Raw genomic sequence first — 57,671 nt, 5'->3', positions numbered from 1 at the left:
GGTGGAGCTCTCGCTCCTGCTGCCCCGCCACCCCGCCGTACTGCGGCGCGAGCGGGGCGAGCTGCGCGTCCGGCTGGGCGACTTCCTCGGCGGCGCGGCGGACCTGACCAACTTCGCCGACGCGGTCACCACCGTGGAACCCGCCGCCGCCGCGGCCGCCCGGCACGCCGCCGCGGCCGCCCGCGCCCGCCTGAACTGAAGGCTTACGAGGACGAGCCGGCCCGGCGCGAGCGAGCCGGCTGGTCGGCCGAGAGGTACGAGCCCTCGTAGAAGATCAGCGGAGCGGCATCCGGCCGCTGCGCCGCCAGCGCGACCACCTCTCCGATCACCAGCGTGTGGTCACCGCCCGGATGCGTCGCGACGGTCCTGCACTCCAGGACGGCGAGCGCGCCCTCCAGCAGGGCGACCCCGGTCCGCGCGCCGAGCGAGTACCGCCAGCCCAGGAGCTGCCCCCCGCCACCGCCGGACCGCCCGTCGCCCCCGTACCCGTCGTCGGTGGGCCGGTCGGCGCCGCGGCGGGCGAAGTCGCGGGACGCCTGATCCATGTCGGCGGCGAGGATCGAGACCCCCCACACCCCGGCGTCGAGGAGTGGGGCGTGGAACCGGGCGTCCTGACGCACACTGACGAGGACGAGCAGCGGGTCGAGGGAGACCGAGACGAAGGAGTTGGCCGTCATCGCGAGCTGGTGCCCGTCCACAACCGTGGTCAGGACGGTCACCCCGGTCGCGAACCGGCCGACCACCCGGCGGAACGCCGCCGCGTCGGGCACGGCCAATCCGTCCGGAGACGCCGGGCCGTCCGGAGACGCCGGGCCGTCCGGGGAGCCGGCGGCGGGGAGGTCGGGCCCGGGCTGGAGCTCGGCCGGGCACGGCTGCGCGCGGGCCGTCTCCGCCGGAGCGGGTTCGGGCAGGGGCTGGCGCGCGGGGCTGGCCACGGCGGCAACGCTACAGCGGCGGAAGTGGCCCCACCGCCCCGTCGGGACACCTCGGTGACCATCGCCACAACCCCGGCAGGGCCCACGGCCCCACCGTCATCTGGCCGACGCGCGGACGCTCCTCCCGGCCGCCCTCAGCGGGGGGGCACCGTCGGGGGACGCGGCGGCAGCGCCGTCAGGCCGCGCCGCGCCTGCCCGAACACGGCCACGACCACCGGCGCGAACACGCCTATCCCCAGGAAGAGGTAGCCCGTAGCGGTCGCCTTCAGCAGCAGGTCGCCCTCGGTACGCGACGAGGCGAGAAGCAGGACGACGGGGATCCAGCCGACAAGCGGGATCATCGCCCCGAGCCGGGTACCGGTCAGCCAGCGGACCAGAAACGGCACCCCGGTGTTACCGAAAAGCGCCAGCAGCAGGCCGACGGAGATCAGCGTCCCGCCCGGCCGCGGGCCGGAGGGCACCAGAACGAGGCCGTACACCCCGAGCACGAGCCCGGCCACGATGCCGAACGCGTACGAGACACCGAGGAAGGCACGATGGGGCTCCTCGGGCGGCCCCGGCACCGCGGCGGCCGGGACGGCCCGGCCGGCAGCGGCGCCCGAGATGCCCGGGGTGGCCGGGGTGGCCTTCCCCTGCCGGCGCGCGGACGGCTTGGAACGCTCCTTCGAAGGCGTCAAGGCCGTCGACGGAGCCGGATCACCGCTCGCGTCGTGACCGTGGCCAAGCGTCGGACGGGGCATTCCCCGACAGTAGGCCATGGACCGCCCGATCACGCGCCGAGGCCGAACCGTCGATCTCGCACCGCCCGCCAGCCGGCCGCCCCGGCGCCAGGCCCCGTTCCGCTGCCGGCTTCTCCGGGTCGGTGCCCTACGGGGTTACGAGTTCCCGGGGCACGGCTATGACGTCCACGAGGGCGCCACGACGCCAGACTGTCATCTCGACGGGTTGTCCGATGGTGTCCTCGGTCAGCAGTCGCTGGAGATCGCCCGGGCCGGCGACGGGCGTCCCGGCGATCGACAGGACGAGATCGTCGGTGAACAGTCCGGCCTGCCCGGCTGGGCTACCCTGTACCACCTCCGCGAGGCGCACACCGTGGCGTTGCCCCGTCCGCTCGGCCAGGGCCGGCGGGAGCGGCACCCGGGCACCGGCGACACCGAGGTAGGCGCGGCGGACTCGGCCATCCCGGATCAGTGCCGCGAGGATGCGCCTGGTGGTGGCGTTCACGGGGACGGCCAGGCCGAGCCCGACGCCGGCGACGGCGGTGTTCACCCCGACCACGCGGCCGTCGGCGGTGACCAGTGCCCCGCCGGAGTTTCCCGGGTTCAGCGCGGCGTCCGTCTGGATGACCTCGTCCACGACGCGCACGGCCGAACCGGAGCGGGTCGGCAGCGAGCGGTTCAGGGCGCTGACCACGCCGGCGGTGACGCTCCCGGTCAGTCCCAGCGGATTGCCGACGGCGACGACGAGTTGGCCGACCCGCAGCGTCGCCGCGTCGCCGAGCTCGGCCGGGCGCGGTGTGGAGCCGCGGGCCCGCAGCACGGCGAGGTCCGAGAGCGGGTCGGCTCCCACCAGGTCCACGGCACGCTCGGTCCCGTCGACGAACTCCACCGTGCCGACCGGCTCGCCGGCCCGGCCGGTGCCTGGACGTCCCTCGACGACATGCGCGGAGGTGAGCAGGAACCCGTCCTCGGTGAACAGCACCGCGGAACCGGCTCCGGCGCCGCGCGAGGTGCGCACCCGCAGGCTTCCCACGCTCGGCCCGACCCGCTCGGCCACCCGGGTCACCACACGGGAGTAGGCGTCCAGCGCCGCCTCACCACGATCACCGGACGGCGCGGTCTCGTCGGGGAGTGCAATCTGGTCCTCGGGGCCCGGGTTGGCGGTGGCGCCTGCGTCCATCCGATCCTCCTCGCGATTACAGTGTTGCACTGCAATCAACGCAAGCGAGGAGCGGATCCTGCCGCCGAGGCGTCCGCCGTCGGCATAACCACCCCACCCCATCCCACGCCGCCCCGGCCCCGAAGCGCCAGGGCGGCTAGAGGGGGAGGCCGGCGAAGAGGTCGGTTTCGCGGGCGCCGGGTTCCGTTCCCGGGCCGCGCTCACCCCGGGTCAGCACGAAGTGCTCGGCGGCCCAGGCCCGCTTGCCGATGCCGTCGGCGAGCGCGAAGAAGAAGCCGTCCACCGCCATCTGGGTGCGGTGCGCCCGCATCGCCGCCACCTTCGCGGGCAGGTACTCGTCGGCCTGGATCTCGGTGGTGATCAGCTCGTCGGGAACCGCCAGCGGAATGTCGTCCGCGGACTCGGCGGGGCCGAACGGGCTCTCGCCCCCGGACTCCCGGAAATACTCGATACCAGCCTGGACGAACGACTTGGGCGTGGCCGTCTCGTAGAACTTGGAGATCTGCCACGGCGGGCCGGCTTCCGGCGCGAAGTCGGGATTCGCGGCATCTGCGAAGGCCCGGACGGACACGTCATGTGCCCGAATGTGATCCGGGTGGCCGTAGGCGCCGTTCTCGTCGTAGGTGACGAGAACCTGCGGACGGACCTCCCGCACCACCTGGACCAGGGCCGCCGACGCCTCGTCGAGGTCCGCGCGCCACAGGCAGCGCGGATCGTCGTTGGCCGGCGTGTCGATCATGCCGCTGTCCCGCCACCGGCCGGCACCGCCGAGGAAACGGTGGTCGGTGACGCCGAGCTCGGCGCAGGACCGGTCGAGCTCACCGATCCGGTACCCGCCGAGCTGGTCACCGAGATCCGACCTGAGGTTGATCAGCTCGGGAACCAGAACCTCGCCGACCTCACCCAGCGTGCAGGTGACGAGAGTCACGTGCGTGTCGGGTCGAGCCGCGTAGGAGGCCATGGTCACGCCGGTCGAGATGACCTCGTCATCCGGGTGGGCATGCACGAAAAGCACACGGCGCGGCGGCCGCACCGTTTCGGCGGATTGCGTCACCCCGCGACCCTATGCGGCCCCGGACCAGCGCCACCGGCCCCCGCGCACCGAGCCCACCGCGGGAAGCGGGCCGACTCCCTGAGAGCAGGCCCGCTTCCCGGACTTCCTGAACTTCCCGGGCTTCCGGGGGGTCGCTGTCAGCCGGTGCGGCGACGCGAGCGCAGCTTCTCCCGCTCCGACGCGGCGAGCGCCACCTTGCGCAGGCGCACCGTCGCCGGGGTCACCTCGACGCACTCGTCCTCGCGGCAGAACTCCAGCGCCTGCTCCAGCGAGAGCTGACGGTGCGGGGTGAGCCGCACCAGCTCGTCGCCGGTCGAGGACCGCATGTTGGTGAGCTTCTTCTCCTTGGTCGGGTTGACGTCCATGTCATCCGCCCGGGAGTTCTCACCGACGATCATGCCCTCGTAGAGCTCGGTCGTCGGCGCGACGAACATCGTCCCGCGGTCCTGCAGGTTGAACAGGGCGTAGGCGGTCGCCACCCCCGCCCGGTCCGCGACCATCGAGCCGGTCGCACGGGTGCGCAGCTCACCGAACCAGGGCTCGTACCGGTCGAAGACGTGGTGCAGCAGCCCGGTGCCGCGGGTCTCGGTGAGGAACTCCGTCCGGAACCCGATCAGCCCGCGGGCCGGGACGAGGTACTCCAGCCGGATCCAGCCGGTCCCGTGGTTCACCATCTGCTCCAGGCGGCCCTTGCGCAGCGCCAGCAGCTGGGTGAGCACCCCGAGGTAGTCCTCCGGGGCGTCGATGGTCAGCCGCTCGACGGGCTCGTGCACCTTCCCGTCGATCTCCCTGGTCACCACCTGGGGCTTGCCGACCGTCAGCTCGAACTCCTCGCGGCGCATCAGCTCGACCAGGATGGCCAGCGCCAGCTCGCCACGGCCCTGGACCTCCCAGGTGTCCGGCCGCTCGGTCGGCAGCACCCGGATGGAGACGTTGCCGACGAGCTCGGCGTCCAGCCGGTTCTTCAGCAGGCGCGCGGTCAGCTTCTTGCCGGACCTGCCGGCCAGCGGCGAGGTGTTCACGCCGATCGTCATGCTGATCGACGGCTCGTCCACCGTGATCACCGGGAGTGCGTGCGGGTCCTCGGCGTCCGCCAGGGTCTCGCCGATCATGATGTCGGGGATGCCCGCGACGGCGATGATGTCGCCGGGGCCGGCCTGCTCGGCCGGGACCCGCTCCAGGGCCTCGGTCATCAGCATCTCGGTGATCTTCACCCGCTGCTGGCTGCCGTCCACCCGGCACAGGGCGACGGTCTGGCCGCGGCTGATCGTCCCGTTGTGCACCCGGCACAGCGCGAGCCGGCCGAGGTAGGGCGAGGCGTCCAGGTTCGTCACCAGCGCCTGCAGCGGCGCGCCCTCGGTGTGGGACGGCGCCGGGATGGCCTCCAGCAGCAGGTCGAACAGCGGCTTGAGGTCCGGCGAGTCAGGGCTCGTGCCGTTCTCCGGGCGGGTCGTGGACGCCCGGCCCGCCTTGGCGTTGCAGTAGACGATCGGGAAGTCGATCTGGTCCTCGTCCGCGTCGAGGTCGAGGAAGAGCTCGTAGGCCTCGTCCACGACCTCGCTGATGCGGGCGTCGGACCGGTCGACCTTGTTGATGACGAGCACGACGGGCAGCCGGGCGGCGAGCGCCTTGCGCAGCACGAACCGGGTCTGCGGCAGCGGGCCCTCGCTGGCGTCCACCAGCAGCAGGACGCCGTCGACCATCGCGAGACCGCGTTCCACCTCGCCGCCGAAATCGGCGTGGCCGGGAGTATCGATGATGTTAATGGTGACGTCACCGAAACGTACGGCGGTGTTCTTCGCGAGAATGGTGATGCCCTTCTCGCGTTCGAGGTCCATCGAGTCCATCACCCGGTCGGTGGCCTCACCACGCTCACCGAACGCGCCGGACTGCCGGAGCATCGCGTCAACAAGAGTCGTTTTGCCGTGGTCGACATGGGCAATGATCGCGACATTACGAAGATCGGCGCGTACGGGCACGGTGATGAGCTCCGGGGCAACATGGGGCTTCAGGGCACTACCCTAGGACCCCGAGACGGTTCGTCGGATGAGGGACCGCGATCTTCGGCAGCGCCCCGGAGGGCGGTACCCGCCCGGGAAACGACGTCTGCCCGGCCGCGGTCCAACTCCCATGGTACGGACTCACAGCCGCGGGCCGCGCGCGGCGGACCGTCACGGCCCCACAGAACCCTCCACCGGCTCCACCGGCTCCGCGAGCTCCGCCCGGAGAGCATCGACCAGCGGCGCGTCCGCCGGCAGCCACGGAACGTCGTCCAGCTCGCCCACGCCCAGCCAACGCAGGTCGTCGTGCTCGGCGGCAACCGGCTCGCCCGCGGCGACGCGCCCGAGCCACAACCGCATCCGCCAGCCCGGGCGGGGCAGCACGATCTCCCCGAACAGCCGCCCGACCTCAATCTCCACGTCGAGTTCCTCACGGCACTCGCGGCGCAGCGCAGCGAGCTCGTCCTCCCCGGGCTCGACCTTCCCTCCCGGGAACTCCCACATCCCCGCGAGCGACGGCGGCGACACCCGCCGCGCAGCGAGCACCCGCCGAGCACCGTCGATCAGCGCGACGGCCACCACGAGCCGCCCCTCCTCCACCGCTCCCAACTCCGACCGCCTTTCCGCCACCCGTCCGTCCGCCACCAGGTTCTCCACCACCAGCCACCCTTCCAGCAGCCCTTCCGACCGATGTGTGGTGGCCGAGGGAGTCCATGGTGTTTCTCGGTCGCCACACATCCGGGGAACCGATTCGACCACCCGAGCCGACCCGGCCAGTCATGGCCGGGCGACCCGGAGTGGTGGCCGACGGGACTGATGAGTGTGCGGAGGGTGGCGGATCTCGCTTCTGGGTGACAGCATCCGGCGCAAGGGCCGAGGACGGGCAGGTCCCGTGCCCGGCACGGATCACAGACCAGACCACCGCTCACGGACGTGAAGGAGTCGCGGATGCCTACACGGCTGGACAACAGCGCCGTATCCACCGCGTTGGAGGCACTACCCGGGTGGATCGGCGACGCCGACCGGATCCAGCTCGAGATCCTTGTCGACGGTGACGAGTCGACGGCCGTAGTCGACGAGGTGATGCGCGAGGCCGACGCGATGGATCATCACCCGGTCGTGGAAAGCGGCCCGGGGACCACGGTCTTCACGGTCTGGACCCACTCCGCCGGTGGGGTGACCGAGCTGGACGTCGAGCTGGCGCGCAAGATCTCCGCCATCCTGAGGTCCGCCGGCATCGCCTTCTGAGTCGTCCTCAGCCGGCACGCGCCGCCAGGCTGATCAGCGAGCTGCTGGCGGCTGGCGGCTGGCGGCTGGCGGCTGGCCGAGCTCATCGGCGCGCCGCCCCGCTCGGGAGCACGGCGCCGGCGGAACCCGTCACCACAGACCCGGCATCACCGCGAAGGTGCCCTCCGCGGTGGGCGGGAGCGGGACGACGGCCCGCACGGCCTCCGGATCGATCATCCCGTAGAGGTGCGGGAACAGCGCCCCGCCGCGGTCGTCCTCGCCGCTGGCCGGCTCCCAGCGCAGCGGGGCGGTGAGCCGCTCGGGGTCGACCACGAGCAGCAGCAGGTCGGAGCGCCCCGAGTAGTAGCGGCTCGCCGTCTCCAGGACCTGCTCGGGAGCCGAGAAGTGGATGAACCCCTCGGCGTCGAGGCTCGGCGGACGGTAGTTCGCCGGACCGGCCGCCCATGCGTCTCGGCCCACCAGATGACAGATCACTTCCGAGCCCTTCCCTCCCACGCGCCGTCCACGCTCCCGCACCGGTGGTCACGGTGCGGCCAGCGCCGACCGGACCCGTGATCACGATCCCGGCTGCGCTCACGGTCACCTTCTCAGCCGCGCACGCCGCCACAGTTTCGTCAGCCCGCGCGAGCGGGTGTGGCTCGTCAGCCCCGCGCGAGCTGATGGCGCAGGATCGCGGCCGCGGTCGCCGACAGCGCGACCGCCATCACCGCGAGCACCGCGAGATTGACGCCGACGTCCGCGAGGCCTGCACCGTCGATGATCAGAGCATCCCATCCGGTCACCGCCCAGTAGTGGGGTGTCACATGCGCCACTGCGTCGATGGCCGGTGGGAAGAACTCCAGGGGAACCATGCACCCCCCGATCGCGCCCAGCACGATGCCGACGAACGGCGTGATGGACGAGGTCCGCTCGGGGTCGCGCCCGATCGCGCCCACGACCAGGCCCCCGCCACACCCCACGCCGGCGAAGGCCAGCAGGAGCAGCCCGCCGGCGAGCGGATCACCCCAGTCGACGCCGAACGCGAACGCCCCCACCGCGACGATCAGCGCGGACTGGACGAGAGCCAGCACGAGCCAGCCGAGGACAAGCCCGGCCAGCAGGGCCGGCACCCCCGACCGGGTCGAGGCGGCCCGGTGCAGGACCCCGGAGCGGCGGACACTCACGATGAACGCGGCGCTCGCCAGACTGTTGATGAAGACGAAAAGGATCAGGTTTCTCGGCGCGACCTCGGAGAACCGGTTCGGCTCGACGCCGGCACCGGCTCCGACGTCGCGGGAGGCGACCGCCACCGGCGGCGCCGTCCGGGCCAGGTCCCCGGCGATCTCGGCCACCGGAGCACCGGTCAGCCGCGCGGACACGGCCGTGGCCGTGAAGGTGGCCGCGGTGTCCTGGACGATGCCGGCCAGGGTCGTGCGGGCCGTCATCCCCACGTCACTGCCGAGGTCGGTGAGGACCTCGACCTCCCCAGGATCATCCGCGGACACACGGGAGGGATCCGCGGCGGCGATCACGGCTGCGTCGAGGCCGGCCGGCAGCACGAGGACGGCGTCCACGTCCCCGCGACGGAGCTGGTCACGGGCGTGACGCACGGTGTCGACAGCCCGTTCGCGCAGGCCCGCCGCGGTGGAGACGCGATCCTCGATCGCGGTGGTGACCAGGCCGTCGCCCTCGCGCACGACCGCCACGGTGATGGAACCGGCCCCGCCGAACGCCGCGCCCGTCACCACCATCACGGCGACCGGGAGGACCAGGAGGAAGAACAGGGCCATCCGATCACGGGACAGCGAGCGCCAGACGACGGCGGTGAACGCGAACGCCGCCACTAGCCGCAGCCAGGCGCCGGGGAACCCAACCGGACGCCCCGGGCCGCGACCGCGGCCGCCGGTCCCCCCGGAGCCGGAGCCGGAGCCGGGACCGGGACCGGGACCGGCCCGGTGGCTGGCGGTCTCCGCTGTCACCGGAAGATCACCCGCCGCACGCGGATCATGCCGGCGCCTCCCGTGACCACGGCGACGACGAGCAGTACGGCCACCGCCGTCAGCACCGATTCGACGGTCGCCACCCCGGCCGCCAGATCCGACAGGATGCGCAGCGACCAGCCGTTCGGTGTGAAAAGCGAGATCCGGTCGAGCACCGCGGGTTTCGGCCCCGGGCCGAAGAAGTTCCCGCCGGCGAGCGCGAGGGCGAACGCCACGAGCGAGGTCAGGGCTCCGACCTGCTGCTCAGTCCGGCCGAGCGAGGCGACCAGCAGCGTCACCCCGGCGATGGCCAGCACCGTCGCGACCAGCACCGGCAGCACGCCTGCCGTGGGTCCCCAGTGGGCGCCGAAGGCGACCGTGGTGACCACCCACACGGTCACCAGACCCGACGTCCCGAGCGCGGCGACCGCCAGCGCGCGGCCGGCGATGAGTTCTCCGGGCCGGACCGGCGCGGCGAGGATCCGGTCGAGGATGCCCGCGTCACGGTCGTTCACCAGCGAGCGCGCGACGAACCCGACCGTGAAGAACAGGAAGAGCATCCCCATGGCTGCGCCGTAGAACGCGGCGGGATCGACGCCCGTCCCGGAGACACCGCTCTCCCGCAGGGTCAGGACGGGGACCGCGTCGCGGGCGGCGGCGACCTCCGCGGCGCTCGGCGGGCGCCCGGTACGGCGTGCCACGTCCGCGAGCGCGAGCCCGACCTGGTTGAACGACGCCGAGACGCCGGCCGCGACGGAATCGGCGACCTGACCGGCGATTGGCGACGCCGGATCCCGCAGCACGGTGATGGTCGTGGCACCGCCCCGCCCCGCCCCCTCCTCGTCCGGTCCGCCGGCGCCGGCCGCCCCGTCATCGTCGGCGACGCCGGCCGCCCCGTCGCCCGCGGCCTGGCCAGCGCGGATGGCTCCGCCACCGGCCGCCGCCCCGAACCCCGCCGGCAGGACGAGAGCCGCGTCGACATCTCCGTCGTCCACCCCGCGCTCCGCTGCCGCCGTATCCGCCAGCGTCGCGAAACGCACCGGGCCGGCATCGCCGCGAGCCGGTGCGGTCAGGTCCGCGACGAGATCACGGGTGAGGTCGGATCCGTCCTGGTCGACCACCCCGATCGTGAACGTCACCGACGACGTCCCGCTGATCAACAGGCCGAAGACACCCGCCAGTACGAGTGGCCCGACGAAGCCCATGACCAGCGCGGATCTGTTCCGCAGGCGCCGCCGCAGGTCGACGCCGGCGATGACGAGCACCGGATGAGCGCGCTCCGGACGCCGCTCAGTCACGCAACGCCCGGCCGGTCAGGTGGAGGAAGACGGCCTCCAGATCGGGCTCGACGACCTCGATGCCGGCGATGGTCACCCCGAGATGCTCACCGGTGGTGACCAGCGGCGCCAGCAGGGCCGCGGCGGAGTCCGCGAGCACCTCCAGACCGCCGTCGACCGGCCGCGCCGCGTGGACGCCGGGAAGCTCGCCCGCCGCCGCCGCGAACTCGGCCGTCGGACCGGCCGCCGTGACGACGACCCGGTCGTGTTCGCCGATGCGTTCCACCAGCTCGCGGCGGGTGCCCTCGGCCACGATCCGGCCGGCGTCGATGATGCCCAGCCGGTCGCAGAGCCGCTCGGCCTCCTCCATGTAGTGGGTCGTGTACAGCACCGCGAGACCGGCGCCGCCGAGTGCCTCGACGCTGGCGAGGATCTGATGCCGGCTCTGCGGATCCACGCCCACGGTCGGTTCGTCGAGGATGAGCAGCCGCGGTTCGTGCAGGAGTCCGACGGCGATGTTGGCCCGCCGCTTCATCCCACCGGAGCAGACGTCGACCCGGTCCTTGGCACGGTCGGCGAGGCCGACCACCTCGAGGACCTCGTCGATGCGCCGCGCGAGGTGGCGGCGGGGCATCCGCTGCAGCCGGCCGAAGAACCGCAGGTTCTCCTGGATGGTCAGGTCCGGGTAGAGCGCCAGCTCCTGCGGGACCAGACCGATCGCGCCGCGGGCGCGGCCGGCGTCGGTCCGCATCGGATGGCCGGCGACGACGACCGAGCCGGAGTCGGCGGCGAGGACCCCGGCGATGATCGAGATCGCCGTCGTCTTGCCCGCTCCGTTGGGGCCGAGCAGCCCGTACGTCTCACCGGGGGCGATGGAGAAGCTGATGTCGTCCACCGCCGTCCGCTCGCCGAAGCGCCGGACGAGGCCCTCACAGCGCAATACCGGCGCGGCGTCCGCCGTCGATGGCGACCCGCTGTCCGTCACTCGCCGAACCCTAACCGCACCCGACGGAAACGGGGCCGTCAGTGGCGAATCGGACGGCGACAGGGCCGACCGTCCAACCCCGACGAGCCGCCACCTGCGACGCTGGAGACATGGACGGCGAGAATCCACCCCGGTCCGGACGGATCGTCGGTGTCGACATCGCTCGCGGCGTAGCGCTGCTCGGCATGGTGGCGACCCACGTCTATCCCCCCTTCACCGACACCGCGTCGGACGACCCTGCGGTCTCGCCCGCGTTCACCCTGGCCGCGGGGCGGGCCGCCGCCGCGTTCGCGGTACTCGCCGGTGTGGCTCTGGTGTTGTCCACCCGACGACAGAGCGCGGGCCAGGCCCGGCTCTCGGTGTTCCTGCGGGCGCTCGGCATCGGGGCACTCGGCCTGAGCCTCGCCTATGCCGACTCTGGTATCGCCGTGATCCTGGTCTACTACGCGCTGTTGTTCGTCCTGGCGCTGCCGCTGCTGCGGGCATCCGTGCCGGTACTGATGACGGTCGCCGTCCTGGCGATCTTCGCGGAGCCCGTCGTCAGCCAGTTCGTGCGCGGTGACCTGCCCGAGTCGGACCTGTCGTCGCCCACGTTCGCCGCGCTGGGCGAGCCGGGCCATCTCCTCGCGAAGCTGGCGATCACCGGGGTCTACCCCGTGTTCGCCTGGCTGGGCTACATCTGCGTCGGGATGGCCGTCGCCCACGCGGACCTGCGCTCACGCCGGGTGGCGACCCGGCTGCTCGTCGGCGGCCTGGCGCTCGCCCTCGCGGCGGCGGCCGCGTCCTGGCTGCTGTTGGAGCCGCTCGGCGGGCGCGCCGAGCTCGCCAACCCGGCCGAGGTTCCCGGTGTGGGCTCACTGCCACAGGGCTGGTTCATCGACTCCGGGCTGTACGGCGCTACGCCCACCGACAGCGCCTGGTGGCTGGCCGTCGACACGCCGCACTCGACGACCCCGTTCGACCTGGCGCACACCACCGGGACGGCACTGGCGCTACTCGGCCTTGCCCTGCTGGTGGCGCGGGTCCCGCTGGTCCGGCCACTCGCGGCCGTCGGCGCGATGACGCTCACCTTCTACTCGCTGCACGTGGTGGTGATGGCCACCGGCGTGCTGCCCACCGATCCGACCAGGTCGTATGTGCTCCAGGTGGTCGTCGCGCTCGCGGCCGCGACGCTCTGGCACATGACCGGCCGGCGCGGTCCGGCCGAGGCCGCCGTCTCGGTGCTCCCCCGGGCGGCCCGGCTCGTCCAGGCCCCGCGGCGACCCGCGGTCAGGCTCGAGCGAGGAACTGGCTAGACGTTGAAGCGGAAGTCGACGATGTCGCCATCCGCCATGACGTAGTCCTTGCCCTCCATGCGGACCCGGCCGGCAGCGCGCGCCGCGGCCATGGAGCCGGCGGCCATCAGGTCGTCGTAGGAGACGATCTCGGCCTTGATGAAGCCGCGCTGGAAGTCGCTGTGGATGACTCCGGCCGCCTCGGGAGCGGTGGCTCCGGCCGGGATGGTCCAGGCCCGGGACTCCTTGGGGCCCGCGGTCAGGTACGTCTGCAGGCCCAGGGTGTGGAAGCCGATCCGGGCGAGCTGCGCCAGCCCGCTCTCCTCCTGGCCGAGGGAGGCCAGCAGCTCGGCCGCGTCGGCCTCGGGAAGCTCGATCAGCTCGGCCTCGACCTTCGCGCACAGGATCACCGCGTCGGCGGGGGCCACGAGGTCGGCGAGCTCCTTGTGTCTACCGGGGTCGGCCAGGACGTCCTCGTCGACGTTGAAGACGTAGAGGAACGGCTTGGCGGTGAGCAGGAACAGCTCACGCAGCTCCGCGCGGTCGATCGACGGCTCGCTGGACAGCGGCCGGCCGGCGTCGAGCACCTCGTGCGCCGCCTTCATCGCGGCGAGCAGGGACTGCTTCGACCGGTCGAGGCGGGCTTCCTTCTCCAGCTTGGGCAGGCGGGCGCCGATGGTCTGAAGATCGGCCAGCACCAGCTCGGTGTTGATGGTCTCGATGTCCGCGGACGGGTCGACGGTTCCCTCGACGTGGACCACGTCAGGATCCGAGAAGACCCGCACGACCTGGCAGATCGCATCCGACTCGCGGATGTTCGCGAGGAAGCGGTTACCCAGGCCCTGACCCTCCGACGCGCCTCTGACCAGCCCGGCGATGTCGACGAAGCTCACCGTCGCGGGGACGACCCGCGCGCTGGAGAACACCTCGCCGAGCTTCGCGAGCCGCGGATCCGGCACGCCGACCACGCCCACGTTGGGCTCGATCGTCGCGAACGGATAGTTCGCCGCCAGGACCTCGTTACGGGTCAGGGCATTGAAAAGCGTGGACTTGCCGACGTTGGGCAGCCCGACGATGCCTATCGACAGACCCATGACCGAGCAGTCTACGGGTGATCGCGCCCGGCCCCGATCGCGGAGGTCCCGGTCGCAATGCCACCGCCGCTCCCGCGACGCCACAGCGATGCCACCGCGACCCGGCCGCGGCACGGTCGCGGCGCCACCGCGCCGCCCGCATGGCCGCGGCGCCACCATCGGATCATTCGTGGGCAGAGTATTTCGCCGCCGCGCGCCGCCCGGCCGGGACGGGTGGCGCGCGGCGGCCGTCGCAACGGCCTGGGATCGGCCGGGACGAGGCACGATCCCCGCTCTCCGCTGGACTTCCGGGTCGCCGGGCCGTCGGGCCGACGTCCGCGGACGGCCGGACGGCCGGTCCCGCCCGATCCGTCCGATGGCGGCGGGTCATACCGATCGGTAGCTCATCGTGCATAACGGAATGCCGAAAGTGCAGCTACCAAGACGCGCTCACTTCTCTGACCTATCGCCCTGACGCAGCCGCAAAGTTGGGACGGTACGTTGCCTGGGTGAGTACGCCGCCTCACCGGCAGCCCGCCGGACCGCCGGGAAGGTCCGGGCGTACCCGAGTGCCGGATGATTCGTACCCGCCCGGCCCGCGCACGCGGTCCGGATCACCGCCGCCCCCCACCGTCGTCACGGGGACGCGCCGGGGCCTGACCGCGCTCGGCGCGGGACTGGTCGCCGTGGTGGTCGGCGGAATCGGCGCCGCGGTCGACTCGCTCCTCTTCGACAATCTCAGTTACGTCTTCGGTGTCCTGTTTGTGGCCGCCTGCGTGCTGGCCGCGGTGCGGGTCCATGTTGACGACCTGATCGGTGTCGTGATCATGCCGCCGCTGGCGTATGCCGTGATCACGGTGGTGGTCGGTTTCCTGAACCCCGCGGCCGGCGACGGAAGCGCCGGGCTGCGCAACCGGGCGATCGACATCGGCTCCGAGATGATCCTGCACGCTCCCGTGCTGCTCACGGCGGTCGTCCTCGTGACGCTGATCGCGGCCGTGCGCGGGCGCCGGGCGCAGGTCGCGCGGCGCGAGCGCCAGCGCTCGCTCGCCCAGTCGGCCGCGGCCCGCAGGCGCCGGCCCCAGTAGAGCCCGCCCCGGTAGAGCCCGCCCCGGTAGCGCGCGCTCCGCCGCCGCTCTCCGACGGCCCCTCGCTCCGACGGTGCCCTTTCCGTGGCCCACTGCCGCGGGCCGCGATCCCCGGCGAACGATGCGACCGCGTGGTGCCGGCGTCCAGGGCAGCCGCCCGCCGCCACCGCAATGTGCCGCGCCCAGGACCCCGCCCGCCACCGTGCGGATCACACCGATCACCGCTTCACGGGGTCAGCCGGGCCCGGCCGACACACCAAGGCGCCATTCACGTCGTTCACCCGCATTGTTCACGGGTTAGCACGCCTGGGCTTTACTGAGGTCAGCGCGGTGATCCCCCACCGATGGGCACCCGAACGTCGCCATCGCAACATCCGGACCGGCGGATCCGTGCAGTACTGTCACGACGTGCCCAACACGCCGGATTACCAGGGGCGCACTCGTCGCCCCTGGTGGCGGGCGTGCCGGTGCGGCCACACGCGGGATTCGCACCGACATTACCGACCACACAGCGACTGCGGCGAATGCGATTGCCCACGGTTCACCCGGGTGCGTCGCCGCACCGGTCGTTCCGGGTGCGCCACCGCCGTAGCGACGTCCATCCGGAGGACGTCGACCGGGGCATGGTCGATCCCGGCGCTTGACGGCCGTGACGGCCGTCATGTGTCGGGTGTGGTGGCGACCGCCCTCATGGCGGGGTCCTGACATCAGCTGTTCCGGCAGTGATCGCCCTGGCGGTCGCCGCCCGGTCAGCGGTTGCCGTGACCACCGCCCGCCATGCCGGCGGCACCGCTGGACGGCGGCACCCGGCGCGACGCGGGACAGCGACATCGAGGTCGCTGCCCGGGCACCCGCATGTAATGCAGTATTCGGAATTCTCGAATACAGATGATCTAAATTTCTTCAGCAGGACACAGGAACACCGTCGCCCGCAGGTGCCGAACGGAAGCGCGGCCACTCACCGATGACGCGCCGTTAACCGTTCGATTTCAGCTCACCTCTTAATACACATCGCCTGGCCGTAATGGCGCTACTACAGGCAGCAATCACTCGTGCTAGATTCCGCTGGACGCCAACCGGTTACATTCCGCGATATGAGCCGACCCGAGTAAAGCGGGCGGCCCGGGGACCGCTGGAGGGGCGAAAAGTGTCTTCCCCGAAATCCGCCACCACCGCGACGTGCGAGGAAAACAACGAAGGAGCCGGAGCCACGGCCCGTTCGGCGGCGGCCGGCCGGGCACGCGGTCGCAACGGCGCGGCCAACCGGCCGCGGCCGGTCCCGATACTGCGCTACGACGTTGCCGCCGATCCCACGGGCCACGCGCCGCGGAGATCGACGGTGACGCCCGCCGTCTTCGCGCGCCATCGTCGCATGATCCAGAGATCCCGTCGCCACTTCATGACCGTCATGGACTACTGCGCGGCGCTGCGCTCGGCCGACGCGCCGCCCGACGCGATCGTCATCACCTTCGACGGCGATCACGCGGAGACCTTCGTCGCGGCCCGTGAGCTGGCCGAACGAGGCCTCGCCGCCACCGTCTTCGTCACCACCTCCCGGCTCGGGACACCCGGCATGCTCAGCGAGGGGGACGTGCGCCGCCTGCACGAGATGGGCGTCGAGATCGGCGCGGCCGGGCACAGCGGGCGCCGGCTCGACGGTCTGCAGCGCTCCGACGTCACCGCGGAGATCACGCTGAGCCGGCGGCGGCTGGCCGCGATCACCGGCGACGAGCCACGCTCGTTCGCCTATCCCCGCGGAGGCTGGGACCCGACCGCGCGCCAGCTGGTGATCGCGGCCGGATACGGCGGCGCGTGCGCCATCGGGCAGGCGCTGTCCCACCAGGGTGACGACCCGTTCGCCATTACCAGGCTGACCGTGGACGGCGGTCTCGCCGACCACCGCGTGCGCGCCTGGCTGGACGGGATCGGCCGGACGCTGCCGCGCACGGTCCCGGCCAGGCCGCGGACCAGGCTCGTCTCGTCGGTGCTGGGGGCGCGGGTCCCGGCCCGGGCGCCGGCGCGGCTGGCCGGCGCGTACCGCCCCCGGTTCGCGCCGCACATCGCCGAGGGGACCCGTCTCCCCGCGCCCGGCCAACCCACCCTCCCACCGCTGTGACCACGGCCTCGTCGGCGGGCGCGCGCGGCGGCGCGGGACGGCGGAGCGGGCGCGGCCGGCCCGCGAGCGCCGGCGCGGCCACCACCGGCACGACCACCGCCGCAGCCGCGGCCGTCACCACGGTGACGGCCGCGCTGCTCGCGGTCGCCTTCTGGGCCTGGGCGGCACACCGGGTCCCGGCGGTAGACGTCGCCGCGGACGCCACCGTCGTGCTGGGTCTGCGGGTCGTCGTCTCGCTCGCGCGCGCCGCCGCGCCCGGACCCGGCGCGCGGCACCGGCTGCGAGCCGGAGCCCTGGCCGCGCTCGGAGCGGTCACCCTGGCCTGGGCCGGTGGATCGCTGATCCCAAGCCTGGCCTTCCTCTCCGCCACCCCCGGTTTCCTCATCCTCCTGCCGCTGGCGGCCGCCAGCGTCGCCCTCTGGCCGGCACGCCCCGACGTGTGGCGGTTCAACGCGTCCCAGGACTCACCGAACCGCCGCACATCGGCGGCCGGGATTCTGGTCGCCGCGGGGGCGTGGGTGGCGCTGGGCGCCGTCCGGGTGGGCGCGCTGGTGTTCGCCGCGGACGTCGCGGCGCGGGGCGGGGCGGGGCATGCTCACGTGGCCCTGCTCGCGTGGCTGGCGCCGGTCGCCCTGGCGGCCGGTCCACGCTGCGGATGGCTGCTCTGGCGGACGGACGCGGACCCCGGCCTCGCCTCATCCCGTGTGGCCACCCCGGCGGGGCGGCAGCGCCCCGTCCGGCGGCTCGGCGCCCCCCGGCGGACGACGACGGCGGCGCGAGCCGTCCCCGTGCCGGAGTGGGAGCCGCCGGTTCCCGGGTCACGCCCGGGCTCCGGATCGCTCCCAGCCCGCGGATCGCAACCCGCTCCGGGATCGCTCCCGACCCACGGATCGCAACCCGCTCCCGGCTCGCTCCCCGCTGCCGGGTCGCCGTCGGAGCGAGGATCAGTGGTCCGGCCCAGCGCGCAGCGGTGGGCGCAGGGCCCCCAGCGACCGCCCAGGTCACGGCGACCCTCGCTACCACCGACGAGGTCGCCGCAGGCGCCGACCCCGCGGTCACCGTTCTCGGCACTGCCCACAGCTCCGCCCAGCAGGACTCCGTTCGGCAGGACCCTGTTCGGCAGGACGCCGGTCGGGCGGGCGCCGGTGGATGAGGCGGCGCGGCGATCGCTCGCGTCACTCACGGCCGAGCCGGCCGAGCCGGCCGCGCCGGCCGCGCCGGCCGCGCCGGCCGCGCCGGCCGCGCCGGAGCCTGCGACGCGGGTGCTCTGGTCGGCGGCGGCGGCCGGACTGGCCCTGGTCGTCCTCGATCACCAGGTCGGCCCGGCGAGCGCCGCCTTCGCCCTGGCCGTGCTCGCCATCCTGGCCGTCGGCGGGTTCGCCGGCGGCCGTGGGGCCGCGACGCTGCCGTGCGTGGCCGTCGCGCTGGTCGCCGCGCCGCTGCTGCTGGCCGTGCTCGGCGACGAGTACGCCGATCAGGGAACAGCCGGGCTCCGCCTGCTCCTGGCCACCCTCGCGATCGACGCCCTGCCAACCGGCGCCCAGCCGTCCAGCGGGGGGCGGGCGGCCGCGCGGCCGGTGATCCGGCGCGGGGCCACGGTGGCTGGGCTGGTCGTTCTGGTGGCCGTGCTCCCGATCATGCTGGCGGCCTGGGGGGCCGAGGGGGCCGCGCTCGCGCTGCTGCTCGGCCGGGTGGTCGCCGTGGCGCCTGTGGTCCGCCTGCCGGCGCGCCGCGAGCGCGCCGCCGGGCCAGCCGCCGAGGCCCCCGGGCAATCCCGGCCCGCCGGAGTCGCGCCGGCCGCCGTCGACCGCCGCCCCGAGGCGGCCGGCCGCGGCGGGAGACGCGCCCGGATGGCCAGGTTCGCGCCGGGAGTCAGTCACCCATCTCGGTCACTGTAGCGACACGATGGCCGACTTTCCGTAACCTGCCGTGGCGTGGAGGAACAGCCGGCCGCACGGGTCCTCATCGTCGAGCAGGGTGAGGGGCTGTGGGGCGCCCAGCGCTTCCTGCTGAGGCTCGCCCCGCTGCTGGAGCGACGCGGGATCGAGCAGATTCTCGCCGCACCGGAGGACAGCGCGACGGGCGCGGCCTGGCGGGCGTCCGGGCGGCACCACGCCGTCCTGCCAGTGCCGGCGGACCGGAGGTTGCGCCGCCCGGACGGCCGCCCGAGCCCCGCGCTGGTACTGCGCGAATCCGGCCGGACGGCGGTCATGGCGGCCCGGACGGCCCGGCTCGCCCGGCGGTTCGGCGTCGACGTCCTGCAGGCGAACAGCCGCTGGTCGCATCTGGAGGCCGTCGGGGCCTCGGCGCTGTGCCGGCGGCCCGCGTTGCTGCTGCTGCACGAGGAGAACGAGCCGGACCTGGCCGGCCGGCTGCGCGGGCTGGCCGTCCGGGGGGCCGCGCGGTCCGTGGCGGTGAGCGGCGCGGTCGCGGCGTCGCTGCCGGGGTGGGCCGCCCGACGCGCGGTGGTGATCCGCAACGGGGTCGACACCGACGCGCTGCGCCCCGGCCCGGCGGACCCGGCCGTGCGGGCCAGCCTGTCGACGAACCCGGCGGCGCCGCTGGTCCTCGCGATGTCCCGCCTGGACCCCCGCAAAGGCGTCGACAAGGTGATCCGCGCGGTGGCCGCGCTGCCGGACCACCTGAAGTCCACGCGGCTGGCGGTCGCGGGCGCGCCCAGCCTCGACCCGGCGTCCGGGGAGTCGCTGCGCCGGCTCGGCGCCGAACTGCTCGGTGACCGGGTGCTGTTCCTGGGGCCGCGCTCGGACATCGGCGACCTGCTGCGCGCCACCGATGTCCTGGTCCTCGCGTCGAGCCTGGAGGGGCTGCCACTGAACGTGCTGGAGGCGCAGGCGTGCGGGCGGCCGGTGGTGGCGTTCCCGACCGCGGGCATCCCGGAGATCGTGACCGACGGAGCGACCGGCCTGCTCGCCCGCCAGGACGACGTGGCCGACCTCAGCGCGAAGCTCGCCCGGGTGCTCGACGACCAGACGCTGGCCGAGCTGCTCGGCGCCCGCGCGCGGGCGAGCGTCGTCGCCCACCACACGCTGGACGCGCAGGCGGACGCGCTGGGCGGCCTGCTGATCAGCCTCGCCGGGCAGGCCCGCGCGCGGAGGCACCGGTCAGTCGGCCACGACACCGCACACTATGAGGTGCATCACACCACTGCTGGACGCAGGTCGTAGCCGGGCGGCACCGCGGGCCGTCGGCGAGACGGGCACGTCGTCACGGGCGGGCGAGGTGCCGAGCACCATGTCCGCGACCGGGCTCGTCACACCCAGCCAGTACCGCTCGTTGCGATAGTGGTGCAGCCGGTGCCCGCGCCAGACCCGCCGGTAGAACCGGTTCGACGGGCGGACGGCCGTGTGCACGAGGAAATGCGTCCAGTCGTAGGCCAGTGCGCCCAGCCCGGCGCACACCGCCGCGGTGCCGACAGCCGGCGGGCCCAGCGCCGCGAGGCCGACGGCGAGCGCCCCGCCTGCCGTCACCTCCCGGGGCCGCAGGAACATCGTGTCCAGGTTCGTCGGATCACGGTGATGCTGCTCGTGCCCGTAGCCGGCGAGCTGGTAGCCGACCGACCCGAGCCGGCCGCCCGGCCGGGCGTGCAGCAGGCCGCGGTGCACCGCCCACTCGACGAACGGCTGCGCGGCGAGGCAGGCCGCGGCCGTGACGACGTCCCGGCGCCGCAGCGGACCACGCACGGCCCGCACCGCGCCGACCGCGCCCACACACCCGAGGAGCACCGGCGGGCGCGGGTGGGCGACAAACCGCCGCAGCGCCTGCGGAAGCGTCCGGATCTCGGCCGCGCTGCCATGCGGGCCGGGCCGGTCCAGCCGCGCCACCGCCCGTCCGATCGGAGCCGTCAGCCGCCGCCGGGCCCTGGCTCCTCGGACGAGAGTGGGCATCGGCCGGGCTCAGAACGGGACGGTCGAGTAGGCCTGGAGCTTGGTCAGCTGGTGCTGGCTGTCGACCCGCCGGATCGTGCCCGAACGCGAGCGCATGACCAGCGACGACGTGTTGGCACCGCCCGGCCGGTACCGCACCCCGGCGAGCAGTTCGCCGTCCGTGATGCCGGTGGCGACGAAGAAGATGTCCTCGCTGTTCACCAGGTCCCGGGTGTGCAGGACCCGGTCCGGGTCGTGCCCGGCGTCCAGGACCCTCGCCCGCTCGGCGCGGTCCTGCGGCCAGAGCCGGCCCTGGATGACGCCGCCGATGCAGGTCACCGCGCACGCGGCGATGATCCCCTCGGGTGTTCCGCCGATGCCGAGCAGCATGTCCACCCCGGTGTCCGCCGAGGCCGCCATGACCGCGCCGGCGACGTCACCATCGGAGATCAGCTTGACGCGCGCCCCGGCCGTGCGGATGTTCTCCACCAGCTCGGCGTGCCGAGGGCGGTCCAGCACCACGACCGTGACATCCCGCGGCAGAATGCCCTTGGCCTTCGCCACCGCGCGGACGTTGTCCTCCACCGAGGCGTCGATGTCGACGACGCTCGCCGCTTCCGGCCCGGTGACCAGCTTCTCCATGTAGAAACAGGCGCTGGCGTCGTACATCGAGCCACGCTCGCTGACCGCCATCACCGACACCGCGTTGTTCATCCCCTTGGACGTCAGCGTCGTCCCGTCCACCGGGTCGACCGCGACGTCGCACTCGGGGCCCTCGCCGGAGCCGACCTCCTCGCCGTTGAACAGCATGGGGGCCTCGTCCTTCTCCCCCTCGCCGATCACGACGACGCCCCGCATCGACACCGTCCCGACGAGCCGGCGCATCGCGTCCACGGCCGCCTGGTCAGCACCGTTCTTGTCACCACGCCCGACCCAGCGGGCGGCGGCGAGCGCCGCGGCCTCGGTCACCCGGACCAGCTCGAGAGCGAGGTTCCTGTCGGGCGCCTGGCCCTGGACGGCGAGGGACTCGGGCACGGACGACTCGGGCACGGAAGGGGTCTCGGCAGCCACGGGAGGAGCGTAGTTCGACACGGCGTCACGCGCCGCCGGTAGCCGCCGAAGTACCAGCCCGCGACCGGGCCGCTACCGCCACGACCAGCCCTGTGACCAGCCTGTTTCCGGGTCCGTGATGAGGCCGGCGGCTGGCTGCGGAGGCCGCGTCGCCGACGACCGGGCGGAAGCCCGGAAAATTCTTTGGATGGGCGCGCAACCTTCCCCGGAGGAACCGCGTCATACAGGTCGATACGGGTGGCCGTCACGCGGAGGGGGCGTGACGGCCACCCGAAGTCGTTTCTGTACCCGAGCCGTTCCAGCGCCCGGAGTCGTTCCAGGCCAGTGCATCCCGCCCACGGGACGGCCGCGCCGGAAGCCCGCTCCGAGCCCGCTCCGAGCCGGCTCGCGATCGCGACATCGGCAGGGCCCGCAGCGGCTCGCCTGGCGTCGCAAACGCCGCCAATCCCCGTCCTGGTCCTACTGGTGCCGTCCTGCTGGTGCCGTCCTGGTCCTGCTGCTGATCAGGCGGCGGGGCTGGCGACCGCGGCTGACGCTCCGGTGTCGAGCGGCCGGACGGCGGCGGCGAGCGTCTCGAGGTCGGCCCGGTCGGCTGCCCCGGGGCCGCCACCGTCGTCGACAATCGTCGTCACACCGTCGGCCACACGCGTGATCGCCAGATGCCCGTCGCTGTCACGTCGCTCATCCCACTCCTCACCGGCGACGCTCACGGCCCCGGTGGTGGGCCGGTCACCGAGAATCGCCTGGACCGCGTCCGGGGCGTTGCTCTGGATGAACCGGGTGTAGGTCCGGTCGCCCGGCCGGTCGATGACGTACCCGATCGTGATCTGAGTGGTGTCTCCGTCGCTGGTCCCACCGGAGGGCAGCTTCATCCGGATCGACGTCGGCTTGAAGAAGTCGGGCAGGTCCTGGGGCGCCGAGGCCGGGTAAGGCGCCTGGCGCGCGTACGGCACCAGCGTGGACTCCGTGTCCACGACCTTCACCTCGGGATCCTCGCCACCGTGCGGCATCACGAAGACGTAGAACACCGCCACTCCCGCCAGCACCACGGCGAGGGAGAGCACCATGTCCCGGACTGTTTCCTGACCGCGTTGACGCGCCACGCCCTCATCTTCCGATCCGACGCCGCCCTGATCCGACGACGTCCGTACTCGACGTCCGCATGAGACGTCCGTGACTCAATGTCCGCACTGGACGTCCGTGCCCGACGGCATGTGCCCGACGGCGTTCGGATTCGACGACCATCACCCGCCGAACCTCGGAACCCGACCCTACGGCCCCCCGGAGCCCGGGCGTCCCGACCGACCCCACCGAATGTGTGCGCACCGGGCCGGTGGGATTCAGGAAGGTCCGGAGGTCGGGGCGGGGGTGAGGCGGGCCCGGGCGCCGTCGAGGAAGCGCTGGCAGAGGGCGGCAAGTTCCTCGCCGCGTTCCCAGAGCACGAGGGACTCCTCGAGAGCGCATCCCCCGGCCTCCAGCCTGCGGACGACATCCTCCAGCTCCGCGCGAGCCGCCTCGAAGGTGAGATCGGAAGTGGTCCCCGGGGTGACACCCGCGGCGGCCCCGGAGGTCGGTCCCGGCGCAGTACCCGCGGTAGTCCCTGGCGTGGTCTCCGGAACACCGCCCGAACCGGGCCCAGCGGTGGGGCTCCGCTGACGGTCAAGATCGGTCATGTGAGTTCTCCTGTCCCGTTCGACGGCTGTCCCGCTCGACGGCCGTGAGCACGCTCCCGAGCCCGGGAGCACCAGGAACACCGGGAGAACCATTCGAGAGCCGCGTGGTGGTCACTCCGCTCTGGCGGCGAAGGTACCGCCCGCGACCCGGACGGTCAGCGGGTCGCCGGCCTCGATCTCGGCCGGTGAGCGGATCACCGCGCCGTCCGCGTTCTGGATCAGGGCGTAGCCGCGTTCCAGCGTGGCCGCCGGGGACAGCGCCCGCATGCGCGCCGCAGCGTGGACGAGGTCGCGCTCGGCGACGTCCACCGCGTGGGTGAGGCAGCGCAGCGAGCGCGAGCGCAGCGCCCCGACGGTCTGCTCGCGCCGGTCGATCTCGCGCAGCGGGGCTGCCAGGACGGGACGGGCCCGCAGGTCCGCCAGCCGGCGTCGTTCGAGGTCGAGGCGGTGCGCGAGGACCCTGCGGGCCCGGCTGCGCAGGGCCTCCACCAGCGCTGACTGCTCGGAGACGTCGGGGACCACACGCTTGGCGGCGTCGGTCGGCGTGGAGGCTCGGACGTCGGCCACAAAGTCGAGCAGGGGGGTGTCCTGCTCGTGTCCGATTGCCGACACGACAGGTGTCCGGGCGGCGACAACGGCACGCAGCAGGGCCTCGTCCGAGAACGGTAGGAGATCTTCCAGGGAGCCCCCGCCGCGGGCGATGACGATCACCTCGACGGCGCGGTCGGCGTCCAGATCGGACAGCGCGTCGAGGATCTGGCTCACCGCGAGGGGGCCCTGGACCGCCACCTCCCGTAGTTCGATGCGTACCGCGGGCCACCGGCGGCGGGCGTTCTCGATCACGTCGCGCTCGGCGGCGGATGCACGCCCGGTGATGAGGCCGACCGCCGTCGGGAGGAACGGGAGCCGCCGTTTGCGGCTCGCCGCGAAGAGTCCCTCGGCGGCGAGCGTGGCCTTCAGCCGCTCCAGCCGGGCCAGCAGCGCACCGGCCCCCAGAGGGCGAATCTCCACCACAGCAAGGGCCAACGTGCCCCGGCCGGGGTGGAAGCTGGGCTTGCCCCAGACCACCACCCGGGCCCCGTCGACGAGCCCGGGACCGACCGCGTCGCACACCGCCCGGGGGCAGGTGACCCGTAGGGAGACGTCCGCGACGGGGTCGCGCAGGGTGAGGAAGACCGTGTTCATGCCCGGCCGGCGGGAGATCTCGGTGACCTGACCTTCCACCCATACGCGACCGAGCCGGGAGATCCAGTCACCCAACGCCCGGGAGATCGTCCGCACCGGGAGCGGCTCGTCCGGGGTCGAGGTCAGGGGCACCTCCGAACCGTACGACCTCCCCCCACGGGGGAAGGTCACCGGCGGGCCGGACGATGCCGCCCATCCGGTGATGCTCCGCTCGCCGCTCTTCCAGCCTCGCTGCTCCCGCGTAGACTGCTGCGACATGGGGCGGGTCTTGTTGGCCAAGCCGCGCGGCTACTGCGCGGGTGTCGATCGCGCGGTCCAAACCGTCGAGAAGGCACTCGATCTGTACGGGTCGCCGGTGTATGTACGCAAGCAGATCGTGCACAACGCTCACGTCGTCAAGACGCTGGAAGCGAAGGGCGCGATCTTTGTCGAAGAGACCGACGAGGTGCCTCACGGCGCCACGGTGGTGTTCTCGGCGCACGGCGTGGCACCGACGGTCCACGAGGAGGCTTCCTCGCGTCAGCTTCGCACCATTGACGCGACGTGCCCCCTCGTTACCAAGGTCCACTCCGAGGCTCGCCGGTTCGCCAAGGAGGATCTGGACATCCTCCTCATCGGTCATGAGGGCCACGAGGAGGTAGTAGGCACCACCGGCCAGGCGCCGGACCGTATCCATCTGGTCGACGGTCCTGAGGACGCCGCCGCTGTGAAGGTCCGGGACCCGAAGCGGGTCGCGTTCCTCTCGCAGACGACGCTCTCGGTCGACGAGACGCAGACAACGGTCAAGGCGCTTCGCGAGCGGTTCCCGCATCTACAGGGGCCGCCGAGCGACGACATCTGCTACGCCACCCAGAACCGCCAGGTGGCCGTCAAGGAGATCGCCGAGAAGGTCGACCTGCTCATCGTGGTCGGCTCGCCGAACTCCTCCAACTCGGTCCGGCTCGTCGAGGTCGCCCTCGACGCCGGTGCACCCAGGTCGTTCCTCGTGGACGACTGCTCCGAGGTGGATGAGGGCTGGCTCGACGGTGTCGAGACGGTTGGTGTGACGAGCGGGGCGTCCGTCCCCGAGGAACTCGTCACCGGGGTCATGGCGTGGCTGGCGGACCGCGGGTTCAACGACGTCGAGGAAGTCACCTCGGCGGACGAGCACCTGCTGTTCGCGCTCCCGCCGGAGCTGCGTCGCGACATGCGTGCCCGGGAGCGGGCCGCGGGCGCCTGACGCTCGCTCATTCCTGAGCGCGCCGACGGCACCGCATTCCAGCGGTACGTCACTCCAGCGGCACAGCACTCCAGCGATATCCACTCCGCCGACATTCATCCGGCGTCGGCGCCGCCGTCCAAGCCGCATCGCCGCATTCGGGCGGCCGCGGTCGGAGGCGTCGCCGGCGCCGGCACCAACGGGCCGTCCAGCCAGCGCCGGAAATTCCGGTCGGTCGTGCTGCCGGCGGCCCCCTCACGCCTGGGTCACCGCGCGTGGTGTGAGGACCGTGTCCCATCGGGCGGCTGCGCCGCCCGGTCGGATGATCGTCGACGCCCGTGCTGGTCACCGGCTTCGCTCGTAGCCCGGTCCACCCATCGTGTTTCTCTCCGTCCGGTGCCGCGCCAGCCTGGTGCGGCACCGGACTTCCGTCTGTGGTGGCCCGGTGACGGGTGCCGCCCGCCCGGCACGCCGCCCGCGCCGGCCCGTCGCGGGCGATGTGACGAGCGCCCGCCGGGGATGCCGGCCGGGGCGACGGATGCACCTGATGTCCTAGGGTCGGCAGTGGCCTGTCATCGCCAGCGCCGCGGGCGGTTCCGCGGCAAGCCGGATCGGCGGCAAGCCAGATCAAGGTCGACGGACATCTCGGGAGATCGGCGCATGAGCGAGCACGAGTCATGAGCGAGCAGGAATACCGCATCGAGCACGACAGCATGGGTGACGTGCGGGTGCCGGCCGCGGCGAAGTGGCGAGCGCAGACGCAGCGGGCGGTCGAGAACTTCCCCGTCTCCGGCCAGCGCATCTCGCGCGCCCACATCGCGGCGCTCGCGCGGATCAAGGCCGCGGCCGCGACCGTGAACGCCAAGCTCGGCGTTCTCGACGGTGACATCGCCTCGGCGATCGCCGAGGCCGCCGGCGAGGTGGCCCGGGGCGACTGGGACACCCAGTTCCCGCTCGACGTCTTCCAGACCGGCAGCGGCACGTCGTCCAACATGAACACCAACGAGGTGCTGGCGTCGCTCGCCTCGGAGCGGCTCGGCCGGGCCGTTCACCCGAACGACCACGTGAACGCCTCGCAGTCGTCGAACGACGTGTTCCCGTCCTCGATCCACGTGGCGGCGACCCAGGGGATCGTGCACGAGCTGATCCCCGCGCTCGATCACCTCGCCGTCTCGCTGGAGCGGAAGGCGACCGAGTTCGCCGAGGTGGTCAAGTCGGGGCGCACCCACCTCATGGACGCCACGCCGGTGACCCTCGGCCAGGAGTTCGGCGGGTACGCGGCGGCCGTCCGGCTGGGTGTCGAGCGGCTCAACGACGCGCTGCCCCGGATCGGCGAGCTGCCGCTGGGCGGCACCGCGGTCGGCACCGGCATCAACACGCCGCCGGGGTTCTCGGCGGCGGTCATCGAGGAGCTGGCGGCGAGCACCGGGCTCCCGCTCACCGAAGCCCGCAACCACTTCGAGGCCCAGGCCTCGCGGGACGGCCTCGTCGAGGCGTCCGGCGTGCTGCGGGTGATCGCGGTGTCGCTCTACAAGATCTCGAACGACCTGCGGTGGGCGTCCTCGGGCCCGCGGGCCGGGCTGGGCGAGATCAGGCTGCCGGACCTGCAGCCCGGGTCGTCGATCATGCCTGGCAAGGTGAACCCGGTCATCCCCGAGGCGGTCTGCCAGGTGGTGGCCCAGGTGGTCGGCAACGACGCGGCGGTGGCGTTCGGCGGCTCGGCCGGCAACTTCGAGCTCAACGTGATGCTGCCGGTCATCGCCCGCAACCTGCTCGAGTCGATCCACATCCTGTCGACGATCAGCCGTCTGTTCGCCGACCGCTGCATCGACGGCATCGTCGCGGACGTCGAGCGCTGCCGCCGCTACGCGGAGTCCTCGCCGTCGGTCGTGACGCCACTCAACAAGTACATCGGCTACGAGGAGGCGGCCAAGGTCGCCAAGCAGTCGCTGGCCGAGGAGAAGACGATCCGCGAGGTCGTGATCGAGCGCGGGTACGTCCAGGCCGGCAAGCTCACCGAGGCCGAGCTGGACAGCGCGCTCGACGTCCTGTCGATGACGCACCCGTAGGACGGACCGGTAGACGCACCCGTGGGCGGTCGCCCGCGGGTGCGTCTCCCACGGGTGCGCTGCTTTCGCCGCCGGCACCCTCGGGCGCGGCTCGGCCCGTCGGTGCGCTCGATCAGGCGGAACGGGGGGACGGGCCCGGGTGGGCCCGTAGCGGTGAGGCAGGGAGCGGACCCGGCTCCACGAACGTGCGGGAGCCGGGTCCCGATGCCGACGCCTGTTCCCCCGGCCACTGGCCGGGAGCACGCCATCCCCACGGCAGGTCGGCATACCCCGCCGCGAGAGCCGTGGAAGACCCCCCAGCCAGCCTCCACGACCCCCGCGACCCCCGATGCCCTGTCCAACGAGGCGGCTCGGCTTTCGTTACGGGCCGCACCACGGATTTCTGGGTTTCCTCCAGCCGGTGGGCGACCACCGGCCGGCACGGCCCGGGTGAGCACGGGTGGACCACGCCGTCCCCCCACGTCGGCGTGTGACGATGGGAACGCAAGCCACGACATGGCGCGACTGGTGTGACGTTCTGGGGACCTGGGCGAGAAAACGGCGTAACAACACCGACCGCCGGAGGTTCCGGGCCTCCTGGGCGGATAGCCTCGGCGCGACACGATAAATGACAGGGGGAAACGACGTGCACGAGGTCGATGTCCTTGTCATCGGTTCCGGGCCCGGCGGGCAGAAGGCTGCCATCGCCGCGGCCAAGCTCGGGCGCAGCGTCGCGGTCGTCGACAAGCGGGACATGATCGGCGGGGTCTGCATCAACACGGGGACCATCCCGTCCAAGACGCTGCGCGAGGCCGTCATGTACCTGACGGGCCTGGCCCAGCGAGAGGTCTACGGCCAGAGCTACCGACTCAAGGACGAGATCACGGTCGCGGACCTCTCCGCACGGACGCAGCACGTGATCGGCCGCGAGATCGACGTGATCCGCAGCCAGCTCACCCGCAACCGGGTCCAGGTCCTCTCCGGGCTCGCGACCTTCCTCGACCCGAACACCGTGAGCGTCCGCGGGCCTGGCGGGGTCGAGGAGCGACAGGTCCGCGCCAACAAGATCATCATTGCCACCGGCACCCGGCCGGCCCGGCCCGACTCGGTGGACTTCGACGGCCGCACGGTCGTCGACAGCGACCAGATCCTCGACATCGACCGGATCCCCGGCTCGATGGTCGTGGTCGGCGCCGGAGTGATCGGCATCGAGTACGCCTCGATGTTCGCGGCACTGGGCACAAAGGTCACCGTCGTCGAACGGCGCGACCGGATGCTGGACTTCTGTGACCTGGAGATCATCGAGGCGCTCAAGTACCAGCTGCGCGACCTCGCGGTGACCTTCCGGTTCCGCGAGTCCGTGGTCTCCGTCGAGCGGCACAACGGCGGCACCCTCACGACGCTGGAGAGCGGCAAGAAGATCCCCGCCGACACCGTCATGTACTCCGCCGGGCGGCAGGGGCTCACCGAGGTCCTCCAGTTGCAGAACGCCGGGCTCTCCGCGGACAACCGCGGCCGGATCCTGGTCGGCCCGGACTTCCGCACCGAGGTGGACCACATCTACGCCGTCGGTGACGTGATCGGTTTCCCGGCCCTGGCGGCGACGTCCATGGAGCAGGGGCGGCTGGCCGCCTACGCGGCGTGCGGCGAGCCGGCCACGGGGATGCGGGCCGAGCTGATGCCGATCGGCATCTACACGATCCCGGAGATCTCCTACGTCGGCAGCACCGAGGACGAGCTCACCGAGCGCGCGGTGCCCTTCGAGGTGGGCATCGCCCGCTACCGCGAGCTGGCCCGCGGCGCGATCCTGGGCGACTCCTACGGCATGCTCAAACTCCTGGTGAGCCCGGAGGACGGCCGGTTGCTCGGCATCCACGTCTTCGGCACCGGGGCCACCGAGCTGGTCCACATCGGGCAGGCCGTGATGGGCTGCGGCGGAACGGTCAACTACCTGGTCGACACCGTCTTCAACTACCCGACCCTGGCGGAGTCCTACAAGGTCGCCGCGCTCGACGCGATGAACAAGATGCGGGCGGTGGCCCGCATCTCGGGCCGTCACCTGTGACGGCGGGCTAGCCGGCGGCGGGCGGCAGGGGCAGGACGTCCGCGATGATCTCGTGGCGGTGCCGACGGCGGTGCGGAGCGGGGCTGTCGTAGACGACCAGCAGTGCCTGCCCGCCGGAACCACCCGGGTCGGGGATCAGGGTGATGCCCTCGGCGTGGTCCACTCCGTCGCCGTAGGGGACGTCCATGATCTTCTCGATGGCGGTGCCACGCACCACGACGGACGTCTCCGCCCGCACCGCGCCCCGCCAGGCGTGGATGCGGACCGGGCCGTCGAGATCCATCGTCGGCCCGGCGAGGACGAGCAGGTCGTCCCCGTAGGGGATCATGTCGCGCACCCCGAGGCCACCCAGGTCGAGGAAGTGCTTGCGGTAGGGGCCGTCGTCGAGCGGGGCGAGCAGCAGGTCGGGGCCGTCGCTGCCGGCCAGCCGCAGTTCGATGACGACGGCCCAGCCGCGCAGCACGGGGCCCCTCAGGCCCAGGTAGATCCGCTCCCCCACGACGGCCAGTCCCTCGATGTCCAGGCCGTTGTCCTTGCTGGGGATCGTGAGGAAGGGCCCCAGGTGCGGGTCGTCGCGCAGCGCGCGGGTGAGCCGGGTGCTCTTGCGCAGGCCCAGGGCCGCCGCCGACAACTTCCGGCCCGGGTTCGCCGGGTCCGGCGCCGACGCGGCCAGCACGGGCCCGTCGGGCGTCTCCACGACCGGTATCCGGCCGATGATGTGCCGGTTGGCGTTGTTGCTCACCTTCGCGAGCCGGGTGAGCGCCGCCTCCGTGGCGTGGTCGGGCCGCACCCGCTTGCGCGTCCTGGCGTGCGACCCGGTGAACCAGAGGTAGCCGCCGGCGAGGTCCAGGCCCTCGATGTCGATCTCCGGCACGACCCCGTCGGCGTCGGCCGGCTCGGGCAGCGCCAGGAAGTCGCCCACCTGGAAGCTCACGTGCCCGCCGTAGCAGTCGCCGTCCGCCGAGCGGGTCACCCGCTCGATCGTCACGGTCTCGTCGCCGCCCAGCCACAGGTGGCTGCCGTCGCAGCGCACCGTGGACAGTGACTCGGCGATGTCGAGCACCATGTGATCGTCGACGAACCGGATCGGAATCGTGTCCACGCCGCTCCCCTTCACCGGCACCCGGCACTCGGCCGCCGGCACCCGTTCCAGGAGCCTACGACCGCGCCCCACCGTCAGCCGGACGTTGTCCCAGGCCGGACATCGTCCCAGGCCGGACGTCGTGCCGGACCCGGCGTCATCCCGGGGTGGGCTTGGAGGGCAGGGGACACCGACTCGCGGGCGGGCCCGGTGGTGCCGTTGCCGTCCCGAGCGAATCACTTTTGCCTGAAGATCAGTCTGCACTGCCCGGATCTTTTTCTGATCGTCCCCCAACCCCAATCAGGGGCCGGATCAACGGGGTGCTCAACGGGTCGGCTCCGTCGCCGGCCGCCCGAGGGGAATCGCGGGCGGCTGGCGCGGCGGGGGCCTCACCGGGAGCGGGCAGGACCGCCGTGGCAGGGGAAGGCACGAGGAGCAGGTGATGCGGCCAACCAGCGCCAGCGCCAGGGCTAGGGCTAGGGCTAGGGGTCAGGGCCAAGGGTCAGGGCCGTCGACGACAGGGGTCGTCCCCCGCCGGCCGGTCCCGCGCGCTGCCACCAGATGTGTGTAGCGGCGGCCGGGACGCGAGAGAAGAGCGGTGCACGTATTGTTTCGCGAATTTCACCGGCCACAGCGACCAGGCCGGCCGACGCCGTGGCCGAGAAACAACCCGGACGCGGACCCGTCACATCACGGAACACATTGTCCGAGGTCATTCGGAGCGGTAGGTCAGACCTCGGCGCGGTTGGAGGCCAGCCGGAGCTTGTCGCCGAGCTTGCCGCGTACGTCGGCGAGGTTCACCCAGCGGCGGGAGATCCCCCGGGCCGACGGCTCGGGCAGCGTGCGGTCGTCGACGTGCAGCAGGAAAGTGGCCTCGTAGTGCACGTGCTCGGGCTCGCTGAGCGCGGGGACGGCGTCGATGGGGTGGGCCGTCACGTCAACGGGTAACACGCTCGCCGGGATCAGGCCGTTCGCCTCGACGTCGGCCTCCGTCGCGAGGTGGCGCAGCGCGGCGCCGAGCAGCGACTGGTCCTCGGGGTCGATGTGCCCGCCCGGCAGCCGCCAGTTCCTGGCGGGGCGCCGCCTGGTCTGCAGCACCCGCCAGTCGGGCGAGACCAGCACCGCGCTGCACGTGACATGGGCCGGAGTCGTGGAGCGGGTGACGACGGGCGGCCCATGCAGCGCAAGCACGATCAGGGAACGTAGTAGGTCCGTCTCGTCGGGGTTGGCCTCGATGTACCCCAGCGCAACACCGATCACCGCGTTGTTCGTGACCGCCACAAAAGGAACGTACAGGCATAAGCCGCCCAAGGCACCCCCCAGATGGGGTGACACTTATCGGACCGGCTCCGTGCGCACTCCCTGACTCCACGTATGGACAATGAGGGCGCAGTGGGCTAAAACGCCATGACCAGCAGGCCTGACGATCAGTCGCCGGAATCGTGCGACCGCGCCGCGCGCCCAACCCGGGCGACTCCGCCAGCGGCGCCCGCCCGCGCCGGGCCCGAGGCGGCGGTGGTCCCGCCTCCGGGTGGCACGTAGTTCCCTATCCCCCGCTTGTCCCCCGCCCAATCCACCTGGTTCGCAGGGGATGCCGGGAGTTCCCCCGGGATGCGGGGAGTTCCGGGGGACGGGCGAGTTCGGCGGGATGCGGCGAGTCGTCGCGTTCGTGACACGATGAGACGGGTTCGGACGACGTGCCGCTAGGGTGTCCTCAGTCGATCTTGTGTAGATCCGCCGCATGACGGGCCGCGGCGGCACGGCGCGATCATGAGCACGGGGAGGACCGGGCATGCCGAAAATCACCCTCACCCAGGTCGGGCCGCGGGTATGCCGGGGCAGGCTGCTGGCGGTGGGGATGGCGGCCGTGGCCGCGGTCACCCTCGCCGGCTGCAACGGCTCCGACGGCGACCTGGACGTCCCGAAGCCCTCGGCGAGCCTGCCTACCAGCCTTCCGACCAGCCTGCCCAGCGGCCTGCCGACCTCACTGCCGACGGCGGTCCCGACCGCGCTCCCGACGTCGCTGCCCGGCGTCGGCCGCGTCGACACGGCGACCGGGGCGGAGGCGCTGCGCGGCACGAACATCCCGCCCGACTTCCCGATCCCGCCCAACGCCACCGTGAAGGTGGGGACGACCGCCGGCAGCCGTTCCACCTTCACGATGGAGGGCGTGGACAGCGACGCCGCCCGCGCCTTCTACCGCCAGGCGCTGCCGGCCGCCGGGTACGAGATCACCCGGGACGTCGGTGTCGCCGGCATCGCCAGCTCGATCGAGTTTCGGGGCAAGGGCGTGACCGGGACGATCGGGGCCGCCGGCGTCGGCTCCGCGAACGCGATCGCGGTCGTCTTCCAGAAGCAGTGACTCCGCCGGCCCGGGGGATTACCGCCGGGCCGGCGGATCATCACCGGGCCGGAGTGGATCCGCCGGGCGAGGCCGTCACCGTGCCATCGCGCGCGGTGACGGCAGGGCGAACTGGTCGCGGATCTCCGCCTGTACCTCCAGAACGGAGCGCCGCGCGTCGACCACAGCGACCTGCTCCTTGCGCTGGAAGATCTCCATCACCGGCCGGGTCTTCGCGTGGTACTCCGAGAGCCGCACCGCGAGGGCCTCGGGGTTGTCGTCGGAGCGCGTCACCAGCGCGCCCCCACAGACGTCACAGGTGTCCTCGATCTGCGGCCGGCTCGCGATCAGGTTGTAGTCGAGACCACAGCGCGAGCACAGCCGGCGGGCCAGCACCCGGCGCACCACCTCCTCGTCCGGCAGGTCGAGGTAGATGACGCCGTCTATGTCGTAGCTCTCCAGGAAGAACTCCGCCTGCCTGGCGTTGCGCGGGAACCCGTCGATGATGAACCCGTAGTTCCAGTCGTGCTCGGTGAGCCGGGTGCGGACCACCGACTCGACGAGGTCGTCGCCCACCAGGTGTCCGCTGGCCACGATCCGCCGCACCTGCGCGCCGATCTTGGTGTGGTTCTGCACGTTCCAGCGGAACACGTCGCCCACGCTGATGTGGACCAGGTCGAGCTCGTCGGCCATCAGCTTCGCCTGGGTCCCCTTCCCGCTGCCCTGCACGCCCATGATCACGAACTTGCGCACGGTGCCTCCCCGCGTGCTTCGACGGCCTGTGTCGGGCGGCTCCCCACCCAGCCGACGACCCGTGCGGCGGGGAGCCCTGATCTGGCTGCCGATGGCGTGCCATGGGTACGAGCGTTCCTGGCTCCGGGCGTCTGTCTCCACGCGCTCACGCACCCGTGCTGCACGTACCCCTCAAGAATGATGCCGGACGGGCCTGCGCCTCCGCGTCCGCCGCGGGCACGTTCGGAGGGATTCCCGGCCGTCGCGGCGAGCGACATCCGCCACCCGCGGCAGCGGCCATCCCGCTCGCGGACGTCCGGACCCCACCCGCGCCCTCAACCGAGAGTGACCAAACGGGTGCCCGCCAACTGGACCTTCCAGGATGACACCCCCCATTAGGGGGAGGCGGCTGCGACCGAACGCGACTGAGACGTCAGGATGGAGAAACGCAGGATCGCGTGACGATTCGGGACGGGTGGGACGGCCGCGGCGCGGCGAGTGCTCCCGGATCACAGAAGGAGAATCGGGTGCCTGGGGTAATTCGCCGACTGCTCGGTGGCGGGCTCGCCGCCACCCTGCTCGCCGTGACCGTCGCGGCGTGTGACTCGAGCGGTGACGCGCCCGCCGCGCCCGCCGAGGTGGTGCTCGACCGCGCGGCCGAGACGACCGTCCCGTTCAGCGTGGACAACGCGGGCGAGGTCGTGCTCGACGTGACCACGTCCGCCCCGGGCGTCTCCTGGGGAACGGTCGGTTCCGAGTCCGCCGTGGTCTCCGTGTTCGTCGACGGCACCTACACGACGGACGTGGTGATCCCCGCGTCGTTCCCGACCCGGCACGGCCTGGCCCTCGGCGCGCTCACCCCCGGGAAGCACGACCTGCGGCTGCTGTTCGCCGCGGACCGGTCCCCGCAGGGATCCGCCACGGCGAAGCTGTCGGACTTCGCCTTCCGCACGATCGCGCCCGGCGACCCGCACTACGCGGCGGCCCGCAACGCCCCGGTGCTCTACGGGCGCACGACGGCCAACCCCGCGCTCCTGCCCGGGACGCCGGCGACCGGCCCCTTCCAGAACGCCCTGACCGACTCCCCGCTCGTCGCCTTCTACTCCGAGGCCCCGACCGCGGTCTCCGGGCACCGTCTGATCACCTACTCCATGGTCTGGAGCAACGAGGACGGCGGGACGTCCACGCCCGCGCTGATGGCCCGCTGGGGGCGGACCACCGACATCGAGTGGACCTACCAGGTCGAGGTCGACGCCGCCGGCAACGCCGTCCCGGGCAGCGCCGTGATCCAGGCACCCGAGCACGTCCAGGCCCCGTTCACCGGACGTCTCGAGGGCACCCACCCCGTCCTGCAGACCTGCACGCTGAACAACAACGTGTGCGACCCGACGGACGGCAAGATGCGCTTCTCCCTCGCCCTGGGCGAGCCCCTGGACCAGGCGGACGAGGCCCGCGAGCGGGTCATGGACCGCAACCCGTGGACGTACTGGGTGATGGCCCAGGAGGTGAACCGCGAGGGCAAGGTGACCGAGGCCCCCGAGGCGTCGTCCACCGACATGATCAGCGATCCCCGCAACTACCTGTACCTGGTCATCCGTAAGAGCACGCTGGGCCAGCCGAACACCGACGACGCCTGGGTCGGGCTGTCCGTGGGCGTCCGGCTCTCCGGCAACCCCAACACGTTCCGCTCCAGCGGGGTGTATCCGGCGTGGTCCATCCAGCGGGACTCCCCCGCGCAGACCGCGATCGCGCTCCCGCCGGGCACCGTCGCCGAGGACATCGCCTCCATCCAGGCGACCCGGCTGATCGGCGCGGGATACGACACCGGGGCACGCATCCAGGTCGACTCGATCGAGCAGGCGTTCTTCCTCGGCCCGGACGGCCTGCCGCAGAAGTCCTTCCTGTTCACCCCGGCCAAGGCCACGCTGACCGCCGCGGCCCCCACCGCCACGCTGTTCCGCCGGCCCACCGGCACTTCGTGAGCCGGCGGCGCTCCCACCGGCGGATCCCTGAGGACACGCCGGCGGGAGCGCCGCACCCGCGAGCACCGGGACGACCTTGATCAGCCCGGCCGCAGCCCGGCCAGGATGGCGGCGTCGCCGTGGACGGCGAGGCCGTCCCCACGCGGACCGGGAGCAGCCGGATCGAGCCGCCCCCACAACGCGAGCAGGACGGGCCCGGCCGGCCCCCGCAGCGCGGCATCCCCCTTGGCGTGCTCGGGCGTCACCGTGACGGCGGGGCCGTCCAGACGCACCAGCCACTCGCCGGGCAGGTCGGTGAGGTGCACATGCGCGGTGCCCTCGCCCGGCGGCGAGATCCCGGCCGCGCGCGCCGCCGGCAGCAGCACCGTCAGCACCTCGTCCACGCCGTCCGCGGCCAGCTGCGGGACCAGCTCCGGCGGCGCACCGAACGCGGCGGCGGCGTCCCAGGCGTGCACCTGGAACTCGTTGGCCAGCCGGCGCGGCCAGAACCCGGCCACCTCGGGGGCGAACCCGGCGACGAACGTCCAGGCCGGCGCGCCCGGATCGACGTCACGAAGCACCGTGAGCGTTTCGGTGACCATCCGCCGGTAGTAGGCGGTGAGCTCGCCGGCCTCCGCGGGCGGGCGGGGCACCAGCTCGGGCGGATCGGTCGTTCCCCGCGGCAGGTGGCGCACCGTCGAGGCGAGCAACCGGGCGACGTGGGAGACCAGGCGGCGGCAGTCCCAGCCGGGACAGCTCGGGACAGGTGCGTCGAGATCACGCGACGCGGCCGCCAGCAGGGCGTCGGCGTGGGCCTCGAACTGTGCTGGGTAGTCCATCAGCCGAAGTGTCGCAGCATCGAAGCCACGCCGCCCGAACCCGACCGGCTCAGGCCGGGGGGACCACGAGGGCCGGTTCACCCAGGTCGGACGCCAGCCGAGCCCACAGGCCGTCCGCCGTGTCGAGGGCGGACGTCGTACGCGTGAGCAGGGTGGGCGGCGGGACGGGCGTGCCGTCGAAGAGGTTGCCGCAGGCCCTGGCCGCGCCGGCGTAGGCCGCGGCGCCGTCGGACCAGGTCCGAGCCGCCGACTCCAGCGGCGCGGCCGGGATCTCGGCCGCGTCCCGGGCCGCCCGGTCCAGCACCTCGCAGGCTGGCCGCAGCGAGATCCCGTCGTTCGCGCCGATGTGGGTGCGCACGTCGGTGGCCGCCCTGGCGACGTCCGTGCGCACCGCCGACGTGGACTGGTACCAGTCGGCCAGCTCGGCCTCGAGGTCGATGGTCGGGGGCGCGGCCGCGCCGGTCTCGGCGTCCGCGCCGTCACCACCGATCAGGAACCACACCCCGATCACCGCGACGAGCCCGACGGCGGCGAGCAGCGCCAGCCCGGTCCGCTGTTCCGGGCGGCTGAGTTCGTCCCACGTCCGATGGTCGTTGTTACGGCGAGCCACATGTTCCCCCACGCGCCGAAGTGTGCAGGCACAGAACAGACGCGCAGGCGCCCCGCGACGTTGCGATACCCCCGGGGCGCCGCGACTGGCGGAACCCGTCGTACCCGCCGTCTACCGTGATACGACGCCGGGCACGGCGGGCCCGGCTCGTGATGTCACTCGCCCATGAACGGGGTAGCCATGCGGGTGAAGGATCTTCCGATACGGGAACGGCCACGCGAGCGAGCCCTGGCCGCGGGCGCCGAGGCACTCGCCGATCGCGAGCTGCTGGCGCTCCTGCTCGGGTCGGGCTCGCCCGGCTGTGACGCGGTCGATCTCGCCGGGCGGCTCATCGCCCGGCACGGCGGGCTGTACGAGCTCTCACGGGCCGACCCGCAGGAGCTGATCGCGCAGCCCGGGGTGGGGCCGGCGAAGGCGGCCCGGGTCTGCGCGGCCTTCCACCTGGGCCGGCGCGCCCGGCCCCCGGCGGCCGGTGCCACCGGGCTGACCAGCACGGCGGCACTGGCCGAGGCCGCCGCGCCGTTGCTGCGCGGCCTGCGCGGCGAGCGTGTCGTCGTGGTCGTCTGCGACGGCAACGCGGGCATCCTGCGGGCGCGGCTGCTCACGCAGGGCGCGTCCGGCCACAGCCCGCTGAGCATGCGCGACCTGCTCGGCTACGTGCTGCGCTGCGGGGGCTCGGCGTTCGGAGTGGCCCACAACCACCCCGACGGCAACCCCGAGCCGAGCGTGGACGACCGCCTCGTCACCACCCGGCTCCGGGAGTCGGCCGCGCTGCTGGGGCTGCGCTTCCTCGACCACGTGGTCATCACCGACGAGACGTGGCGCCGGGTGGTCGACACCTGAGCCCGCGGGCGGGACCCGCGCCCACACCCTCAAGGCGATCACCCGCGGCCACCGCGGGACCGAAGTAGGACGCTCTTCGAGCAGGTGACTGCCGACGAGTCTGGTTCGCGAGGCATCGCGGGACGGGCCGGATGCGTACGGAACAGGGCAACGGCGATATTTCTCAGGGAGACGAGGCCGTGCCCGCCGACGACGCCAGCTTTGAACACTTTGTCGCTGACTGCGCGGATCGACTGCTGCTGAGCGCCGTGCTACTCGTCGGCGGCGACTGGGCGGCGGGCGAGGACCTGCTGCAGGGTGCGTTCGAGCGCACCTACCGGCACTGGAGCCAGATGAACGACCCGAAGCCGGAGGCCTACGTCCGCCGTGCCCTGGTCAACGCGGCCACGTCCCGCTGGCGCAGGCTACGGGCGCGGGTCAGCGAGGTACCGCTGCTCGTCAACGGGAAGTGGACCGCCGACCCGGCCGACCGGCTCGCCGCGAACGAAGCCCTCATCCGGGCGCTGGGGGCTCTTCCACCCCGGCAGCGGGCGGTGCTGGTGCTGCGCTATTTCGACGACCTGCCCGAGGCCGATGTCGCCGCCGTCCTCGGCTGCACCGTCGGCACCGTCCGCTCCCAGACCTCCCGAGGGTTGGCGAAGCTGCGCAACAGCCCCCAGTTGCGCGGCTTCGCCCCACCGGGCCGCGCACCCACGCCCCCCGTCGGCCCATTGGCCGACGTCCTGGCCAACGAGGGCGTGGACACCGCCACCGCCACCGATGAGCTTGCCGCGGCGGTCTGTCCCGCGCCGGCCCGCCGCGCTCCAGGGGAGGCACTGTGACCGTCGCCGGCCGCACCCCGCCCGACCCCACACCGACCAACCGCACACCGACCGCCGACGACCTGGCCGGAGATATCCGGGCGCTGCGCGGGCCGCTCGCCCGCCGCCGCGCCCCCGTCGAACCGGCCGCGTTCGCCGCCGGCGTCCGTGCCCGGGCCCGCCGCCGACGCACCCGGGGCCTCATCGGCGGCGTCGCGGGCCTGGTCATCCTGGTCGCCGTGGGCATCGCGACCTCCCCGCGCCTGCTCGGCGGTGGCTCCGCCGCCACCGTCGTCGCCTCTACCGACCCGTTGGAGGCCACCCCACCGATGTCCAGAACGCCCCACCCCCACGGCGGCTTCACCGTCGGCTGGCTGCCCACCCGGATGACCCACCGCGGCGACCTGGCGGCGCGGGTCTACGCCTCACCCGGTTCGGACGCACCGAACAACCTGGCCTTCGCCATCGACGGGCTCGGCGGCGACTTTCCCTCTCTGACTGAGGCGGCCAGGTTCTTCGGCCCGTTCACCTACATCAGCCAGTTCGCGCTGCCCGGCGCCACCGACCCGGCCGCGGTGGCCGAGTCAGGCTCCACCGCGCCTGTGGCGCCGGCCGCCGGCCTGATCTCGCCGGCGCTGGTCTGGGTGACCGTCACCTGGGATCCCTACACTGCGCCGAACGCCGCCGCCCAGTTGAGTGACGGCAACCTCCTCGGGCAGGTCGGGGCGGTCGACGTCACCCAGACGACCGTCGCCGGCCAGCCTGCCGTCCTGGCCCGTGCCGACTCCGACACCGACACCGACACCGCCCGGAGCCCGTCACCTGCCGACCACCGCTACCGCGCCGCCCTGCTGTGGACGGCGCCGAACGGCGCCCTGGTGGCGGTCGAAGGCGCGGGCCCCAGCCCGGTCGACCCGGCCATCGTCGCGCGTGTCGCGGAGGGGCTCACACTCGTCGGGCAGCCGGCTCCGCCGGCACCACCGGACGAAACGACAGCGGAGGCGATCCGCGCCGCGTTCCACGACGCCTTCACCGCCGGCGTCCCTGACGACCGATTCGCCGCCGCGGTGCAGGACGGTCCGGCGCTGACCTCGCTGCGCGAGAAGGTGGCGGCCCGGTACCCCCGGTTCGCGGCCACCCTGTCGGTGCAGATCGATCAGATGCTCGTCGTCGCCCCGGGCACCGTCTCGGCGGGGCTGTGGGTCTCGTTCACCGACCCGGCGGTGCCTCCCCAGGCCCTGCTGGCGGCACGCAGCCCCTCGGGCGCCTTCGGCGAGGCGGTACTCACCCCGGCGGGCTGGCAGGTCACCCGGGCCGCGTACTGCGACCTGATCATGGGTCTCGGGACTCCCGACCTGCGCTGCCCGCCCTGACCCTTCCGACATCGGCCACGGGTCTGGACACACTGGCCGCCAGCCGGTCGGAGCGCCTGGTCCGACCGGCTGGCGATCGCTCAGGACTCCGCTGACGCGAGGCCGACGGGGCAGCTGACTCCGGTTCCGCCCAGGCCGCAGTAGCCGTGGGGATTCTTGGCGTCCGACAGGTACTGCTGGTGGTACTCCTCGGCGTAGTAGAACGGGCCGGCGGGCGCGATCTCCGTGGTGATCTCCGGGTAGCCGGCGGCGGTGAGGACGCGCTGGAAAGCGTCCCGGCTCGCCTGCGCGGCCGCGGCCTGGTCCTCGCCGGTCGTGTAGACCGCCGACCGGTACTGGGTGCCGACGTCGTTGCCCTGGCGCATGCCCTGTGTCGGGTCGTGGCCCTCCCAGAAGACCCGCAGCAACTCGGCGAAGCTGACCTTCGCCGGGTCGAAGACGACGAGCACGGCCTCGGTGTGGCCGGTCAGGCCGGAGCAGGCCTCCTCGTAGGTCGGGTTGGGCGTGATCCCGCCCGCGTAGCCGACCGCGGTCGAGTACACCCCTGGGACCTGCCAGAACTTGCGCTCCGCACCCCAGAAACAGCCCATCCCGAACACCGCCGTACGCAGCCCCTCCGGGAAGGGGCCGAGCAAGGACGTGCCGAGGACGGTGTGACGGTCGGGGCCGGTGAAGATCGGTGTGCCGCGGCCGGGCAGGGCCTGGTCGGCAGTCGGGAGGGTCGTCTTGTGGCGACCGAAGAACATCGCGAACCACCTCCGGGGAGTTCCGACAGACACAACCACCGCGGACTTCCCCAAGTTCCCGACCCCCCGCAGGCCCCAACCCCGTTCCCGGCGCCCTGCACCCCCAAGCATCCTGGCGCCCGGGCCGATATGTGGCGACTGTCTGTGGCGGGTGAGAGGGTCTGCGGGTGAGAGGGTCTATAGACTCACTCACCCGCCACGGTTCAGCGATGTCGCCGTGCACCCCGGGCCTGCCGTCGGGGCAGGCGTTCCCGGACACCCGGATTCCCCCGAACACCGACGCCCCCGGGCACCCGACGACTCCCGGGCACCACGACGTGCCCGGGCGGCGACGGTCCCTGGGCGTCCCGGGGCTCCGTGAGGGTGGACGTCCAGTGGATGCGGGAGGTTGGGGCGGGGTTCGGGGCGGTTAGGCCAAACTGGGCCAGTTCGGCCGGTTGGGCCCGATCAGAGCACCAGGTCCTCGAGCATGGTTGTGACGAGGGCGGCGATCGGGGACCGCTCGGAGCGGGTCAGGGTGACGTGGGCGAACAGGGGGTGGCCCTTGAGTGTCTCGATGACCGAGGCGACTCCGTCATGACGGCCGACCCGCAGGTTGTCGCGCTGGGCGACGTCGTGGGTGAGGACGACCCGCGAGCCCTGGCCGAGCCGGGACAGGACCGTCAGCAGCACGCCCCGCTCAAGCGACTGTGCCTCGTCCACGATGACGAAGGCGTCGTGCAGCGATCGGCCGCGGATGTGCGTGAGCGGGAGCACCTCGAGCATGCCCCGATCGACGATCTCCTCGATGACCTCGGGCGACACGAGCGCGCCGAGGGTGTCGAAGACGGCCTGCGCCCACGGTGCCATTTTCTCGTTCTCGCTGCCGGGCAGGTAGCCGAGATCCTGACCGCCGACGGCGTAGAGCGGGCGGAAGACGACGACCCGCCGGTGCAGCCGGCGTTCCATGACCGCCTCGAGGCCGGCGCACAGGGCGAGGGCGGACTTGCCCGTGCCCGCGCGGCCACCGAGGGAGACGATGCCGACCTCGTGGTCGAGGAGCAGGTCGAGGGCCACCCGCTGCTCCGCGGAACGGCCGTGCAGCCCGAAGGCGTCCCGGTCGCCGCGCACGAGCTGGATGGACTTGTCGGCGGTGACCCGGCCGAGTGCCGAGGCGCTCCCTCCGGGCGCGGTGAGCACGAGGCCGGTGTGGCAGGGCAGGTCGGCCGCCTCCGCGACCTCGACGAGCTCCTTGGCGTAGATCCGGTCGAGATCGTCCTGGCTGACGGTCAGCTCCGCCATCCCGCTCCAGCCGCTGTCGACCGGCGACAGTGCCTGGTATTCCTCCGCGGCGAGCCCGACCACGGATGCCTTCACACGCAGCGGCAGGTCCTTCGTGACCAGCACCACCTCGGCGCCTTCACGCGCGAGGTTGAGGGCCACCGAGAGGATCCTGGAGTCGTTGTCGTCCACGCGGAACCCCGGTGGAAGCACGGACGAGTCGGTGTGGTTAAGTTCCACTCGGAGCGTTCCACCGGTCTCCAACGGCAGTGGCTGGTCCAGCCGGCCGTGGCGGATCCGGAGGTCGTCCAGGATGCGCAGTGCCTCCCGGGCGAACCAACCCAGCTCCGGGTGGTTTCGCTTACCTTCCAGCTCCCCTATGACGACCAGGGGGAGCACGACATTGTGCTCCGCGAACCGCAGCAGCGCGCCAGGATCAGAGAGCAGCACGCTTGTGTCGACGACATGCGTTCGTGGCACACGCCCACCCGCTTACTCGGAGGTATCCGGGACCGGGCCCCTGAGCAGGAGCCGGGTACCGGCCTCCTGACGTTGTCGCAGTTGCGGCACCGAGGGGCCTCCCGAGTGGCCGACCCGATGTCGGACCACGACTTGAGACGCTAGGGCTCTCACGTTAGCCGCCACCCCGCAAGATGGCGACCAACTTCTTACAACACGCTTCGCTTGTCTTTGTGTGCCCTTCGTGGTCCATGCTCGGCGAAGACTCGGTTCTAGTCACCCTCTGCGAATAATCTCACGGACCGAAACCGATCAGTTCTTCTCAGGTCGCGGCGCCGGCGGCGCTCGGACCTCCTGGCGCGGTGAGACTCTTCCCACCGCGGACCAGCCTCGACGGCACGGGGCCCGTCCCGCGCGCACCCCGTCCTCGGCTACCCCGCGCCGGCACGGGCCGCGGGCCGCTCTCCCCGCAACGCTCTCCCGCAACGTCGAACCCGCCCCCCCGAATGATCGCGGACGCCGGTTCGACGCCCCGGGGAGGGACACCGGCCGCGGTGCGGTCGGTCTCCTCCGGTCGTCAGCCGTCCAGACGCCTGGCCCTCGAGGCCGTTCAGTCCTCGAGAAGCCCGGCCCGCGCCGAGCTCAGCCCGCGCGAGCCGGCTGGCTGGCCGTCAGCCGTTGAGGCGCTTGGTGAGGGCCTCGTGCTCCGCCCACAGCTGGGCCGGCAGGCGGTCGCCGAAGGTGTTGTAGTGCTCCGGGATCAACTCCGCCTCCTGCCGCCACACCTCGGTGTCGACGGAGAGCAGCGTCTCCAGGTCGGCCTCGGAGACGTCCAGGCCCTCGGTGGGGAGCTCGCCCGGGGCCGGGAGGATGCCCAGCGGGGTCTCCGTGCCCTTCGCCTCGCCGTCGAGCCGGCTCGCGACCCAGGCCAGCACGCGGCTGTTCTCGCCGAACCCTGGCCAGAGGTAGCGGCCCTCGGGGCTCTTGCGGAACCAGTTCACGTAGTAGATCCGCGGCAGCTTGTCCGGGTCGGCCTTGTTGCCGATCTCCAGCCAGTGGGCGAAGTAGTCGGCCATGTTGTAGCCGCAGAACGGCAGCATCGCGAACGGGTCCCGTCGCAGCTTGCCGATCGCCCCGGCCGCGGCGGCAGTGGTCTCGGAGGAGACGATCGAGCCGAAGAACACCCCGCGCTGCCAGTCCGGTGCCTCGGTCACCAGCGGGACGGCCGTCGCGCGGCGGCCACCGAACAGGATCGCCGAGATGGGAACGCCAGCCGGGTTCTCCCACTCGGGCGCCATGGTCGGGCACTGGCTCGCCGGCACGGTGAACCGGGCGTTCGGGTGCGCGGCCGGTTCGGTCGAGTCGGGCGTCCAGTCCCGGCCCTTCCAGTCGATGAGGTGTGCGGGCTTGTCCGGAGTGAGGCCCTCCCACCAGACGTCACCGTCGTCGGTCCGCGCGACGTTGGTGAAGACCGCGTTCCCCCACAGGGTCTTGACCGCGTTCGGGTTGGTCTCCTCGCCGGTGCCCGGCGCCACCCCGAACAGACCCGCCTCCGGGTTGACGGCGTAGAGCCGGCCGTCGTCACCGAAGCGCATCCAGGCGATGTCGTCGCCGACCGTCTCGGCCTTCCAGCCGGGCAGCGTCGGGATCAGCATCGCGAGGTTGGTCTTGCCGCATGCCGACGGGAACGCGGCGGCGATGAAGTGGACCTTGCCGGCCGGCGAGGTCAGCTTGAGGATCAGCATGTGCTCGGCCAGCCACCCCTGGTCACGCGCCATGACCGAGGCGATGCGCAGGGCGTAGCACTTCTTGCCGAGCAGCGCGTTGCCGCCGTAACCGGAGCCGTACGACCAGATCTCGCGGGTCTCCGGGAAGTGCGTGATGTACTTCGTCGAATTACACGGCCACGGGACGTCCGTCGCGCCCGGCTCCAGGGGCGCGCCCAGCGAGTGAACCGCCGGGACAAAGAAGCCGTCGTCACCGAGCTGGTCCAGCGCGGGAGTTCCCATACGGGTCATCGTGCGCATGGAGATGACGACGTAGGGCGAGTCCGTAATTTCGACGCCGAGCGCCGAGATATGCGAACCGAGCGGACCCATGCAGAACGGGACGACATACATCGTCCGTCCCCGCATGCATCCGGAGAAGAGCTCACCCAGCTTCGTGCGCATTTCGGCCGGATCAAGCCAGTTGTTCGTCGGGCCGGCATCCTCGGCCTTTTCCGAACAAATGTAGGTCCGGTCCTCCACACGCGCCACGTCGCTGGGGTCCGAAGCGGCGTAGAAGCTGTTCGGGCGTTTCTCGCCGTCAAGCTGGACGAGAGTGCCCTTGTCGATGAGCAGTGATGTCAGCCGATCGAACTCGGATTCCGAGCCGTCGCACCATTCAATACGGTCCGGCTGGGTGAGTTCGGCGATCTCACGCACCCAGGCGAGCAGCCTGGCGTGCTTGGTGGGGGCGGCATCCAGCCCGGGAATCTGTGCCGCGGTCGTCACAGCTCACACCTCCGGTCGAGTTGAACCTGTCGCGTTCTCGTCCCGTGTGCGAGTGCCGTGAGCCAGGTGCCGCGTTCGCACCCGAACACCACCAGACACCCAGGTACAAACCTATGGGAAACGGGGCAGTTCGAGGCCGCGTTCAGGATCATTAGACTGTACCGCTCTTTCGGTGCAGAGTCGCGCGGTAGGCAGTACGCGGAAACGTAGGATCCATCACGCACCGGGACGGACTGACCGCCGCTGGTCGGCTCCGCTTCGTGACCCCGATGCCGACCCGATATCGTTCTGCCCCGTGGCCTCCCCCGCGCGGCAGACCGTCGGCTCCGACGACGCGACCCCGAACTCCCATCCGCGTGACCTGGTGCGACCGCGCATGCGGGGGTGGCTACACGCCGGAGCATTCCCCGTGAGCCTCGCACTCGGCGTCATTGCGGTGGCACTGGCCACGACACTGAGGGCCCGCCTCGGGGTGGCCGTTTACGCGATCAGCATTGCCGCACTGTTCGGAACCAGTGCCCTCTATCACCGAAAAATGTGGTCGACCTCACGCGCCCGCTCGCTGATGAAGCGCCTCGACCACTCTATGATCTTCATTTTCATCGCCGGCACCTACACCCCATTCGCCCTCATCGCGATGCCTGAGCACACCGCACGCATCGTGCTGGCCGTCGTCTGGGGCGGCGCGGCGCTGGGCGTGCTGGTGCGCATGCTGTGGCTGCACTCGCCGCGCTTCCTGATCGTCCCGCTCTACATCGCCCTGGGCTGGGTCGCCGTCTTCGTCATACCCGAGCTGATGCACCAGGCCGGCGTGGCCGCGATGGTCCTGCTACTGGTGGGCGGCGCCTGCTACAGCCTCGGCGCGCTGGTGTACGCCACCCGCCGACCTGACCCGGCACCCAGCACCTTCGGGTACCACGAGGTGTTCCACGCATTCACCCTCGTCGCCGCCGGTTGTCACTACACAGCACTGATGATCGCCATGCTCGGCTGACTCCCGGCACACCCGCACGTGTTTGTGACGCGACGGTGACCGCGGCCCCGCCGCCCGCCACCGAAGGTCGTGCCCGGATCCACCACGGGCGGTCACCGGACCGGTCACCCGGCCGAGCCGACAGTCCGGCCCCTTGGCCCGGCCGACCGGGATACGAAATGCCGAATCACCCGGGACGGGTGACCGGTGGCCGCCGGCGGATTCACCCTCGGCCGGTCGGACCCACCGTCCAAGATTCGACGGCAGACAGTCGGGACGGGACTAGATTCCCGGTCCTTCCGACCGGATCTGCTCTACCTTTTCCATCGCTTCCCGCAACCGGGCGAGCCAGGTGTCGGCGTTCTCCCCCACCAGCCGCACGCACCAGGCAAGGGCCTCGCTCCGGCTGCGCGCCACCCCGGAATCGACCAGGGTGTCGAGAACCTGCCGCTCGGGCTGGCGCAGCCGGGTCATCACCGGAACGGACACGGTGGTGAACAACTCCGTACTACCTCCGAGTGACACCCCCCAGGACACGCTGCGGCCGTAGCGCAGTTCCGCCTCCCGGGCCAGGCCGATTCGCGCGTCCCGGGTCTCCTCGCGAAATCCGCGGATTCGGCCGACCCGGTCCGCGTCCGACGGCGGCAGCGCGCCGACCACGGTGATCTCGTCCCGGTCGACGGTGACCTTCGGTGGCCCGGTGAACCAGCCGTCGGGTACCCGGCGGGCGAACCACGCGGCGACGTCATCGGCCGGGACGGACTCGGGCCGTTCGCCTCCCCGTCCGCCCCCACGCCCGCGAAGACCGGCCATGACAGACCCCTCACCTGGTCGGATGGCACGCCCGGTCGGGCGGCACGGTGGCCCCGCCCGGGCCGGCCGCTCACGCCGCGCCCGGCCCGCGCCGCCGATTACATGCTTACACAGCCAATCGTGACAGTGCGCGGGCCGTCCGGACCAGGCCCGTTCGGCCTCAGCGAACAAACGGCCCGTGCCAATCGGGTCAGGCTGGAAGCCGCACTCCCAGCCGCGCGCGGACCTCCTCCGGGGTCCGCGCCGGAAGCTCGCAGACGAAGTCCCGGCAGATGTAGACGGCTGGCTCGTCCCGGCCCGCGGTCAGCGGGCCCTCGGTGACGACGACCGCGCCGGGAGCGGTGCCGAGCCTGGCCAGACGCTCCAGATCCGGCCGGCCGACCACCGCGACCTCGGCCGGCCCGGCCAGCAGGGCCTCCGCGACGGCACCCGCCCAGCCGGCGAAACGGGCGTCCCGGCTCAACAGCGGGGTGAGCTGCTCGACGGTCGCCCGCGCGCTGTCCCGGTGATCGGCGGAGCCGGTGAGCGCCGCGTAGGTCAGCAGGGCGCCGGCGACGGCCGCCTGACCCGAGGGGGTCGCCGAGTCGGAGGCGTCCCGCGGCCGGCGCAGCAGCGCCTCGGCGTCGTCCGCGGTGTCGAAGTAGCCGCCGTCCGGCGCCGCGAACCGCGCCCGGACCACATCGAGCAACTCGCCGGCGAGCGCGAGCCAGCCCGCGGTGCCTGTCACCTGGTGCAGCGTGAGGAAGCCCTCGGCGACGCACCCGTAGTCCTCCAGCACACCGGCGTTGGGGCCGCGCCGGCCGTCCCGGCTGGTCCGCCACAGCCGGCCCTCGTGCAGGTGGACGTCCCGCAGCAGCTCGGCGGCGCGCTCGGCGGCCCCCACCCAGGACGGCTCGCCCAGCAACGCGCCCGCCTCGGCGAGCGCCCCGATGACCAGACCGTTCCAGGCCGCGACGATCTTGTCGTCCCGGGCCGGCTGTGGGCGGGTGGCGCGCGCGGCGGCCAGCGCCGCCCGGACCCGGGCGAACCTGGCGGGGTCCTCCGGGTCGGCCGGCAGCATCAGCACGGACGTCCCGTGCTCGAAGGTCCCCTCCGCGGTGACCCCCAGGACCTGGGCGGCCAGGGCACCGTCGTCGGGGCCGAGCACGTCCACCAGCTGGGCGGGCGTCCACGAGTAGCTCGCGCCCTCCTCGGGATGGCCGCCGGGGCTGCCCGCCGGCACGGCGTCGGCGTCGAGCGCCGAGGCGAAGCCCCCCTCGGGGGTACGCAGGTCGGCGAGCAGGAAGGCCGCGGTCTCACGCACCACCCGCTCGGCCAGCGGCAGGCCCGTGGCCCGCCACAGATGCAGGTAGACCCGCAGCAGCTGGGCGTTGTCGTACAGCATCTTCTCGAAGTGCGGGACGGTCCACGACTCGTCCACGCTGTAGCGGGCGAAGCCCCCGCCGAGCTGGTCGTACATGCCGCCACGCGCCATCCGCTCGCAGGTCTCGCGCACCATGCCCAGGGCCCGGTCGTCCCCGGTGCGGGCCCAGCTCCGCAGCAGCATCTCGGCGACCATGGACGGTGGGAACTTCGGCGCCCCGCCGAACCCGCCGTGCACGGAGTCGAACCGGTCGGCCAGCCCGGCGACCGCCCGGTCGAGAAGGTCGGCCGTGATCTGTGTTGTGGCCCCACCGCCGGACGCCGTTCCACCGGGCGCCACCGCCTCCGCCAGCTGGCGGGCGATGTCCGCCCCGGACTGCTCGACCTCCGCCCGGCGCGCCGTCCACGCGTCCACGATGGCCGCCATGACCTGGGGGAACGACGCGCTGCCCCGCATCGGCCGGGGTGGGAAGTAGGTGCCGGCGAAGAACGGCTCGGCGGCCGGGGTGAGGAACACCGTCATCGGCCAGCCGCCGTGCCCGGTGAGCGCGACCGTGACGTCCATGTACACCGAGTCGACGTCGGGGCGTTCCTCCCGGTCGACCTTGATGTTGACGAAGTGCTGGTTCATGTACGCGGCGATCTCGGGGTCCTCGAAGGACTCGTGCGCCATGACGTGGCACCAGTGGCAGGCCGCGTAGCCCACGGAGAGCAACACCGGCACCCCGCGGGTGGTGGCCTCGGCGAACGCCTCGGGCCCCCAGGGCCACCAGTCGACCGGATTGTCGGCGTGCTGCAGCAGGTAGGGGGACGTCTGCTCCGCGAGCTTGTTGGGCACCGCACCACCATGCCATCGCCACGGCCGGGACATCGGCCGCGGCAGGGCAATCAGGGCCCCTCCGGCCCACGGTCTCGCGACAGCCGTGCGCGGGAGGAGGGGGGCCATGGCCGAACCGATACGCTGGAGGCCGAAGGTGATCCCCGCTGTTCACTCGCTCCGGTTCACGACCGCCTCGACCGCCACGACCTCGCTGGGCCCGCGGACGGCCGTCGTCGGCAGGGCGCGCGAGCGCGGGCGGGTCAACAGTGATCGAAGCCCTGGGATGCGACCTGCCATGAGCGAGACGACCGAGCGCGGCCCCGCCGCGGTGCCCGCGGGAACCGCGGCCGGTGACGGCGACCTGCCCCACCGGTACGACTCCCGGCTGGCCGCCGAGATCGAGCGGCACTGGCAGCAGCGGTGGCTGCGGGAGGGCACCTTCGAGTCGCCGAACCCGACGGGCCCGCTGTCCGAGGGCTTCGAGGCGGTCCGCGGCCGTGACCCGTTCTACGTCCTCGACATGTTCCCGTACCCGAGCGGAACCGGCCTGCATGTGGGCCATCCGCTGGGCTACATCGGCTCGGACGTCTTCGCCCGCTTCCTGCGAATGACCGGGCGCCATGTCCTGCACACCTTCGGCTACGACGCCTTCGGGCTGCCGGCCGAGCAGTACGCCATCAACACCGGCCAGCACCCGCGGGTGACGACTGAGGCGAACATCGCGAACATGCGCCGCCAGCTCTCCCGGCTGGGGCTGGGCCACGACACCCGCCGCGAGATCGCCACCACCGACACCGCGTACTACCGGTGGACGCAGTGGATCTTCCTGAAGATCTTCGACAGCTGGTACGACGAGGCCGCAGGGCGGGCCCGTCCGATCAGCGAGCTGGTCGAGGAGCTCGACGCCGGGCACCGCGCCGCGACCGGGCCCGGCACGGCCGAGGCGAACCCGCGGCAGGCCGCCTGGTCGGAGCTGACCGCGACGGAGCGCCGCCGGGTCGTCGACGCGCACCGGCTGACCTACATCTCCGAGGAGCTGGTCAACTGGTGCCCGGGGCTGGGCACGGTGCTGGCCAACGAGGAGGTCACACCCGAGGGTCGCAGCGACATCGGGAACTATCCGGTCTACCGCCGTCCGCTGCGCCAGTGGATGATGCGGATCACCGCCTACGCGGACCGGCTGATGTCCGACCTGGACCTGGTCGACTGGCCGGATTCCATCAAGCACATGCAGCGGAACTGGATCGGCCCGAGCGACGGCGCGACCGTCCGCTTCTCCACGGTCACCGGCGCGGGCGACACCGCTGGCGCAGGCGGGGCGGATGCCCCGGTCGGGCCGGCGCCGATCGACGTCGAGGTGTACACCACCCGGCCCGACACCCTGCCGGGGGCGACCTTCCTCGTCCTGGCGCCGGAGCACCCGCTGGTCGACGCCCTGACCGCCACCTCGTGGCCGGCCGACACCCCGGCGGGCTGGCGCTTCGCGCAGGAACGCCCCGCCGGTGTCACCGACGGGGAGTGGACGCCCCAGGCGGCCGTCGACGCCTACCGGGCGTTCGCCGCCCGGCGCAGCGACCGCCAGCGCGGCGGCACGGAGATCGACCGCACCGGCGTGTTCACCGGGACGTACGTCCGCAACCCGGTCGGCGGCGGCGTGATCCCGGTCTTCCTGGCGGACTACGTCCTGCTCGGCTACGGCACCGGCGCGATCATGGCGGTGCCCGCGCACGACGAGCGTGACTTCTCCTTCGCCCGGGAGTTCGGCCTGCCCATCCCCGCGGTCCTGGAGCCCGACGAGGCGTGGCTGGCCGAGCGCGACCTGGCCGCCGGGGCTCCGGCGTCGTCCTGGCCGGAGGCGTTCAGCGGCGACGGCTCGTATCTGGCCGGCGCCACGGACCGGCCCGTGCTGGCCGGCCTGTCCAAGGCCGACGCGATCAAGACGACGATCAGCTGGCTGGAGGACGCCGGCCGCGGCCGGGCGACCCGCTCCTACCGGCTGCGGGACTGGCTGTTCTCCCGCCAGCGCTACTGGGGTGAGCCGTTCCCGATCGTCTTCGACGACGACGGCATGCCCCGCGCCGTGCCCGAGGACCAACTGCCGGTCGAGCTCCCGGAGATGACCGACTTCCGGCCGAAGGCGATGGCCGACGACGACGAGAGCGAGCCCGTCCCCCCGCTGGCCCGGGCCACCGAGTGGACCACGGTCACCCTCGACCTGGGCGACGGCCCGCGCGGCTACCGCCGCGAGCTGAACACGATGCCGCAGTGGGCCGGCTCCTGCTGGTACTACCTGCGCTATCTGGACCCGACGAACTCCGAGCGCTTCGTCGACCCGGCCGTCGAGCGCTACTGGATGCACTCCGAGCGCGGCCCGGCCGGTGACGGCGGCGTCGACCTCTACGTCGGCGGCGTCGAGCACGCCGTGCTGCACCTGCTCTACGCCCGGTTCTGGCACAAGGTGCTCTACGACCTGGGCCTGGTCTCGACCAGGGAGCCGTTCAAGCGGCTCTACAACCAGGGCTACATCCAGGCGGACGCGTTCACCGACGAGCGCGGCATGTACGTCCCGGCGACCGAGGTCGTCCAGGGTGCCGACGGGTCGTTCAGCCACGAGGGCGCCCCGGTCAACCGGCGCTCCGGGAAAATGGGCAAGAGCCTCAAGAACAGCGTCAGCCCCGACGAGATGTACGACAGCTACGGGGCCGACACGCTGCGCGTGTACGAGATGGCGATGGGCCCGCTGGACGCCCACCGTCCGTGGCGCACCGACGACATCGTCGGCTCCTACCGGTTCCTGCAGCGGCTGTGGCGCAACATCATCGACGAGGGCACCGGGGAGCCACGGGTCCGTGCCGCCGCGCTCGACGACGAGACCGCGCAGGCCCTGCACCGGACGATCCTGGCCGTCCGCGCCGACTACGCCGAGCTGCGCTTCAACACCGCGGTCGCCCGGCTCATCGAGCTGACGAACCTGGCCAGCAAGCGCTTCGGCGCCGGGCTCGACGGCCCGCCGCGGGAGCTGGCCGAGGCGTTGGTGCTGATGGCCGCGCCGCTGGCGCCGCACATCGCCGAGGAGCTGTGGACGCGGCTGGGGCACACCGGCTCGGTCTGCGCCGTGCCCTTCCCCGAGGGGGACGAGTCGCTGGCGGCGGCCGCGACGGTGCGGCTGCCGGTGCAGGTCAACGGCAAGGTGCGCTTCACGATCGACGTCCCGGCCGACGCGGACGAGGCGGCCGTGCGCACGGTCCTGGAGGCACATGTGGACTACACCCGGCACACCTCCGGGCGCACCATCAAGCGCCTCATCGTGGTCCCCGGCCGGATCGTGAACATCGCCCTGGGCTGAGCCGGGTCCGGCCCCACCGCCAGCCGATCTGTGGCGGTGGGGCCGAAACTCCCGGGACGAAACCACCGCCGGCTGGCACGATGGACGGGTGCTGCCGAGCGTCCTGGTGATCCGGCCGGGCTTCGGAATCCCGGCCGGCGAGCTGGCGTGGCGCTACTCGCGATCCGCCGGGCCCGGCGGCCAGTCGGTGAACACCTCCGACTCCCGGGTCGAACTGTCGTTCGACCTGGCCCGGTCGGGCTCCGTCCCGGAGCAGATGCGGGAGCGGGCGTTGTCCCGCCTTGACGGACGGCTGGTGGACGGCGTGCTCACGCTCGCCGCCTCCGAGCACCGCTCCCAGCTCCGCAACCGGGAGGCCGCGCTCGCCCGGCTGGCCAGCACCCTCCGGGAGGCCACCGCGCCGCCGCCCCGGCCGCGCCAGGCGACCCGCCCCACCCGCGGCTCGGTCGAGCGCCGGCTGGCCGGCAAGAAGCGCCGCTCCACGATCAAACGTGCCCGCCGCGACCGCCCGGACGACTGAACACCCGGGCAGCGGCACTGGTACCAAGAGCAGCACCCGGCGACCGAGCGGCCGAGCGGCCGGGCCGCAGGTCAGGCCGGGTCCGGGTCCTTCTCCGCGCCGGTCGCCGTGCCACCGGCCGCGGCGCCGCCTGCCGCCGCACTGCTCACCGCCGCGCTGCCTGCCGCCGGTTCGGAGGCCGGCGCCGAATCTTCGGCCGCGGCCCGGCCCCGCTCGCGCGCCTCCGAGCCGAACTCGCCGCTGGCGACGTTCGCCCGCATCCGGCGCAGGCTGCCCGAGAGGAACGTGAACAACGCGACCGAGGCGAGGATCAGCGCGAAGACCACGAGAGCGCCACCGGTACCCGTGCCGATCTCCGCGGCGAGCCGCGTTCCGCCGGATGTGTCACCCACCGACCGGCACCTCCTGTTCGCTGTCCTGTGTCCGCTGTCCGATGTCGATGTCCGGTGCGTCTGCCCGTTCCGCGACCCTACGCCGCGCCACCGACAGTCAGCGGATCCCGTTGAACAGATCGTCCTCGGGGAGGACCCCGACCTCGATCAGCGACCGGGCGAGCTGGTAGTCCTCGGTGGGCCACGCCTGGCGCTGCAGTGCCAGCGGCACCTGGAACCACGGCCCGCTCGGGTCGACCTGGGTGGCGTGCGCGAGCAGGGCGCGGTCGCGCACCTCGAACCAGTCGGCGCAGGGCACCCGGGTGGTGAGCCGGCCGGTGTCCTCGGCGCGGTCGATCCACTCGTCGAGCCGCTTGGCATAGGGCGACTCCAGCCCGGCGGCCAGCATTCCCTCGTGCAGGGCGAGGATCCGGTCCTTGTGGAACGTGAGGTGGTAGTAGAGCTTCAGCGGCTGCCACGGCCCCAGGCCGACGTCGGCGCCGACCTCGGGGTAGCGCGCCGGGTCACCCGCCGCCTCGAACGCCTCCACGCTGATCCGGTGCGTCATGATGTGGTCGGGGTGCGGGTAGCCGCCGTTCTCGTCGTAGGTCGTGACGACCTGCGGGCGGAACTCGCGGATCAGCCGGACCAGCGGCCGGGACGCGGCGGCCAGCTCCAGCGTGGCGAAGCTCCCTTCCGGCAGCGGCGGCGGCGGGTCACCTTCGGGCAGCCCCGAGTCGAGGAACCCCAGCCACTCCTGGCGCACGCCCAGGATCTGCCGCGCCCGCTCCATCTCCTCCCGGCGGACCTCGGTCATCCGGGCCAGCACCTCGGGAGAGTCCATTGCCGGGTTGAGGACGCTGCCCGCCTCGCCGCCGGTACACGTGACCACCAGGACCTCGAGGCCCTCGTATGCGTAGCGGGCCATCGTCGCCGCGCCCTTGCTGGACTCGTCGTCGGGATGCGCGTGGACGGCCATGAGCCGCAGACCACGCTCCTGTTCGTCCGGGAACATGCGACCATTGTGGCTGACGGCCGGACGGGCCCGGCCCAGGCCGACACGGTGACAGCCGGGCGCACGGCGAGCGCCTGACCCGGGCCGGCGAGCGCCTCGCACCGGCCGCCGAGCACCCGGGCTACTGGCCGGTAGCGCCGCCAGGGCAGGCGTTCGGCCAGGCACACGGCCGGCGTTCGGGCAGGCCGCCGGGTTCCATGCGGTCGCCCCCGACAGGGTGGGTACGGAAGCCACCCGGTCACCCGGCGAGACCCAGTTCACTTTCGATCTGGAAAAGTCACCGAGAGCCGTGGCAGAATACACCGTCCGCGCACGCTCCGAAGACAGCGAGGTCGCCGGCCGGCACTCCGACATCGTCGTCGGCCCGGCCTCGAGCGAGCCACCGGTCAACGGCCGCGCCGGCCCGTCGCACGGACGGCCGCGCGCGCCGGGCGAACCGATGTCGAGGACGGCCGGAACACCCGCTCGGCCTCGTGCCGACCGCCGTGGCGTCGGCCGTGCGCTGACCTCACGAGGTCGGAACGGGGTCGTCGGAACGGGGTCGGACAAACCGGCAACCATGATTCCCTCCAGTAAAGTAAGAACTTTGGTATCCCTCGAGGAGCGTGACGCGTGACGCAGCAGACCTGGCTCACTCAGGAGGCCTACGACCGACTTCGCTCCGAGCTCGACTACCTCACGGGCACCTGGCGGACGGAGATCGCCGCGAAGATCGAGGCCGCGCGGGAGGAAGGCGACCTGAAGGAGAACGGTGGCTACCACGCGGCCAAGGAGGAGCAGGGCAAGCAGGAGGCCCGCATCCGCCAGCTGATGGACCTGCTCCGCGACGCGCGCGTCGGCCAGGCGTCGTCCGCCGCGTCCGGCGAGGCCGGACCCGGCACGATCGTCGAGATCCGCTTCCCCGGGGAGAAGGAGACCGAGCGGTTCCTGATCGGCTCACGCGAGGACCACAGCGCGAGCATCGAGGTGTTCTCCCCCGCCTCCCCGCTGGGCGGCGCGGTCACCGGGCACAAGGCCGGAGACACGGTGAAGTACACGCTTCCCAACGGCCGGCCGGCCACCGTGGAGATCGTCTCGGTCGCGCCGTACGCGTCCTGAGGACGTCGCCTTACGTGTTCTGAGGACGTCGCGGGCGAGCGGGGCGGAGTACGCCATAAGCGGACGGCCTCCCACTCCGCTGCGCGCGGGCCGGCGTGGACGTACCGTCGGCTGGTGGCAGATCCGCCGGCTCCGCACAGTCCGTCCACGCCTCCGACGAACCCGATCACCGTCGGCTCGACGGCCCGGAAGACGACCGACGCCCCCGGGTCCGGAACTCCGCCGACCGACATCACCCTGGCTGACCTGCGCAGATCAGGGCACCGGCAGCGCTCGGTGCGCGCCGAGCTGCGCGGCAACCTCCTCGCCAGGATGCGGGCCGACGAGACCCGTTTCCCGGGCATCGTCGGTTTCGACGACACCGTCCTGCCGCAGGTCGAACGGGCGCTGCTGGCCGGGCACGACATCGTCTTCCTCGGCGAGCGCGGGCAGGGCAAGACCCGTCTGATCCGCACGCTCGTCGGCCTGCTCGACGAGTGGTCGCCGGCCGTCGCCGGCTGCGAGATCAACGACCACCCCTACGCGCCGGTGTGCGGCCGGTGCCGCCTGCTGCTCGCCGAGGTGGGCGAGCGGCTGCCCATCGCCTGGCGGCACCGCTCGGAGCGCTTCGGCGAGAAGCTCGCGACCCCCGACACCAGCGTCGGCGACCTGATCGGCGACGTGGACCCGGTGAAGGTCGCAGAGGGCCGCACCCTCGGCGACCCGGAGACCGTCCACTACGGGCTGGTCCCGCGGACCAACCGCGGAATCTTCAGCATCAACGAGCTGCCCGACCTGGCCGAGCGCATCCAGGTCTCGCTGCTCAACGTGCTTGAGGAGCGAGACATCCAGGTCCGCGGCTACATGCTGCGGCTGCCGCTGGACATCCTGCTGGTCGCCTCGGCGAACCCGGAGGACTACACCAACCGTGGCCGGATCATCACGCCGCTGAAGGACCGCTTCGGCGCCGAGGTCCGCACGCACTACCCGCTGCGCCTGGACGACGAGCTGCGGCTCATCCGGCAGGAGGCCGTGGTCTCCTGGGCCGACTCGCCGCTGGGCCGGCCCGAGCTGCCCGACCACCTCATCGAGGTGGTCGCCCGGTTCACCCGGGCAGTGCGTGACGCGCCGCAGGTGGACCAACGCTCGGGTGTGTCGGCCCGGCTCGCGGTGGCGGCGGCGGAGACGGTGGCCGCCTCGGCCGTCCGCCGGGCGGCGCTGACCGGCGAGGACACCGCCACCGCGCGGGTCGTCGACCTGGCCGCGATCGTCCCGGCGGTACGGGGCAAGGTCGAGTTCGACCAGCTCGAGGAGGGCCGCGAGGACGAGGTCCTGGCCCTGCTGCTGCGCCGCGCGATCGCGGAGACCTTCCGGGCGAAGCTGGCCGGCACCGACCTCTCCGGCCTGCAGCAGCGCTTCGAGCGCGACGGCGCGGTCGAGACGGGCGATCTCGTCCCGGCCGCCGAGCTGCTGCGCCGGGTCGGTCCCGTCCCAGGCCTGGCGGCGATCCTCAACCGCCTCGACATCGACGGCGCCGAGTCGCCGGGGCTGGCAGCCGCCGCCCTGGAGCTGGCGATGGAGGGCCTGCACCTCAACCGCCGGCTCGCCAAGGAGGAACTGCCCGGGCGGACGGTCTACGGGGGCTGACCGCCGGCACCGGGCCCCGCACCACTCCGCCACACGCGACGGCGCCCCACGACGCCGCCGCACGCGACGCCACCCCGCGGCGCCCGGCGGGGGCCCGCGCCCCGCGGCCCCGGCCCCCCCCGGGGGACCCGGGGGCTGCCGGCAGGTACGCGACCG

The 57,671-nt window shown here is 72.6% G+C and carries 48 protein-coding genes (1 of these 48 running past the window's edge); 20 read left to right on the top strand and 28 right to left on the bottom strand.

Translation table 11 applies throughout. From position 1 onward, the window contains the following. Positions 1-199, top strand: the 3' end of a protein-coding gene (locus MXD62_RS02400; protein WP_248827797.1) for a transglutaminase-like domain-containing protein. 818 nt of this gene lie to the left of the window's left edge; 199 of the gene's 1,017 nt are visible here — the last part of the coding sequence; its start codon lies beyond the left edge, outside the window; its stop codon occupies positions 197-199. A gap of 4 nt (positions 200-203) precedes the next feature. Here the strand turns inward: MXD62_RS02400 and MXD62_RS02395 are convergent, their stop codons facing one another. The 6 genes from MXD62_RS02395 to MXD62_RS02370 form a co-directional block, all read right to left on the bottom strand. Further along, positions 204-935, bottom strand: coding sequence for a flavin reductase family protein (locus MXD62_RS02395; protein WP_248827796.1), 732 nt, complete (start codon positions 933-935; stop codon positions 204-206). Between the two features lie 134 nt (positions 936-1,069). Next, positions 1,070-1,612 carry a DUF6113 family protein gene (locus tag MXD62_RS02390; protein WP_248827795.1) on the bottom strand — a complete coding sequence of 181 codons (543 nt, stop codon included), beginning with the start codon at positions 1,610-1,612 and terminating at the stop codon, positions 1,070-1,072. A 190-nt stretch (positions 1,613-1,802) separates the two neighbouring features. Further along, positions 1,803-2,834: a S1C family serine protease gene (locus MXD62_RS02385; RefSeq protein WP_200835123.1), complete on the bottom strand. Its 1,032-nt coding sequence runs from the start codon at positions 2,832-2,834 to the stop codon at positions 1,803-1,805. Between the two features lie 136 nt (positions 2,835-2,970). Then, a complete protein-coding gene (mshB, locus tag MXD62_RS02380) occupies positions 2,971-3,888 on the bottom strand; it encodes an N-acetyl-1-D-myo-inositol-2-amino-2-deoxy-alpha-D-glucopyranoside deacetylase (protein WP_248827794.1) in 918 nt (305 codons plus the stop codon). A 137-nt stretch (positions 3,889-4,025) separates the two neighbouring features. Continuing rightward, positions 4,026-5,867: a translational GTPase TypA gene (typA, locus tag MXD62_RS02375; RefSeq protein ID WP_248827793.1), complete on the bottom strand. Its 1,842-nt coding sequence runs from the start codon at positions 5,865-5,867 to the stop codon at positions 4,026-4,028. Positions 5,868-6,059: 192 nt separating this feature from the next. Beyond that, positions 6,060-6,497 (bottom strand): (deoxy)nucleoside triphosphate pyrophosphohydrolase, encoded by a 438-nt coding sequence (locus tag MXD62_RS02370; RefSeq protein ID WP_248827878.1) that lies wholly within the window; start codon positions 6,495-6,497, stop codon positions 6,060-6,062. Positions 6,498-6,836: 339 nt separating this feature from the next. Here MXD62_RS02370 and MXD62_RS02365 point away from each other — a divergent pair, with 339 nt between their 5' ends. Further along, positions 6,837-7,136 carry a 4a-hydroxytetrahydrobiopterin dehydratase gene (locus MXD62_RS02365; RefSeq protein ID WP_248827792.1) on the top strand — a complete coding sequence of 100 codons (300 nt, stop codon included), beginning with the start codon at positions 6,837-6,839 and terminating at the stop codon, positions 7,134-7,136. Between the two features lie 129 nt (positions 7,137-7,265). On the opposite strand, the gene MXD62_RS02360 is transcribed toward MXD62_RS02365, so the two are convergent. The 4 genes from MXD62_RS02360 to MXD62_RS02345 all read right to left on the bottom strand — a co-directional run bounded on the left by MXD62_RS02360 (position 7,266) and on the right by MXD62_RS02345 (position 11,356). Then, positions 7,266-7,610 carry a DUF952 domain-containing protein gene (locus tag MXD62_RS02360; RefSeq protein ID WP_248827791.1) on the bottom strand — a complete coding sequence of 115 codons (345 nt, stop codon included), beginning with the start codon at positions 7,608-7,610 and terminating at the stop codon, positions 7,266-7,268. A gap of 167 nt (positions 7,611-7,777) precedes the next feature. Beyond that, positions 7,778-9,094, bottom strand: coding sequence for an ABC transporter permease (locus MXD62_RS02355; protein WP_248827790.1), 1,317 nt, complete (start codon positions 9,092-9,094; stop codon positions 7,778-7,780). Continuing rightward, complete coding sequence (locus MXD62_RS02350; protein WP_248827789.1) at positions 9,091-10,392, bottom strand: ABC transporter permease; 1,302 nt, start codon at positions 10,390-10,392, stop codon at positions 9,091-9,093. The genes MXD62_RS02355 and MXD62_RS02350 overlap by 4 nt, the downstream gene beginning before the upstream one ends. Further along, the gene (locus tag MXD62_RS02345) at positions 10,385-11,356 is read right to left on the bottom strand and encodes an ABC transporter ATP-binding protein (RefSeq protein ID WP_248827788.1); all 972 of its coding nucleotides are present in this window, start codon (positions 11,354-11,356) and stop codon (positions 10,385-10,387) included. The genes MXD62_RS02350 and MXD62_RS02345 overlap by 8 nt, the downstream gene beginning before the upstream one ends. A gap of 110 nt (positions 11,357-11,466) precedes the next feature. Between MXD62_RS02345 and MXD62_RS02340 the strand changes: the two genes are divergently transcribed. Further along, the gene (locus tag MXD62_RS02340; RefSeq protein WP_248827787.1) at positions 11,467-12,651 is read left to right on the top strand and encodes a heparan-alpha-glucosaminide N-acetyltransferase domain-containing protein; all 1,185 of its coding nucleotides are present in this window, start codon (positions 11,467-11,469) and stop codon (positions 12,649-12,651) included. Here the strand turns inward: MXD62_RS02340 and ychF are convergent. Further along, the gene (gene ychF / locus MXD62_RS02335; protein ID WP_248827786.1) at positions 12,648-13,724 is read right to left on the bottom strand and encodes a redox-regulated ATPase YchF; all 1,077 of its coding nucleotides are present in this window, start codon (positions 13,722-13,724) and stop codon (positions 12,648-12,650) included. The genes MXD62_RS02340 and ychF overlap by 4 nt on opposite strands. Before the next feature lie 548 nt (positions 13,725-14,272). On the opposite strand from ychF, the gene MXD62_RS02330 reads away from it, so the two are divergent. From MXD62_RS02330 to MXD62_RS02315, 4 genes are all read left to right on the top strand, one after another. Then, complete coding sequence (locus tag MXD62_RS02330) at positions 14,273-14,791, top strand: DUF6542 domain-containing protein (protein ID WP_248827785.1); 519 nt, start codon at positions 14,273-14,275, stop codon at positions 14,789-14,791. Positions 14,792-16,190: 1,399 nt separating this feature from the next. After that, a complete protein-coding gene (locus MXD62_RS02325; RefSeq protein ID WP_248827784.1) occupies positions 16,191-16,907 on the top strand; it encodes a polysaccharide deacetylase family protein in 717 nt (238 codons plus the stop codon). Next, complete coding sequence (locus tag MXD62_RS02320) at positions 16,904-18,805, top strand: hypothetical protein (protein WP_248827783.1); 1,902 nt, start codon at positions 16,904-16,906, stop codon at positions 18,803-18,805. The genes MXD62_RS02325 and MXD62_RS02320 overlap by 4 nt, the downstream gene beginning before the upstream one ends. Positions 18,806-18,841: 36 nt before the next feature. Then, complete coding sequence (locus MXD62_RS02315; RefSeq protein WP_248827782.1) at positions 18,842-20,092, top strand: glycosyltransferase family 4 protein; 1,251 nt, start codon at positions 18,842-18,844, stop codon at positions 20,090-20,092. Here the strand turns inward: MXD62_RS02315 and MXD62_RS02310 are convergent. The 5 genes from MXD62_RS02310 to xseA form a co-directional block, all read right to left on the bottom strand. Further along, positions 20,030-20,812: a sterol desaturase family protein gene (locus tag MXD62_RS02310; protein ID WP_248827781.1), complete on the bottom strand. Its 783-nt coding sequence runs from the start codon at positions 20,810-20,812 to the stop codon at positions 20,030-20,032. The two genes, MXD62_RS02315 and MXD62_RS02310, sit on opposite strands and share 63 nt — an antisense overlap. A gap of 9 nt (positions 20,813-20,821) precedes the next feature. Beyond that, complete coding sequence (gene glpX, locus MXD62_RS02305) at positions 20,822-21,841, bottom strand: class II fructose-bisphosphatase (protein ID WP_248827780.1); 1,020 nt, start codon at positions 21,839-21,841, stop codon at positions 20,822-20,824. 524 nt (positions 21,842-22,365) lie between these two features. Then, positions 22,366-22,965 (bottom strand): DUF4245 domain-containing protein, encoded by a 600-nt coding sequence (locus MXD62_RS02300; protein WP_020458497.1) that lies wholly within the window; start codon positions 22,963-22,965, stop codon positions 22,366-22,368. Between the two features lie 237 nt (positions 22,966-23,202). Continuing rightward, the gene (locus MXD62_RS02295) at positions 23,203-23,535 is read right to left on the bottom strand and encodes an exodeoxyribonuclease VII small subunit (RefSeq protein ID WP_248827779.1); all 333 of its coding nucleotides are present in this window, start codon (positions 23,533-23,535) and stop codon (positions 23,203-23,205) included. A gap of 111 nt (positions 23,536-23,646) precedes the next feature. Continuing rightward, on the bottom strand, positions 23,647-24,852 hold the full coding sequence (gene xseA / locus MXD62_RS02290; RefSeq protein WP_020458495.1) for an exodeoxyribonuclease VII large subunit: 1,206 nt from the start codon (positions 24,850-24,852) through the stop codon (positions 23,647-23,649). A 124-nt stretch (positions 24,853-24,976) separates the two neighbouring features. Between xseA and MXD62_RS02285 the strand changes: the two genes are divergently transcribed. The 3 genes from MXD62_RS02285 (at position 24,977) to sthA (ending at position 30,031) form a co-directional block, all read left to right on the top strand. Then, the gene (locus tag MXD62_RS02285) at positions 24,977-25,939 is read left to right on the top strand and encodes a 4-hydroxy-3-methylbut-2-enyl diphosphate reductase (protein WP_248827778.1); all 963 of its coding nucleotides are present in this window, start codon (positions 24,977-24,979) and stop codon (positions 25,937-25,939) included. A 656-nt stretch (positions 25,940-26,595) separates the two neighbouring features. Beyond that, positions 26,596-27,987: an aspartate ammonia-lyase gene (locus tag MXD62_RS02280; protein WP_248827777.1), complete on the top strand. Its 1,392-nt coding sequence runs from the start codon at positions 26,596-26,598 to the stop codon at positions 27,985-27,987. A 625-nt stretch (positions 27,988-28,612) separates the two neighbouring features. After that, complete coding sequence (gene sthA, locus MXD62_RS02275; RefSeq protein ID WP_020458492.1) at positions 28,613-30,031, top strand: Si-specific NAD(P)(+) transhydrogenase; 1,419 nt, start codon at positions 28,613-28,615, stop codon at positions 30,029-30,031. Positions 30,032-30,038: 7 nt separating this feature from the next. Here the strand turns inward: sthA and MXD62_RS02270 are convergent, their stop codons facing one another. Both MXD62_RS02270 and MXD62_RS02265 read right to left on the bottom strand, forming a co-directional pair. After that, positions 30,039-31,133, bottom strand: coding sequence for a DUF3616 domain-containing protein (locus MXD62_RS02270; RefSeq protein WP_248827776.1), 1,095 nt, complete (start codon positions 31,131-31,133; stop codon positions 30,039-30,041). 708 nt (positions 31,134-31,841) lie between these two features. Further along, positions 31,842-32,393, bottom strand: coding sequence for an NUDIX domain-containing protein (locus tag MXD62_RS02265; protein WP_248827775.1), 552 nt, complete (start codon positions 32,391-32,393; stop codon positions 31,842-31,844). 511 nt (positions 32,394-32,904) lie between these two features. Between MXD62_RS02265 and MXD62_RS02260 the strand changes: the two genes are divergently transcribed. Further along, entirely contained in the window at positions 32,905-33,474 is a 570-nt protein-coding gene (locus tag MXD62_RS02260; protein ID WP_248827774.1) for a hypothetical protein, read from the top strand. A 75-nt stretch (positions 33,475-33,549) separates the two neighbouring features. On the opposite strand, the gene MXD62_RS02255 is transcribed toward MXD62_RS02260, so the two are convergent. Beyond that, complete coding sequence (locus MXD62_RS02255) at positions 33,550-34,206, bottom strand: nucleoside monophosphate kinase (RefSeq protein WP_018502151.1); 657 nt, start codon at positions 34,204-34,206, stop codon at positions 33,550-33,552. Positions 34,207-34,712: 506 nt separating this feature from the next. On the opposite strand from MXD62_RS02255, the gene MXD62_RS02250 reads away from it, so the two are divergent. After that, positions 34,713-36,167, top strand: a complete 1,455-nt coding sequence (locus tag MXD62_RS02250; RefSeq protein ID WP_248827773.1) for a hypothetical protein — start codon at positions 34,713-34,715, stop codon at positions 36,165-36,167. Between the two features lie 80 nt (positions 36,168-36,247). Here the strand turns inward: MXD62_RS02250 and MXD62_RS02245 are convergent, their stop codons facing one another. Together MXD62_RS02245 and MXD62_RS02240 are read right to left on the bottom strand one after the other, a co-directional pair. Then, positions 36,248-36,985, bottom strand: coding sequence for a maleylpyruvate isomerase N-terminal domain-containing protein (locus tag MXD62_RS02245; protein WP_248827772.1), 738 nt, complete (start codon positions 36,983-36,985; stop codon positions 36,248-36,250). A 49-nt stretch (positions 36,986-37,034) separates the two neighbouring features. Further along, positions 37,035-37,595 (bottom strand): hypothetical protein, encoded by a 561-nt coding sequence (locus MXD62_RS02240; RefSeq protein ID WP_112104923.1) that lies wholly within the window; start codon positions 37,593-37,595, stop codon positions 37,035-37,037. A 180-nt stretch (positions 37,596-37,775) separates the two neighbouring features. Between MXD62_RS02240 and MXD62_RS02235 the strand changes: the two genes are divergently transcribed. The 3 genes from MXD62_RS02235 (at position 37,776) to MXD62_RS02225 (ending at position 40,611) form a co-directional block, all read left to right on the top strand. Further along, positions 37,776-38,438 carry a RadC family protein gene (locus tag MXD62_RS02235; RefSeq protein ID WP_368862300.1) on the top strand — a complete coding sequence of 221 codons (663 nt, stop codon included), beginning with the start codon at positions 37,776-37,778 and terminating at the stop codon, positions 38,436-38,438. A 179-nt stretch (positions 38,439-38,617) separates the two neighbouring features. Further along, positions 38,618-39,259: a SigE family RNA polymerase sigma factor gene (locus MXD62_RS02230; protein ID WP_248827877.1), complete on the top strand. Its 642-nt coding sequence runs from the start codon at positions 38,618-38,620 to the stop codon at positions 39,257-39,259. Next, complete coding sequence (locus MXD62_RS02225) at positions 39,256-40,611, top strand: hypothetical protein (protein WP_248827770.1); 1,356 nt, start codon at positions 39,256-39,258, stop codon at positions 40,609-40,611. Before MXD62_RS02230 ends, MXD62_RS02225 begins: the two co-directional genes overlap by 4 nt. A gap of 80 nt (positions 40,612-40,691) precedes the next feature. Here MXD62_RS02225 and msrA read toward each other — a convergent pair whose 3' ends face one another. From msrA to MXD62_RS02210, 3 genes are all read right to left on the bottom strand, one after another. Then, the gene (gene msrA / locus MXD62_RS02220) at positions 40,692-41,357 is read right to left on the bottom strand and encodes a peptide-methionine (S)-S-oxide reductase MsrA (RefSeq protein ID WP_248827769.1); all 666 of its coding nucleotides are present in this window, start codon (positions 41,355-41,357) and stop codon (positions 40,692-40,694) included. Positions 41,358-41,804: 447 nt separating this feature from the next. Then, positions 41,805-43,097 carry a PhoH family protein gene (locus MXD62_RS39600; RefSeq protein WP_248827768.1) on the bottom strand — a complete coding sequence of 431 codons (1,293 nt, stop codon included), beginning with the start codon at positions 43,095-43,097 and terminating at the stop codon, positions 41,805-41,807. 650 nt (positions 43,098-43,747) lie between these two features. Then, positions 43,748-45,571 carry a phosphoenolpyruvate carboxykinase (GTP) gene (locus MXD62_RS02210; RefSeq protein WP_071059261.1) on the bottom strand — a complete coding sequence of 608 codons (1,824 nt, stop codon included), beginning with the start codon at positions 45,569-45,571 and terminating at the stop codon, positions 43,748-43,750. Between the two features lie 376 nt (positions 45,572-45,947). Here MXD62_RS02210 and MXD62_RS02205 point away from each other — a divergent pair, with 376 nt between their 5' ends. Next, complete coding sequence (locus MXD62_RS02205) at positions 45,948-46,565, top strand: hemolysin III family protein (protein ID WP_251081068.1); 618 nt, start codon at positions 45,948-45,950, stop codon at positions 46,563-46,565. A 261-nt stretch (positions 46,566-46,826) separates the two neighbouring features. Here MXD62_RS02205 and MXD62_RS02200 read toward each other — a convergent pair whose 3' ends face one another. Then, on the bottom strand, positions 46,827-47,357 hold the full coding sequence (locus MXD62_RS02200; protein ID WP_248827766.1) for a hypothetical protein: 531 nt from the start codon (positions 47,355-47,357) through the stop codon (positions 46,827-46,829). Positions 47,358-47,547: 190 nt separating this feature from the next. After that, positions 47,548-49,557, bottom strand: coding sequence for a thioredoxin domain-containing protein (locus MXD62_RS02195; RefSeq protein WP_248827765.1), 2,010 nt, complete (start codon positions 49,555-49,557; stop codon positions 47,548-47,550). A 277-nt stretch (positions 49,558-49,834) separates the two neighbouring features. Between MXD62_RS02195 and MXD62_RS02190 the strand changes: the two genes are divergently transcribed. Then, positions 49,835-52,885, top strand: a complete 3,051-nt coding sequence (locus tag MXD62_RS02190; RefSeq protein WP_248827764.1) for a leucine--tRNA ligase — start codon at positions 49,835-49,837, stop codon at positions 52,883-52,885. An 88-nt stretch (positions 52,886-52,973) separates the two neighbouring features. After that, positions 52,974-53,405 (top strand): alternative ribosome rescue aminoacyl-tRNA hydrolase ArfB, encoded by a 432-nt coding sequence (gene arfB / locus MXD62_RS02185; RefSeq protein WP_020458478.1) that lies wholly within the window; start codon positions 52,974-52,976, stop codon positions 53,403-53,405. Positions 53,406-53,476: 71 nt separating this feature from the next. Here arfB and MXD62_RS02180 read toward each other — a convergent pair whose 3' ends face one another. Both MXD62_RS02180 and mca read right to left on the bottom strand, forming a co-directional pair. Continuing rightward, the gene (locus MXD62_RS02180) at positions 53,477-53,797 is read right to left on the bottom strand and encodes a hypothetical protein (RefSeq protein ID WP_248827763.1); all 321 of its coding nucleotides are present in this window, start codon (positions 53,795-53,797) and stop codon (positions 53,477-53,479) included. 97 nt (positions 53,798-53,894) lie between these two features. Beyond that, positions 53,895-54,791, bottom strand: coding sequence for a mycothiol conjugate amidase Mca (gene mca, locus MXD62_RS02175; protein ID WP_248827762.1), 897 nt, complete (start codon positions 54,789-54,791; stop codon positions 53,895-53,897). A 612-nt stretch (positions 54,792-55,403) separates the two neighbouring features. On the opposite strand from mca, the gene greA reads away from it, so the two are divergent. Then, complete coding sequence (greA, locus tag MXD62_RS02170; protein WP_248827761.1) at positions 55,404-55,889, top strand: transcription elongation factor GreA; 486 nt, start codon at positions 55,404-55,406, stop codon at positions 55,887-55,889. Positions 55,890-56,003: 114 nt separating this feature from the next. Further along, on the top strand, positions 56,004-57,515 hold the full coding sequence (locus MXD62_RS02165) for a sigma 54-interacting transcriptional regulator (protein ID WP_248827760.1): 1,512 nt from the start codon (positions 56,004-56,006) through the stop codon (positions 57,513-57,515). The last annotated feature ends 156 nt before the right edge of the window (positions 57,516-57,671 follow it).

The sequence above is a fragment of the Frankia sp. Mgl5 genome (assembly GCF_023242985.1).
GTDB classification, from domain to species: Bacteria; Actinomycetota; Actinomycetes; order Frankiales; family Frankiaceae; genus Parafrankia; species Parafrankia soli.
This window is presented reverse-complemented; position numbering and strand designations above follow the sequence as displayed.

Excerpts from the sequence above, each read along its gene's own strand:
- MXD62_RS02285 (WP_248827778.1), top strand. The coding sequence starts at position 24,977 with ATGGGGCGGGTCTTGTTGGCCAAGCCGCGCGGCTACTGCGCGGGTGTC.
- ychF (WP_248827786.1), bottom strand. The coding sequence starts at position 13,724 with ATGGGTCTGTCGATAGGCATCGTCGGGCTGCCCAACGTCGGCAAGTCC.
- MXD62_RS02385 (WP_200835123.1), bottom strand. The coding sequence starts at position 2,834 with ATGGACGCAGGCGCCACCGCCAACCCGGGCCCCGAGGACCAGATTGCA.
- MXD62_RS02260 (WP_248827774.1), top strand. The coding sequence starts at position 32,905 with ATGCCGAAAATCACCCTCACCCAGGTCGGGCCGCGGGTATGCCGGGGC.
- mca (WP_248827762.1), bottom strand. The coding sequence starts at position 54,791 with ATGTTCCCGGACGAACAGGAGCGTGGTCTGCGGCTCATGGCCGTCCAC.
- MXD62_RS02190 (WP_248827764.1), top strand. The coding sequence starts at position 49,835 with ATGAGCGAGACGACCGAGCGCGGCCCCGCCGCGGTGCCCGCGGGAACC.
- MXD62_RS02235 (WP_368862300.1), top strand. The coding sequence starts at position 37,776 with ATGCGGGTGAAGGATCTTCCGATACGGGAACGGCCACGCGAGCGAGCC.
- MXD62_RS02295 (WP_248827779.1), bottom strand. The coding sequence starts at position 23,535 with ATGACCGATCTTGACCGTCAGCGGAGCCCCACCGCTGGGCCCGGTTCG.
- MXD62_RS02325 (WP_248827784.1), top strand. The coding sequence starts at position 16,191 with ATGACCGTCATGGACTACTGCGCGGCGCTGCGCTCGGCCGACGCGCCG.
- MXD62_RS02365 (WP_248827792.1), top strand. The coding sequence starts at position 6,837 with ATGCCTACACGGCTGGACAACAGCGCCGTATCCACCGCGTTGGAGGCA.
- MXD62_RS02205 (WP_251081068.1), top strand. The coding sequence starts at position 45,948 with ATGCGGGGGTGGCTACACGCCGGAGCATTCCCCGTGAGCCTCGCACTC.
- MXD62_RS02340 (WP_248827787.1), top strand. The coding sequence starts at position 11,467 with ATGGACGGCGAGAATCCACCCCGGTCCGGACGGATCGTCGGTGTCGAC.
- msrA (WP_248827769.1), bottom strand. The coding sequence starts at position 41,357 with ATGTTCTTCGGTCGCCACAAGACGACCCTCCCGACTGCCGACCAGGCC.
- MXD62_RS02245 (WP_248827772.1), bottom strand. The coding sequence starts at position 36,985 with ATGGACTACCCAGCACAGTTCGAGGCCCACGCCGACGCCCTGCTGGCG.
- MXD62_RS02310 (WP_248827781.1), bottom strand. The coding sequence starts at position 20,812 with ATGCCCACTCTCGTCCGAGGAGCCAGGGCCCGGCGGCGGCTGACGGCT.
- MXD62_RS02280 (WP_248827777.1), top strand. The coding sequence starts at position 26,596 with ATGAGCGAGCAGGAATACCGCATCGAGCACGACAGCATGGGTGACGTG.
- MXD62_RS02200 (WP_248827766.1), bottom strand. The coding sequence starts at position 47,357 with ATGGCCGGTCTTCGCGGGCGTGGGGGCGGACGGGGAGGCGAACGGCCC.